Genomic DNA, 57,671 nt, shown 5'->3' with positions numbered 1-57,671 from the left:
ACTAATTGATTGCCCAAATCGTCTTGCCAAGTACCAGTAATGCTAGAGAAATCACCATTTGCTAGAGCATTGATATCCATACCAGAAGTTGTTGGAGCCACTGGAGTAGCCGGAGTTGGTGACGTGTTTGAATCTGCTGAAGTCTTGTTTTCCACGGGCTTCTCAGCTTGACTGGAAATACCCTGGTCGCTAGAAGTCTGAGGAGTTGAAGAGGATGTCACGGAGTTAGAAGCAGAACTTTGCTTAGCTGATGGTTTGGTAGAAGACTTGCTAGAACTGCTAATTTTAGAGCTCTGAGAGGTAGAACTACTAGGCTCCGTAGAAGGCTTAGAGCTACAAGCTGCGAGCAGGAAAGCAGAACACAAGGCAGTGGCTGTCAATAAAATAAGTTTATTACGTTTCATAATAGAATCTCCTTGTCAGTTTATCATTAATTTGCTACTCGATAGTAGGGATGTTGTGCGGAAGAGATTGCATCACTTCCAAGCATGATTTGTTCTTTAGGCGCTGGAGCACCATTAAGTGGTAATGCTACGCCCACTGGAACAGCGAATAAAGGATCACTACTGCCTGCTCCATTATAACCAAAATCAGCTCTAAACTTATCTCCTTCTACATGACCATTATAAATAACGTTATGGTTCAATGTCTCACCATTATTACGTTGCAATGTTACTAATCTATTTGCATCAAAAACTAATTGGTTGCCCAAATCGTCTTGCCAAGCACCTGCAATGCTAGAGAAATCACCATTTGCTAGAGCATTGACATCTATACCGGAAGTTGTTGGAGTGTTTGAATCTGCTGAAGTCTTGTTTTCCACGGGTTTCTCAGCTTGACTGGAAATACTCTGGTCGCTAGAAGTCTGAGGAGTTGAAGAGGATGCCTTTGCTTCGTTGGAAGCAGAACTTTGCTTAGCTGATGGTTTGGTGGAGGACTCGCCTGAGCTACTAGTCTTAGATATCTGAGAAGTCTGGGAAGTGGAACTGCTGTTCACCTTCGTAGATGGCTTAGAACTACAAGCTGCAAGCAGGAATACAGAGCACAAGGCAGTAGCTGCCAATAAAATAAGTTTATTACGTTTCATAATGGAACCTCCTTATCGTTTTATCCAATTTCAAAATAGGAATCGCTTTTTGTAATACAATTGTAACATTTATTGATTTGTTTTAACACCTTACAAATCAATCATAAATAGCAGCTATTAGCACCACCATATTATCAAGAGTAATTTCAAATAAACTTCCATTTCCCCACTTCCTTTTGGTTTTTATTATTTACAATTTCATTATAAACTCCCAAGAATAAATAAACAGGACTTAAAAGTCCCGTTTATTTATATGTATACTCCTCTAAATTTTTCTCCCACTCATACTGTAATTGGCGAGCTAAATTATCATTTTGAAACAATTTTGCAAGAGTGAGGGCATCTTCGTAGAGTTTTCTAGCTTTATCCACGTCCTTTTCCCTCACTAAACTATACTTCCATTCCAACATCTTAATAATCGGCTCTTTTTGATAATCTTGAGTTGAGGTCATCATTTCTTTTAAACATTGAAACGCCTTATGGATATGCACAAAGCGACATCGAAATATCTCGACTGTTGGCACCATAATCAATATATCTCTCAGAAGAAATGTATAGTTGCTTGGAATATGATCCTTAGAATTGAGTAAACCAACTGCTAGATCATCAAACAAATCCATATCAAACTTTCCAGAGGCCACTTCCTTTTCATCTATATACATTTGATACAGACGAAGGATTAGCAAATCATTAATATCATAAAATTTTTTCTGACGCAATCTTCTCTTATTTCTGTCAAAAATTTCTTTGCCAAACGGCTTACCATCATTCTCATAAGTGTAGAGATAAGATTGTAAAATATCTATAGTTAACTGCTCCTCACTAGGTAAATTATCATAATAATTATCAAAAACAGCATCCAATTGATTCTCTAATTCAGCTAGGACTTCCTGGCTGCCATAGATTGGCGTTCGTATGATCTGATACTTTAGCTTCTGATATTCAGATGGCAAATGGTTCATATGCTCTTGACCTATCAGCTCCGTCAGACTAATACCCAAACACTCTGTTAAATATTCCAAAGTTCGCAATGTAGGCTGAGACTGTCCGCTTTCCAGACGAGTTAGCTGCCGAACGGAGAGATTAGACTCATCTCCACATAGCGCCTCTTTGGTCAATCCTTTAGCTTTACGCAATTCCTTCAATCGCTGCCCAAATTCCTGATTCGGCATAGTCCTCCCCTTTCTGACACTTAAAAAGATATAGATTCCTATGCTATTATTATATCATTTTTCTGTGTAAAAAATCTAAAATAATAGAAAAAATGATTCTTATGGTATTACAAAAGGTTGAACTCAAAGCTCAACCTTCTTTTGTATGATGCAAATCATGAACGATCCGCTCAAAGGCTGCCTCCAAGGAATCTTCGTCTCTAAAGAATGATTCCTCTTCCTAGCCTAAGAAATCTCGATCTTTCCACCAGCGTCTCATATCAGCTGGGGCAAATTCCTCCTGCTTGACTCGGGTCTGATGGCGGCAGACGTTTTCTTCAAAAGTCAAATCATAGTAATAGGCTAGAGTCTGAGGACCAAACAAAGTCCGCAACCGCTCCAGCATGTGGCCATAAATATCTGTCTCGTAGAAACCTTCTACCAAGACCAGTAAATCATGCTCGTAGCCAAAACGAGCTAGGCTTTCAGTCAGGTCAATAGATAGGTCGCCCAGCTCGACTTTTTCCTTGAGCATGTCCCGTCTAACTGTGTCCTGCGCAATCAAAAGAGTCCCTCGACCATAGTGTGCCTGCAGTTTCTTAGCCAGACTCTACTTGCCAGAACCGGAATTGCCACGAATGATGACTAACTTGGCCATTTATTCGCCCAGAATCAAGCGGGTATGCTCGCGTTTGATGCAGCGATCCATAACGATATCTTCGCGACCAGCTGCCCGCAAAATCTGCTCAGCTTCTTCATTTTCCAAGCCCAACTGAGCCCAGAAAATCTTGGCATCTGCTTCCAGAAAATCACGCGCCACATCTGGCAAAAACTCGCTACGACGGTAAACATCGACAATATCCACTGGGAAAGGAATATCTTTGAGACTGGCATAAACAGTTTCACCAAAAATCTGACTGCCCGCTGCCCGCGGATTGACTGGGATAATGCGATAGCCTCGCTCCTGCATTTCCTTGGACACACGGTTACTGGTCGTTTCTTCACGGTCAGACAGACCGACAACAGCAATCACCTTGCTGGTTTCTAGATAGCGCTTGACAACGCCGTCACTGGGATTTTGAAAATGGTAAGTCATAATGCTCCTCCTGTTTTATAAATAATTTTTAACTTTTTTAACAATGATATCTTAGCTGAATACGGTACAAAAAAGGTGATTTCCCTCGCATTCCTTGAATGCTGTGTCAGCTTTCTATTTTCACTTTGTGTTTTACGCCCTTGATATCTTAAATTGAACACGAGCTAAAACCTTGGAAAATAGATAATCCGTTCTAGGAGCATGGCTCCTTCGTCCGGATCCTAATTTTCAGTCGGTTTTGACGCTCTTTGTATCTTGTTTTATTTCGCCTCGTACCAAGTTTGGCCGGCATTTTCATCAGCCACTAGTGGAACGGCTAGCTCAATCGCAGTTTCCATGGTTTCTTTGACCAGCTTGTGAACGGCTGTTAGCTCGTCAGCTGGCACTTCCAGCACGATTTCATCGTGCACCTGCAAGAGCATGCGAGATTTAAAATTCTTCTCTGTCAGAGCTCGGTCCAGATTAATCATAGCGACTTTGAGAATATCTGCGGCGGAGCCTTGGATGGGGCTGTTAATGGCTGTGCGCTCCGCAAAGTTTCGGATGTTAAAGTTGCGGGAATTGATGTCCGGCAAGGAACGACGGCGATGGTAAATGGTCTCTACATAGCCCTTATCACGCGCTTCACGAACGATGGTTTCCATATAATTCTTGATGCCAGGGAAACGCTCAAAATAAGTCTCAATGTAGTCCTTGGCAGCCTTGCGGGAAATGCCCAGATTATTGGCCAGTCCGAAGTCGGAAATGCCATAGACCACTCCAAAGTTGACAGCCTTGGCATTGCGACGGTCATTAGGCGTCACATCCTCTGCCTTTTCAATACCAAAGACCCGCATGGCTGTGGCCGTGTGAATGTCTTCTCCATGCTGAAAGGCAGCAATCAAATGCTCGTCCTGAGAAATATGAGCCAGCACCCGCAGCTCAATCTGGGAATAATCCGAGCTGAGAAGCACACTGTCTGCCCACTCTGGCACAAAGGCCTTGCGAATAAGACGCCCCTGCTCCAAACGAACGGGGATATTCTGCAGGTTCGGATCAACCGAGGACAAGCGGCCCGTCTGAGTCAAATCCTGAACATAGCGAGTGTGAATCTTGCCGTCAGCCGCAATCGCCTCCTGCAGTCCGATGATATAAGTAGACTGGAGCTTGCTGATTTGACGGTATTCCAGAATCTTAGACACAATCGGTGCAATCGGTGCTAAACGCTCCAGCACGTCAACCGCTGTCGAGTAGCCTGTCTTGGTCTTTTTGGTGTACTCCAGCGGCAACCCCATATCCTCAAAGAGAATGGTTCCCAGCTGTTTCGGCGAGTTAATATTGAACTCCTGACCAGCCAGATCATAAATCTCCTGAGTCAGACTTTCCAGCGTCTTTTCATTTTCTGCCTGCATGCCCTGCAGGGTTTCCCGCTCAACCTTGATCCCCGCAATCTCCATCTTGGCTAAGACAAAGGCCAGCGGCTGCTCCATTTCAAGCAACAAACCCAGCTGGTCGTGGGAACGGAGCTGCTCTTGCATTGGCTCTTCTGTTTCCAGCAGTACTTGAACCTTACGAGCTAGATGCTCAAAGAGCCGCTCTTGCTCTGGCAAAGCGCGCTTAGCTCCCTTTCCATAAACCTCATCATCAGTCAGCAGAATTGTTTGGCCGTAAAGGCGAGCAATGGTCGCCAGCTCATTATCCTCGACCGTCGAAAGCAGATACTTGGCTAGACGCGCATCAAAGGATGCTGCTGGTAGCTCGATGCCGTAATGACTGAGAAGTACCTTGGTCCGCTTGAGGTCGTAGGTTTTCAGAGCTGTTTTTGCCAAAAAATCCTGAAAGAGAGGCTGCTGCAGTAAATCGCTGGAGCCGACATAAATCTGACGGCTATCGCCCCAGGCAAGACCGACAATCTCTTCCTTGTGGTAGTTGTCACCCAAGATTTCAAAATAGAAGAATTGCTCTGGTGCCAGCATATCCGCTGTCACTTCAGTCACTTTGGTAAATTCAATTGGTTTGACTTCTACCGGCTCTTGACCAGTTCCTAGCTGAGCCTTGAGCTGCTTGAAGCCCATCTCGTCGTAGAACTTGCTCAGTGCCTCTATCTGAGGACCCTTATAAACCAAATCATCTAGCCCGATTTCAATCGGAGCCTGAGTATTGATAGTGGCTAGGGTTCTTGATAAGAAGGCCTTGTCCTTGTCATTGATCAGATTTTCCTTCATCTTGGAGGCCTTGAGCTGGTCAATGTTTTCATAGAGATTTTCCAAAGAACCGTACTCCAAGAGGAGCTTGAGACCAGTCTTCTCGCCGATCTTGGTCACGCCGGGGATATTGTCCGACTGATCGCCCATCAGCGCCTTAAGGTCAATGAACTGCTCTGGTGTGATACCCATCTTTTCCATGAGGTAGGCTGGGGTAAATTCCTCAAACTCAGCCACGCCTTTCTTGGAGATCTCCACCACGGTATTTTCATCCGTCAGCTGAATCAAGTCTTTATCGCCGCTGACAATGGTCACATCGTAAGGCACAGCTGTCTTTTCAGCCATCTTATCCAAGGTCCCGATGATGTCATCCGCCTCGTACTGAGCCAAGTCATAGAAGTGAATGCCTAGGTGCTGCAGCATTTCTCGGATAAAGGGCAGCTGCTCCCGAAATTCATCCGGTGTCTTGGCCCGACCTGCCTTATAGTCAGCATACATCTTGGTCCGGAAGGTCGTCTTGCCAGCATCAAAAGCTACCAAGACATGAGTCGGCTGAACGCGCTCCAAGAGATGATTGAGCATGAGGTGGAAGCCATAAATGGCATTGGTATGCAGGCCCGATGGACTCTTGAAACGGTCAATTTGATTATAAAGCGCAAAAAAAGCGCGAAAAGCAACGGACGAACCGTCAATTAATAATAATTTGTTCTTATTTTCCATAGGTTTATTATAACACGAAAGGCCGACAAAGACAGGAAAGGCGGCGTGGAAAATTTAAAAGTGATTTTAATAATTCCTGTATGGTATAATAATAAAAACTAGGAGGTGAAGCATGTTCCCAATAACCATTCCAACCCTTGTGACTGAGGAAGTGTATCAACGATTTGCTTGGTCTGTTTTCTTACGCGGGAAAAGATTCTTGCTGAATATGTTCATTTTGATAGGAATTCTATCTCTCTATCTTATCTTCCTACCTGACAACCTGAAGCGATTTTCTTTCTTCATCGTGCTATTTACATCTTTGATTATATTCCCAATAATGTACTTTGGCACGGACTTTCAGATAAGGAAGGCCTATCGAAAAACTCCTTTCTGGAAGGATATGGAGCAAACTCTTATATTTGAGAAAGATAAATTTTCTGTGAAAAGCAAACGAGGAGAGTTTCTTTATAGCTATGATGACATCGTCAAAGTTTTTCATACTAAAGAAGATTTTTATATCATGTTGGGACCAATTGTCGGTTTCCCTATTGAAAAAAAGAACTGTACTCCCGAGGCGCTTGAGTTCTTACTAGAACTTCACATTGAGCATATGTAAAAAAAAGCAGGCTAGGCTGACAGTAGATCAGTTCTGGTCTGCTTTTTATCTTGTAAATAATTGCTTGATATCCACCAACTTCTCTATTTTCTGGTTGATTTCTGATCGGTAGTCACAGAAGTTAATGCTCTGGATGCCACTATTGACTGCGACATCTACATCTAGGGTCCGGTCCCCGATATAGTAGGTTTCCTGCTTATCCAGGCCATATTTCGCGAGCAGATAGTCGACACCCTCTGGGTGGGGCTTGCGCTTAAAGCCATTGGCCGTTGTGATGATTTCTGTAAAATAGTCATGAATGCCCAAGTCTTGCAAGATTTGATGGGCATTGAGTCCCTTGTGGGTATAGACGAACTGGGCAATGCCCTGCTCTTTAGCCCAAGCCAGTATCTCCGCCGTTCCTTCCATCAGGTGGACCTGAGCATTCTTCTCCTTTAGGCTTGCTCCACGGAAGGCATTCATCTCGGCAGCGTCCAGCCCCTTCTCAGACGCTACTTTTTCCAAGAGCTTCTGGACAGAGTGCTTTAGGATATAGCTGTGAATACTTGCCCTGTCAAAGTCCAGGCCATAGTGGGCGTAGGTTTCCTCAATTCCTGCCAAAATAGCATCGTAGGAGTCCAGCAAGGTTCCGTCCAAATCCCAAATAAACGCTGTTGTCATGTGATTTCCCTCATTTTTCTGTCGTATAAAACCTTTAAAAATAGCCAGCGGAAGCCATTGTCCAAGAGCGTCCCCGCCCAGACTCCTGGCAGACCCAAGCCAAAGGTCACACCTAATAAATATCCTGAGACAATGCGAATTAGCCACATGCCAATAGTCGTGGCATAAAAGGGCAGTCTGGCATTGCCCAGCCCCTGCCAAACCGCTGTGTAAATCACGGTTCCAGCTGCCATGGGAGTGCCCAGCAGGGAGAAGAGGATGACCGAAAGACTGGCTGTAATCGCTCCGCTATTGTCCGTATAGAGCAAGGTCAGCGGCCGACCAAGTGCGAAAATACCTAAAGCCAAGGGCAGCATGCAAGCAAAAGACAGCCAGAAGGCCCGCTGACGAATCAGACCAACCGCTTGCATATCGCCCTCCCCAACCGCATGGGCTACCAACATGACTGTTGCTGTCGCGACCCCAAAAGCCGGCATATAGTTAAACTGGGTCAGGACTTCGCCGATGGCATTCCCCGCTACTGCATCCGTCCCAAAGACGACCACAATGGCGATGATCACTACATCACCCGCCCGCATCATGAGCCGCTCTCCAGCAGCCGGCAGAGACAGACGCAAGAGCTCGCCATCTAAACCCCAGCTCCAGCGGATTGTGGACAAATCCAGCTCCCGCCAGAGAATCAGCACACCGACCAAACGAGCCAGCACCGTCCCCAGCGCTACACCGACAATACCAAGCCGAAAGACATAAATCCCCAGACCAGAAAAGAGAGCATTGAGGACATTAGTCAGAAGACTGACATACATGGGGAATCTAGGATTGCGCGTGACCCGCACCAGAGCTCCAAAGGAAGTCATCAAGCCCAGCAGGACAATGGTTCCACCAACCAGAGCCAGATACAGACCGCCTGCTTCAGCCACCGCTTTTTCCGTCCCCAGAAAGTCCAGCATCTGCCTACCAAAAAGCAGAGAAAGGAGACCTAGCAGAAGACCCAGAAGTAGCGTCAGCTTGATAGCCTCAGCTGTGTGATAGGCCAAATGCTCCTTGTCTCCCTGAGCCAGAGTCTTGGAGATGAGACTGGAAACAGCAGCCCCCAGCGCGATAAAAATTGCCTGATAAATGGTAATAATGTTTCCGGCCACCGAGACACCAGAAATCGCAATCAGCCCAAGACTGGCCACCAGATAGCTGTCGACCATGCCCATGAGCATCTGCAGAAAGTTCTCCGCCATAGCTGGCAGAGCAATGTTCATGATTTTTTTATAAGTTGTCATAGAGAAAATTCTCCCTCTTAAGCATCAGCTACTTCCCTTTCTTTCATTGGGCATCCTAAGAAAAAATCAGCTAGATATCCAGCTGATTTTAGGCTTTCTAAGCCATTTTTACAATTCCAAGTAATCTTCGACTGCTGCCTGCATTTGGTCTGCAGCGACTGTGGTTTTGTGGCGAACCGGTGCTGTTTCTAAGCCGTCCACAGCTGGTGGCAGGGCTACGCCAGAAAGTTCGTGCAGTTGCTCCAAAGCCTCGAAATCACTAAGTCCTGTTCGGCCAGTCACAGCCTCAACGGCTACAACTGGGAATTTATAAGGACTAGCGGTAGACGCGATAACAGTCTTGCGCTGATCCCCTGTCTCTGCCAGATATTTTTGATAGACAGCAGACGCAACGGCAGTATGAGGGTCTTCGATGTAGTTAGAGACTTGATAGACCCGCTTGATTTCAGCAGCTGTTTCTTGCTCTGTTGCATAGTCAGCCGCAAAGAGCTCTAAAATCTCAGCATCAAAGTCCGTCAGTTCATACTGTCCATGCTCATTCAGAGCCACCATCAAAGCAGCTGTTTTCTCAGCGCTGTTACCAGACAGATGGAAAATCAAACGCTCCAAGTTAGAGGAAACCAGAATATCCATGGACGGACTAGATGTCACCTTGAAGCTCCGCTTCTTGTCATAAACCTGAGTCTTGAAGAAGTCCGTCAGGACATTGTTTTCATTCGATGCACAGATCAGCTTGCCAACCGGCAGACCGATTTGCTTGGCATAATAGGCCGCCAAGATATTACCAAAGTTCCCTGTCGGAACGGTAAAGTTGACCTTGTCGCCTGCTGTGATTTCTCCCGTCTTCACCAGCTGAGCATAGGCATAGACATAGTAAACAATCTGCGGCACCAAACGGCCAATATTCATGGAGTTGGCGGATGAAAATTGCAGTTTGTGCTCCAAGAGACGAGCCCGCAAGTCTGTGTCGTTAAACATCTGCTTGACATTGGTCTGGGCATCGTCAAAGTTGCCATCAATGGCCACCACATGCGTATTGGCACCTGTCTGCGTCGTCATTTGCAGCTCTTGGACCTTGCTGACACCATCCTTCGGATAAAAGACGATGATTTCAGTCCCAGGAACATCCGCAAAACCTGCCATAGCCGCCTTGCCTGTGTCGCCAGAAGTCGCCGTCAAAATGACAATTTTGTTTTCCAAGCCGTGCTTTTTAGCTGCGGTTGTCATCAAGTGAGGCAGGATGGACAAAGCCATGTCCTTGAAGGCAATGGTCGCTCCGTGGAAAAGCTCTAGATTGTACTGACCATCCAGCTTGACCAAGGGAGAAATCGCAGCATCATCAAACTTGCTGTCGTAGGCATGGTTGATACAGTAGTCCAGCTCTTCTTCAGAAAAATCGTCCAAAAATGCAGACAAAACCAGCTTGGCTACTTCCTGATAGGAAGCGTCTTTGAGCTTGGCAAAGTCCAAATCGACCTGCGGATAGGCAATGGGCGTAAAGAGACCGCCATCTGTCGCCAAACCTTGCAGAATCGCCTGGCTGGCTGTTACTCTATTCTTTTCGTCACGCGTTGATTGATAAACTAAAGTCATTCTCTCTCATCCTTTATCTGTAGTTCGTTTTATTATATCAAAATTTATCAGAAAATTCTCCATTTTCATCAAAATTAAAAAGTAAAAAGAGTCTGGGACAAAAGTCCTAGCTCTCAATTGTCTTTGGATGTCAAGCAAGACGCAGTGGTTGAGTGGGCTCTACTACGCTGATTTCATCAGCTTTTACAGCCCTACTCAACTGTGCGGAGGTGGGACGACGAAATCGAATTCTAACGAATTACCGATTTCTGGCCCACTCTCAATCAAATGTCAAAACTCAGACAAGGCTTTTATTTGCTGTCCCTTTTCATCGAAATTGTCTGGACTCAGCCATTTCTCCAAACGACGCTTAATGGCAGGCCAATCGCTGTCAATCATGGAGAGCCAATCAGTGTCTCGGTTGCGCCCCTTATAGACGACCGCCTGACGGAAAGTGCCTTCATAGGTAAAACCAAGCCGCTCTGCCGCTCGCCTTGAGGGCTGATTGAGTGCATCGCATTTCCATTCGTAGCGGCGATACTCCAGCTCTTCAAAGACATAGCGTGCCAGTAAGTACTGAGCTTCAGTAGCCAGTCTAGTTTGCTTCAAATTGAGCGAATAGGTCACAGCTCCTACTTCAATCACACGATTGCCTCGGTCAATCCTCATTAAAGCGAAGGTTCCCAGCGCCTTGCCACTCTCCTTGTCCACAATGGCATAGTGGAAACGATCCTGAGCTGCCAGCATCCGATCCAGCAAGCTATCCCACTCCTCCTGACTCTGAGCAGCATTTTGGAAGAGATAAGTCCACATGTCAGCAGGTGAATCCGGACCATATACTTCGTACAAATCCGCTTCATGCTTGTCCTTGGACAACCGCTCAATGATAACATACTGACCTTCTATTCGCTCCAGCTTGGGCAGATCTCCCGGCTTAAAGTCCGGCAGAGATCCCCAATAGGCTGGCCTAGTTCATTGATTCGCATAAAAAACCTCACAATATAGCTTTACTGATTTTCAAAATAAGAATTGGAAGCTGTAAGTGACAGTAGCTCCTATCTTCCTTGCTTCAAATCCAAACTTGGAACATTACTTGTGTAAATTATATCACTTTTTCTTTCATTCGACGCAAACTTTAGGAAATACCTCTTCAGAAAAAGGCGGTCATAATATCTAAAAATATTGAGATTACAGTCTGCTCGTACTTTAATGGAAAGCCAGATCTGACAATTATTGGTTTTGTAAACGCTTTATTTTCTCTAAACTATGTTATAATGAAAATACGTTTTTATTATTTTGACCAAAGAAAGTGACCCATCATGAGACATCAGCAAAATATCTTGGCCATCATCGAAAGCTGTTACGACATTATGACCGATGTCGAAAAACAGATTGCCGACTATTTTTTGACTCCGACAGAGATAGAAGGTGATCTGTCCTCCCTTGAAGTAGCGCAAACCTTGCACATCTCACAGGCGGCCTTGACCCGTTTTGCTAAAAAATGTGGCTTTAAGGGCTATCGGGAGTTCAACTTCCAATATCTCCAACAGCTGAAAATCAGCAAAACGGAGCATACAAATCTGAAAAATGATTCGTCCCGCCAGGTGCTACGCAACTATATTCAAATTCGGCAACAAACCGAGGACTTGATTGACGAAAAAAGATTGGAGCGTGTAGCCCAGCTGATTGAAAAAGCGGATCGTGTCTATTTTTTTGGCACGGGAAGCTCGGGGCTCGTCGCTCGCGATATGAAACTGCGCTTCATGCGCTTAGGAGTTATTTGTGAAGCTCTGACAGATGCGGATGGCTTTGCTTGGACAACGAGCATTTTAGACAAAAACTGCCTAGTTATCGGCTTTTCTCTTTCAGGTCAAACCCCATCCATTATTGACAGCCTGATTGATGCTAAGGGCATGGGAGCCAAGACCGTGCTAATCACTGGCCAGCCTGATTTGATTAAAGAAGACTTTTCAGAAATCATCCCAGTTGCAATGCAAAGTAAACCTCAGTTCATCCAACGAATCTCAGCTCAGTTCCCAATGCTGCTGATGATCGATATACTTTATGCCTTTTTCCTAGAGATTGACCGAGAGAGAAAGGAAAAAATCTTCAATAGTTACTGGGAAAACCACAAACTTAACGGTTACTACCGTAGACATCAATAAAAGGCTAGGACACAAATCCTGGCCTTATTTTTAACTCCTTGATGGGTTACTGATTGCTCAACCTCAAAGGGCTGATACTTCTTAAAAGTCTTGGGCAACCTTTTAAATCTACTTCTAAAGACAAGTGAGCAAAGTTAAATTTTTGAAAATTTAGTTCTATCCACCGAATTTTTCCTGTCATTTCAACTTCTTCTAAAATACTATCTGTCCATCTACAGAAGCAGTTTTTCTAGAAGCAAGAAACCTGAGGTCACTCCCCAGGTTTGCTTAGATTACTGATGTTTATTTTTAAAGTGGTAGTAGGCCCCAAACATGCCCGCCGTATTTTGGTGATAGGCAAAGGCTAGTTTGGTCTTCTCAGCTATACTCGGCACCAGAGCATCCTTGAGAGCCGCTTGGATCCGCGGTCGGAGAATGGCCTCTTGTCCCATGATACCACCGCCCAAGATGACGATTTCCGGATTGACAACATAGCAGATATTGGCAATTCCTTGACCCAGATAGCCAACCATGCGGTCAATTCCTTTGATACAGAAGGTATTGCCCTCGGTCGCTTCTTTGAAAATCCTTCGACCATTCCAGAGAGAGGGATCTTCTCCGTGCAAGTCAGCAACATATTGAACCAAGGCTGTGGTCGAAGCTACATCCTGAAAGGCTCCGTCCGGCAGGTGCAGATAGCCTACTTCGCAGGCTGAGTTGCTAAAGCCGTGAAAAACTTGCCCATCCGCTACTAGACAGCCACCAATCCCTGTCCCAATCGTCAGACAGACCGCAATTTTTGCTCCCTTACCATGGCCAGACATGACCTCAGCCAGACCGGCACAATTGACATCATTCTCAATCTCGCAAGGAATGGAAAACTCCTCCTCCAAGACCTTCTTAAATTGCGTCCCAGCATAGTTAGGAATCTGAGGGCCAGCGTAAAAGATTTCTCCCTTGTCTGGATCGACCATACCAGCTGAGGAGATACAAATCCCCTCAATCGAGCCAGCCTGCGCATAGTCTGCAACTATCTTTTGAACCTTACGCATAATCTCTGGACCACCCTTATGGGCTTCCGTAGGTATTTCATGGGCTTCTACTAGCGTTTCTTGGTCGTCTATCAGGCCGTATTTGATATTGGTACCGCCAATATCAATCGTAACATAATTTCCCATAAGCATCCTTCTTTCTTTTAGAGGAAGCGCTCCTTAGTTTCTTGGATCAAGGCCGCTGCTGCTTCTACGACTGGACGGTCTGCTTCTACGACTGGTGTCAAAGGAGCACGGACAGAGCCGATAGCCAGTCCTTCGTTGAGCTTGAGAACTTCTTTGATAACAGCATACATATTGCCGTGAGCACTGGTTAGCTTGCCGATAATGTCGTTAATGGCAAACTGCAGTTCTTTGGCTCTTTCCAGTTCCTTGTCTGCAATCAGTTGATTCAGTTTAAGGAAGAGTTCTGGCATAGCCCCATAGGTACCACCAATTCCAGCTGCTGCACCCATAAGACGACCGCCCAAGAACTGCTCATCTGGACCGTTAAAGACCAAATGGTCACTGCCGCCAAGTGCTGCAAAAGTCTGGATATCCTGAACGGGCATAGAGGAATTTTTTACCCCAATCACGCGCTCATTCTTGAGCATTTCCTTATAAAGACTCGGAGTCAGCGCTGCACCAGCCAATTGCGGAATATTATAAATCACAAAATCAGTATGTGGGGCAGCCGCACTGATATCATTCCAGTACTGAGCGACAGAGTATTCTGGCAGACGGAAATAAATCGGCGGAATAGCCGCAATGGCATCAACTCCTAGAGCTTCCGCATGTTTTGCCAACTCGATACTGTCCTTAGTATTGTTGCAGGCTACGTGAGCAATGATGGTCAGTTTGCCCTTAGCAACTTTCATTACTTCTTCCAAAATTACTTTTCTGTCGGCCACGCTCTGGTAGATACACTCGCCTGACGAGCCGTTGACATAGAGACCTTGCACGCCCTTGTCGATGAAATACTCCACCAAAGCGCGAGTCCGCTCCGGGCTGATTTCACCCTCCTCGTCATAACAAGCATAAAAAGCTGGGATGACACCTTCATATTTTTTTAAATCTGACATAGTTTTCTCCTAATTTTTTAGAAATGAGAGGGACGAAAATCATTGTTTCATCCCCACATCTTTTATTTTACAATTTCCGATAATTTAACTTTACGATCTTCAAACATAGACTGAGTACATGCATCTGCTGTTGCAATAGCCTCCAGAGCTGCTTCTCCTGTTAATAATTTTTTGAATTCTTCTGTTACCGGTGCTCCCTGCATGATTTCATGAAGGTAACGCATTTCCTTGTCAATAACAGATGATAACCACAATGGGGTACGTTTACCAGGTTTTCCGTAAGCAATGGCTCCATCCATTTCGGTACTATGGTAAATACGAGTACGATCATCATCTTCTTCCTGTGACTCATGGATTAGGAAGTAACTTTCTTGGCCATCTAATTTGAGAGTTCCTTTACAGTTGAACAAGTCCAGACGAATCGCTCCTTTTGTCCCTTGAATCAAGACATAGTGTTCACCCCATCGATAAGCAGAGCCCCATTCTAGCAAAGCAAAACGCTTGTTTGAAAATTCCATATTGACAAAAATCATGTCATCTTCGTCACCAAAATTTTCTCCCTCATGAGCTACATTGCCACCAGTCATTGTAACAGTTTCAGGCATCCCACCCATAAGAAATTGAACACAGTCCAATTCATGGATATGGTGATATAAGTGACCACCAGATTTTTCGCGGATTTTCTTCCAAGATACTGATGGTTGTTGCTCCTCCCATCCATTACGAGCCGTATGACAATATAGAACGTCCCCAATCACACCTTGATTGATTAATTCTTTAGCATGATGAACACCATTAAAGAAGTTCATGATATGCCCCGCCATAAAGGTCACATTATTTTCTTTACAAGCATCTACCATTTCGCGACAATCCTCATAGGAAAGAGCAATTGGTTTTTCACAAAAAACATTTTTTCCATGCTGAGCTGCTTTGATAACCGGCTCTTTATGAAGATTATTTGGAGAAGCTACAATAACACAGTCAACTTCATCGCTAGCCACTAATTCATCTATCGAAGCTGCCACTTTCGCTCCTAACTCTTCAGCTACTGCTTCCGCATTTTCTGGATCATAAACAATCGTAATCTCTGCACCATCATTTTTTTGCATATAACGAGCCAATTCAGCTCCAAAATATCCTGTTCCTACGACGCCATATTTAACCATTTTTATTCTCCTGTTGTTTAATACAATATCCTATTTTTAACTTATATATTGACTAATGTTGTTTCGAAATGTCTATTTTACAGACCCTTCTGAAAGACCACTTGCAATCTTATTTTGAATGATTGAGAAGAAGATAATAGAAGGCAATACAACAATCACAGATGCCGCCATCATATCTCCCCAGTCTAGCACCTCTGACCCATTCAATGAACGAAGTGCTACTGCAACGGTCATTTTACTTGTATCGTTAATCAGTATCAATGCATATAAGAATTCATTCCACGCATTAATAAAGGTATAAATCGCTGTTGCAACAATTCCCGGAGCAACGATTGGTAATACCACTTTATAAAAAGTAACAAACTTATTTGCTCCATCGATACGGGCTGCCTCTTCAATCCCAATCGGAACCGTTTGGAAGAAGCCAACCAGCAGCCATACCGCATAAGGTACACTAAATGACAAATAAATGATGATAAGGCCAATGATGCTATTTCCCAAACCTGCTTTTGCAATTGCAATAGAATAAGGTATTGCTAGCAAAATAGGTGGGAAAATATAAGTTGTTACCAAAAGCCGTGACATTATTGATCCTAGCTTAGGGAAGAAACGAACAATACCATAAGCAGCCATGGAAGAAATAATCGTTGCAATAACTGTTGTGGACAAAGAAATTACTAAACTATTTCGGATATTATCAACGAAATGCAAATCATTAATAACATGTGTAAAGTAGTCTAGCGTAAAAGTCTGAGGCCAGAAGCGAGTTGGGAATTGTGTCAACTCCCCTTTTCCTTTAATCGAAGATATAATAATCCATACAAGCGGGAAGATTGCAACAATTGTTGCAATTATCAAAACCAAATGAGCTCCGATATCTAAGTAGAAGTTTGATTTTTTCTTCATTATTTTCTACCCTCCTTTTCCCATTTACTAATTACAGAGAAGTAAATGAAGCAAACTGTCAATAGGAAGATAAAGAGCAATACTGTGACTGCTGAAGCTCGTCCTAATAACTTCGTTCCCCAACCTAAGTTGTAAGCGAAAATCGGCAAGGTCATAGTCGCATTAGATGGACCACCACCAGTAATGAGGTAGATAATATCAAAATTATTAAAGATCCAAACCGTTCTCAGTACAACTAGCAGTCCTACAACGACCTTAATATGCGGAAAAGTAATATGTCTGAATACTTGCCAACTTGTCGCACCATCAATTTTAGCCGCCTCAAACTGCTCCTGGGGAACTGTTTGAAGTGCAGATAAAACATTAACCATAATCATTGGAGCTCCAAACCAGATATTGATAAACACCAAGCAAATAAAGGCCCACGTGCTGTCAGTCAGAAAAGCTGGGGCATGCTCCATTAAACCAAGCTTAACAATGATATTTGGCAGATACCCATAGACACCATTTAGAATCCATTGCCATGAAAAAGCAATAACAATTGTAGGAAAGGCCCACGGTACAATTAACAATGTCCGATAAAGTTTTTTAAATCGTCGCACTCTATGCAAAGCAAGAGCCAGAACAAATCCAATGATAACTTGTCCAGCTAAGGAAAGGACAGTCCATTTAATTGAATTAAAAAATGCACTAAAAAAGTTAGGGTCTGACAATACTGCTTTATAATTATCCAAACCAACAAAACGATAGTTGGGCATAATTAAATTCTTATTGGTAAAGCTATAAAAAATGCTTGAAAAAAATGGATAAACAAAGAGTAATCCTACGATAATCACTGCTGGTAGTACAAATATCCAACGCGTCAAATTACGATCTCTGACCATCTCTTACCCCTTTCTTTAAAATAAGAGGCTATAGCGCTACTGCACCATAGCCCTAATAATCTAGGTATTATTTCACATCAACTGCAACCGTTTCAAATAAATCGTTTAATTGCTTTTCAGCATCTTTTGCTGCAGCCATGGGGTCTTTCCCATTTGTGATAATATCTTGGAACATTTGTTCAATAATGTGTTGGTTTGTCAACATACCAGCCTCAACACTTGGGCCGTTTTCATAACCAATAGCAGTACCTTTTTGAACAGCCTCATTGATTACTTGTTCTGCATGTTGGAATTTTTGGCGTTTTTCATTATTCTTATAAGATGGTAAATCAGAAATACCGCTAATCGTTGGTAACATGCCAACTGGTGTAGAATCTAAGAAACCAACATAGTTATCTTGTTCATATAGATATTCTAAAAATGCTTTTGCAACTTTTGGATGCTTAGAATTTTTCCATACAACCATTGGAACATTTGAAGTTTCAATTCCTTGATCTTTATCGGATGCTTTGACCTTCGGAATAGGATAGGCATCAATTGATTCTAATAATTGTGGACTGTTCGCTTCAACCCCTCCAATGTGGAAACCTGAGTTAAAGTCAAATGCTGTCTTACCTTGGTAGAATAGGGTAGCTTGTTGTAACACATTATAATTGAGTGAATCTTTAGGAGAAACTTCCTTGTACATTTTCACCCAGTATTTGATTCCTTCTTGAGCCAAATCGCTAGTTAAATCAACCTTCTTATCCTTTGTTAATAGGCTTCCTCCTGCACTACGAACATAGAAATTCAGGAAACGAGTAGCCATAAAGTCATTCGTACCAAGCGGCACTGACATACCATAAACTCCATCAGCTGTTAATTTCTTAGATGCCTCATAAAGTTCATCCCAAGTTTTAGGTACTTCAATATTGTGTTGTTTTAATAAATCTGTTCGTACCCACATCACTTGCGCATGGGAATAAAGAGGAACAGAATAGTAATCACTGCCAATTTTTGCTTCATTCAGAGCTGTTTTATTGAAACGATCTTTTCCAATTTTGTCAATTGTATCATTCAATGGAACAATAGCATCTGAGTTAATCATTTCCATTACTTGGTTCGGCAAAGCTGTACTGACATCAGGTACGTTTCCGTTAGCAAGGCCTGTTGTCCATTTGGTGTAAAAGTCATTCCAAGAAAAAGTTTCAATTTTAATCTTAACTTTTGGATGCTTCTTCATAAATTCATCTGCAGATTTCTGGATACTTTCTAAACGAGGTCCCTGTGTAAATGAGTGCCACATAACGATTTCCCCAGATAATTCACCTGAATCGTTTCCTTTACTATTTTCCCCACTTGGAGAACAACCACTGATTATCAGTGCGATAAGTCCTGTTAGAAGAACGAATAAAAATTTCTTTAGATTTTTCATAGTTTACCTCTTCCTATTTAAGAAATAGCTACTTTAAATACTACTTTTTTTAATGGTAGATCATTTACACGAACCTTTGGCTGATGCAAATCCTCAGGGAATGTTATTAAACATTCTCCAGATTTCAAATGAATAAGCTGCTCCACTTTTCCTTCATATAACTCAATATCATTTTCCTTATTATAAGGTTGACTAACTGTTGTGCTTTTAACAGAAGAAACTGCCATATCTTCTGTATTTTCTAACACCAGATGGATATCAAGATATTTCCTATGAGTTTCAAAGAAATCTCCTGGTTGACCATCTGCTACATAACTAAAACAATTGCCAAATAATTTATCACCTTCAATATCTATCTTCCCTTCTGGAAGACTTCCCAAATCAACTGTTTTTAAAAAATTTATTAATCTTTCAAAATATGGATTTACTCCTACATAAGTTGACAGATTATTAATTTCCGTTACAATCATAATTAAAATTTCCTTATAAAATTTTATTTAATACGTGAACCGTTCTCTAATTCAAAGAAGTGTGCTTTTGCAATATTGAATACCAAGTCTATTTTCTGCCCTGCTTCATGGTAATTATGAGCAGCAACACGTGCAGAAAATTCCTGAACTCCTATTTTACAATAAAGGATAGAATCGCTTCCTAAAAGTTCAGAAACTATAATCTCTGCTTCAACAACAGAATCTGGGAAAGCATCAGCAGCTATCAACTCAGCCGAGATATCCTCTGGTCGAATGCCCAGTATCACTTTCTTTCCTTGATAGCCTTTTTCTTCTAAGATTTTACGCTGACCGTCTGGAAGTCCAACAGCAAAGCCTTGTCCATCTGTAAGCTGATTGCCCTCTAAGTTCACTTCAAAGAAATTCATGGCTGGACTGCCGATAAAACCTGCCACAAATTTATTAGCTGGTTCGTTATAAAGTTCCTGAGGCGTACCGATTTGCTCGATTCGACCGATAGTACCTGTTCCTGCTTCGTTCTTAGTAGCTGACATGATAACGATGCGGTCAGCCAAGGTCATGGCCTCTGTCTGGTCGTGGGTCACATAGATAGTCGTCGCTCCGATACGGCGGTGAATTTTTGCGATTTCTGCCCGCATGGACACGCGCAGTTTGGCATCCAAGTTAGACAAGGGTTCATCCATAAGGAAGACTTTGGCATCACGGACAATTGCCCGCCCCATAGCTACCCGCTGGCGCTGACCACCAGATAAGTCGGCCGGTTTACGATCCAGCAGCTCTTTCAGCCCAAGGATTTCTGCCGCTTCCTGAACTCTTTTGTCAATATCAGCCTTGTCATACTTGCGAAGCTTGAGTCCGAATGCCATATTGTCATAAACAGTCATGTGAGGATAAAGAGCGTAATTTTGGAAAACCATGGCGATATCCCGATCTTTAGGAGCAATGTCATTGACAAGATTTTGATCAATATAGAGCTCCCCTTCTGTGATATCCTCAAGTCCTGCAATCATCCGCAAGGTTGTTGATTTCCCGCAACCGGAAGGTCCTACAAAAACGATAAACTCCTTATCCTTAATATCCAAATCAAAATTTTCAACAGAGTAAAAATCACTATTAGGATATTTTTTATATAGTTTATTTAGTGTTAAGGTTGTCATTCATCTACCTCACTTATTTTAATCCTGCAACAAAGCGCTCTGTAATTTCTTTAGGACGAGTAATGGCTCCTCCGACAACGATGCCCCTCACACCAAAATCATGTATCTGCTTGGCTTGACTCGGATAGTGAATCTTTCCTTCGGCGATGACATCAAAGCCTGCTTGGCACAAGCGTCGAATGAGCTCAATGTCTGGTCCGTCAACCTTGGGACTGTAAGAAGTGTAGCCCGATAAGGTAGTGCCGACAAAGTCTACACCAGCTTCTACAGCAGCAGCAGCTTCCTCATAGGTGCTGATATCTGCCATCAATAGCTGATGAGGATACTTGGCCTTGACCTGCTTGATGAAATCCGCAATTGTCAAGCCGTCATGGCGTTCCCGCTTGGTACAGTCCAGAGCAATGACTTCAATATCCAGAGCAGCCAACTCATCTACTTCCCGCATGGTAGCCGTGATAAAAGGCTCTTGTGGCGGATAGTCGCGTTTGATAATTCCGATGATGGGCAGAGAAGTTACTTCCTTGATCTCCCGAATATCGCGAACGCTATTAGCTCGGATACCGACAGCACCGCCCTGCTCAGCAGCCTTGACCAAGAGAGGAATCACTCCTCCAGCTTCCGTATAAAGCGGTTCCTGGGGCAAGGCTTGACAAGAAACAATGATGCCGTCTTTAATCTTGGCTATCAAGTCATCTTTTAAAATCTGTGACATGAATATACAATCTCCTTTCGTAAGACGTCGGTCTGATCAGATAGTCTAACAACTACCTAGGACCTCAGGTGGAGCAGAGAAGAAGGCCGCAAACAAATATTTTTACTTCCTTATCCTAGACTCCATTTTTTAACTCGAGTATTTCATAATGTTATTATAAATAATTTTTAAAGCGCTTTCAATATTGTTTGAGATTTAGATTTTAGTTTCTGAATTTTCCAGAAAAACAAAAATTCCTGAAAGTACTTTTAGGAATCCATTTTGTAGAAAAGTAAATGAAAGAGCAAGCAAACTTCTAAAAAAGATTCTCATTTCTATACTCCCTCAGGCAAGTAAAAAAGGCTAGGCCTTTGCCTAGCCCTAAAGGGGGGACGAATATTATTTCTCGGATTTAAAGTCCGAAATGAGTGAAAGTCTTTTTATTTTGGTTCCGCAGAGCCAGTTAAAGATAGGATTGCTATCATAGCTTCATGCCTATACTTAGGCAAAAGATAATACACTTCTCTCCAGCCAAGCGGTTGTAAATAACAAACTGTGTGATAGCATAGCAAATATCATTCTCCATCTTAACTGTACAGCTAATACGGTGAACTAAATTTCTTTCGCTAATATAAAGTAAGTGCTACATCAACTACTCTTCTATTTTACGAAAAGTATTATGGAATTTGAAATATTGAAAGATCTCTTCGTACAACCTGAATCCCTCACTAAGTGAGGGATTCATTTTATATTATTTACGACGTCCTGGACGTTCTGCATAACCATAGTATGCATCTGCCATGATTTCTTCCATGTCAGCTACCATTGGCAAGCGTGGGTTAGCTGGTGAACATTGGTCTTCATAAGCTAGAAGAGCGATTTCATGCAAGCTGTCTTTCCAAGCTTTTTCATCGATTCCTTGGTCTTTGAAGTTCATCTTGATACCTACTGCAAGACCAAGTTCGTAAACTGCTTTGGCATAAGCTTCAACAGCTTCTTCTGGAGTTGAGTGAGGCAAGCCAAGCATCTTAGCGATATCTTGGAATTTCTCATCAGCTTTCCAGTAGTTGTACTTAGGCCATGTAGTTGTCTTAGATGGACGAGTTCCGTTGTAACGGATAACATATGGAAGCAAGATTGCGTTTGTACGTCCGTGAACAGTGTGGTGAACACCACCGATCTTGTGGGCCATTGAGTGGCTCATACCAAGGAAGGCATTGGCGAAGGCCATACCAGCCATTGTAGACGCATTATGCATTTTTTCACGTGCTTCTGGATCAGCTGTCTTAACAGATTTTTCCAACCATTCAAAGACAAGCTTGATTGTTTGAAGCGCAATACCGTCTGTGTAGTCGTTAGCAAAGTTTGAAGTGTAGGCTTCAGTGGCGTGAGTCAAGACGTCCATACCTGTATCAGCAGCGATAAAGTCTGGAACTGATTCAACCAAAGCAGGGTCAACAATCGCAATAGTTGGTGTCAATGAGTAGTCAGCCAATGGATATTTGCGGTTGTTTTTCTTATCAGAGATAACGGCAAATGGTGTTACTTCTGAACCTGTACCAGATGTTGTTGGAATCCCAATGTATTTCGCTTTCTTACCAAGTGATGGGAAGCGGAAGGCACGTTTACGGATATCCATGAATTTTTGAACCAAGTCACGGAAGTCGATTTCTGGTTGCTCGTAGAAGAGCCACATTACTTTGGCCGCGTCCATTGGGGAACCACCACCAAGAGCGATGATTGTATCTGGTTCAAATGCTTTCATCACTTCAGCACCACGTTCTACAGTTGTGATGTCTGGATCTGGTTCAACATCTGAGAAGACTTGGATCGTTACACGGTTGCTACGGGCGTTCAATTGATCGATCACACGTTGAACAAAGCCAAGTTTTTCGATAGATTTGTCAGTAACGATCATAACGCGTTCAATATCTTCACATGTTTGAAGGTATTGGATAGAATTGCGCTCGAAGTAAATTTTTGAAGGAACTTTAAACCATTGCATATTATTTCTACGTTTCCCTACTTTCTTGATGTTTAGGAGGTTAATAGCGCTCACGTTATCGCCAACTGAGTTGCGTCCGTATGAACCACATCCAAGTGTCAAGGATGGAATAAAGGCATTATATACGTCCCCGATACCACCGAAAGTAGATGGAGAGTTCCAGATAATCCGCATCGCTTTGATTTCAGTACCAAAGCGTTTAGCCAATTCTTCGTCTTTTGTATGGATAGCTGCTGAGTGACCAAGTCCGTTAAATTCAACCATTTGACGAGCTTTTTTAAGACCGTCTTCTCTATCTTCAGCTTTCAAGACAGCGATAACTGGTGAAAGTTTTTCGCGAGTCAATGGCTCATTTGGACCTACTTCAGCACATTCTGCAGCCAAAATGTTTGTACCTTCTGGTACTTTAAAGCCTGCTTGTTCAGCAATCCATGTAGCTGGTTTACCTACAATATCTGCATTGAGCTTAGCACCCGCACAGTTTTTGCTGTTTGCTTTAGCGCCAAAGCAGAATTCTTCAAGAAGGGCTTTTTCTTTCTTGTTTACAAAGTAAGTGTGGTATGACTTGAATTCTTCTACAAATTCGTCATAAACTTCCTTGTCAATGATCACTGCTTGCTCAGATGCGCAGACCATACCATTGTCAAATGATTTAGACATCACGATATCATGAGCGGCTTGGCGAAGGTCAGCAGATTTTTCAATGTAAGCTGGTACGTTTCCGGCACCTACCCCAAGAGCTGGTTTTCCACAAGAGTAGGCAGCCTTAACCATGGCATTACCACCTGTTGCAAGGATGGTTGCAATACCATCGTGGTTCATCAAAGCTGCTGTTGCTTCCATAGATGGCTTTGTAATCCATTGCACACAGTTTTCTGGTGCGCCAGCTGCAATAGCTGCATCACGAACGATTTGCGCTGCGTGAGCAGATGATTCTTGAGCAGATGGGTGGAAGGCAAAAACGATTGGATTACGTGTCTTCAAGGCAATCAATGCTTTAAAAATTGCTGTTGATGTTGGGTTCGTCGTTGGAGTGATACCACAAATAACTCCGACAGGCTCCGCAATTTTTGTCAATCCAGTAACAGGATCATCTTCGATAACACCAACAGTCTTCACACCACGCATGTTGTTGACAACGTGTTCACAGGCAAAGAGGTTTTTCGTTGCCTTGTCTTCAAATACACCACGACCAGTTTCTTCAACCGCATGTTGAGCAAGGATCCCGTGTGCATCAAGAGCTGCAACTGAAGCTTTTGCTACGATATAATCTACTTGCTCTTGGTTCAGTTTTCTCATTTCTTCAAGAGCTAGGAGACCTTTTTGCACAAGCTCGTCAACATGTTTTTCAGCCGCTAGCACTTTATCTTCTTGTTCAACAGTTTTCTTCTTATCAGCCATTATAGTCCTCCAATGGTTTCTGCCAAAAGGTTAGATGAAGATTTTAACCTTTGTTAATTATTTCACAATATAATTATACTCTATTCCTACAAATTTGTAAACACTTTCAACAAAAGTTCACAAACTTTTTATGGATTATTTTTTAAACACTGATATTTCAGGCTTTTTTACTAAATTCTATATCTATTCTCAAAAATTTCACATACTTTTCTCTAAAAATATGTTAGCGCTTTCTTTTTTTATTATAAAATGAGCTCGGCTAAATAACCGAGCTAGTTTTATGGCTTAACACTGCCACTTGAAGCGGCAGCCAAGGCTTCTTTCAACATGTTAGAGTAGAGTTTACCTCCCTCTGCCATTGACTCTGAATCTGCCCCATAATGAACATAGTCTGTTCCAATCCAAATCTGCGGATTATTAATCGCGACCTGATACCAGTCTGCTACATATACAAAATCGTATTTCTTAGCAAGTTCAAGTTCGTATTGGCGCATCTTAACAGGAATACTACTTGGATCATTGGCTGTCCGGCCATCATATGGCGTGACTAAAATTAAGCGATGGCCTTTTGGCAAGAGCTCGATATACTGATCCAGCAATTCTTCATAATTGTCAACCGGATTGGTTCCCAATGCCAAGACGACGTTTTGAAGCAGTGTTTGGTTAGCAATATCGTTCTTGAAAAATTCCAGACCAGACACTAAATTACGACTAACAACTGCATCGACTTGAGCGTCAGGTATAGCCTCTTGGATCCATTCAGCAGAGCGCAAGGTGACCGAATCACCGATAACAGTCGTTCCCTCTGCCACGTTATAATTTGTGGCAGTTTTTTGGTCTGCGTGCTTACGGGTTGTCTGCATTTTCGTATCGGATTGGTTCAAAGAATTGACAATCAGGCTTTCCTCAAAGGCACCCACAGACGGAGCTGTAACTGTGATAATAAGCAAGATAAATGTCAGCGGAATGAAACTGTAGAAAATCGGCTTGGTGATGGAACTTACATTCATCTCCTTGCCAAAAATCCGAGGCTTCCGTCCAGCTAAAGTCGGCTCTAAAATATAGAAGGATAGAGCCGCGAAACCAAAACTCAAGATTGTAGTCAAAAGCACAGCCCAACCATTGCCCATCAACTGACTAAAGATTATGTAAAAAGGCCAATGGAAGAGGTAAACACCATAGCTAGTATCTGCAATAAAGTTGAGAGGACTAGGCTCCTTAATATTTGGCAATTTATCGTGCAAGATGCGGGTTGCTGCTATCATGACACAAGCCAGAAGCGTTGAAATCAAGAAACCAAATAAATAAGTCCACAAGCTGTCAAATTTCAAAATAAAGCTGAGCAAAAGAAGAAGAACAAAACTGCCAGCTAAAGCGATCAAGACTTGCTTGATTTCGACCTTTTCTTCCAGTTTCTTCATCTGAACGCCCACATTTCCGACTCCAGAGAAAGTCGCTAGCACTGTCCCAGCAAAGAAAGGAAAGACATGGGTCAAACTTGAGAAATAAATATTGGAGTAATTCTTGCTGAAAAAGGCTCCGATAAACATAGCCAAGAAACTGAACAGAAACAGAGCAGCTGAAGTCAGAGAAATCAGCCCCCGATATTGAGCAACTGACTTGCTAATCTTGCTAATGCCCCAAGCAGCCAAGCCCCAGAGGATATAGTAATGCACTTCCAGTGCTAAACTCCAAGTGTGAATCAGCAAATGCGGCACAAACTGGCTTTCATAACTGCCGCCCGACATCATTTCATAAAAATTGGTCACAAAACCAAGAGCAGCTGAAATCTGCGTCCCGATACCTGCTACAAAATCCTGACGGATCAATAAAGTAAAGGGCATGATGATCAAAATCATAAAAACGAGCGGAGGAACGATACGATAAAAGCGCCGTTTTAGAAAGCCCATAATATCAATCGTCCGACTTCTTGTAAACTCATCAATCAATAATGAAGTAATCAAAAATCCTGAAAAAGTGAAAAAGATATCTACTCCAATAAAACCTCCAGGAAAAACTCCCTGAAAGTAATGATAGAGTAACACCAAGACCAGTCCAGTAATCCGAACCAGTGAAAACCATCTAATGCGCATTTTGATAAATTCCTTGCTTGAACGTTCCTTCATAGACAACATTACTTTCTGTCGTCAGTTTGCCTTTACCATTGGCTTGACCGTTGGCAAATTCACCTTCATATTTCCAACCAGCCTTCGATGTAAAAGTACCCTTACCATCAAAATTACCATTTTTGAAATGCCCTTTATAGCTATCCCCATTTTTAAAAGTCAGGGTACCTTCGCCGTTCATCTTTCCGTGAACTAGACTGCCTTCATATTTTATCTTACCTTGATCCAGCGTCAGCACACCCTTACCAGGGATATTAGAGGTAAACACTAAAATTGCTGACAAGGCAATCACAGTCACAGCTAAGATTTCTAGATTCTGACGGGTCAGATAGATTTTATATTTATCGTAAAATTCTTTTATTTTATCCATTTTTCATCCATTTAAGCGTTCTAGCCACTTGTGGCAACCAGCCAAAACCAGTTCATAAGTTTCATCGAAATCACCTGTGTACCAAGGATCCGGCACACCGAGATCAGCAAACTGGTAGATTTTATCCTGAAAATCCACTGGCGCCATTTTCTTCAAATCTAGAATATTAGCTTCATCCATGCCGATGATATAGTCAAATTCTGCAAAATCTTGCGGGGAAATCTGCTGAGAACTTTTTCTCTTATCATAAGAAATCGCATGTTTCTTAAAAATAGCCTGAGTCCCCTGATGTATAGGGTTGCCATGTTCCCAACTAGATGTCGCTCGACTCTCAATATGTAGGTCATCGGTCAGACTTTTCATAACAAACTCTGCCATCGGACTACGGCAGATATTTCCTAAACAAACAAATACAATTTTCTTCATAAATCTATTATACCAGAATAAAAAGAAAACTGTGGAGCTTTCTTGATTATTCTGTGACAGCGGAAGCAGGCTCTGAAAAACCGCTAATTATACCGACTTACATAAAAGTGCAGATCATTGAGGCGGTGGCCCACTCAATCTAGCTTGCACCAGATTCAACTTTACTTTTCTTCAGAAAGATATTCAAAACTTAATTGTGGCCATTTAGCCTGCCAGTTTTTCTTGCGGATTCTTTGCCTATAAAGCTTCTTTCGATCCGCATCCGCTAAAAAATGCGGTGTTGGTCGCACCTGAAATGCTCGAATATCTGCCAAGCCATAGGGTGCAAAAAGCTCTAGCTTATCATTTTCCAGCAATCGAAGACCGATAGCTGTGCAGCACTCAGGATACTTGCTCATGGCATCTTTCGAGCTAGTATAGGGCTGGGTGTTGGGACTATGAATGTGCATATAGACTTGATTTTTCAGTTCCCAAGAATAAGCGGGAAAAGCTTTTCTCAGCTCCATCTCCAGCTGCAAAGTTTTCTCATAAGATACAGTTGGATCAAAGAATATAACATCCACATCCGTTTCGGCATCAAAACCCGGCTTGCCAGACAAGATATTCCAGATAAAATTTCTGACACTGCCTGCAGCCAGCCAAGAATCTTTCAATTCTAGGCTGCGGATAATCTCCAAAATCGCTCGGATATCCTGATCCTGACTCAGCCTCTCTAAAATCTCTTGATCGGTCATCATTCCTTCATATACTCATATCCTAGATGCTCATAGGCTTTGCGAGTCGCCACGCGCCCAGTCCGAGTCCGCATGACAAAGCCTTTCTGAATCAGGTAAGGCTCATACATGTCCTCTACTGTTTCGCGCTCCTCAGCAATATTGACTGAAAGTGTCCCCAGTCCGACTGGACCACCACCATAAACTTCAATCATGGTTCGTAGGATCTTCTGATCCACATAGTCCAGCCCTTCTCGGTCCACGTCCAGCATGGAGAGAGCTTGGTCGGTTATCTTATCATCAATCAGGCCATTGCCCATAATCTGCGCATAGTCCCTCACCCGCTTGAGCAAACGGTTGGCAATCCGAGGCGTGCCTCGGCTACGCAGAGCCAGCTCCTTCGCAGCCTCATGGGTAATATCCATCTCAAAAATCTCTGCCGTTCGCTCGACAATTTCTGTCAGGTCGCCAGCTTCATAATACTCCATGTGACCAGTAATCCCAAAGCGAGCCCGCAGAGGATTGGACAGCATACCCGCCCGAGTGGTCGCCCCAATTAACGTGAAAGGTGGTAATTCCAGATGGACGCTGCGACTGGTTTCGCCAGTCCCAATCATAATGTCAATGTAAAAGTCCTCCATGGCGCTGTACAGCACTTCCTCTACCGCCATAGGCAAACGGTGAATCTCATCGATAAAGAGGACATCACCTGGCTCCAAATCATTGAGAATGGCTACCAAATCACCAGCCTTTTCAATGACTGGACCAGAAGTCTGCTTGATATTCACACCGAGTTCGTTGGCGATGACGAAGGCCATGGTCGTCTTTCCCAGACCCGGAGGGCCAAAAAGCAAGGCATGATCCAGTGCCTCATCCCGCAATTTAGCCGCTTCGATAAAAATCTTCAGCTGATCCTTGACCTTATCCTGACCGATATATTCTCGTAAATACTGAGGACGGAGGGTACGTTCTACCAGCTCCTCATCCCCCATTAATTCATTATCTAAAATTCTACTCATAGGACTATTATAGCAAAAAATAGGGCAGAGGAAGTAATCCAACCCGCTTCTAAATATAAAAAAAGCCACCGAATTTGGTGGCTCTTATGGGAGATTATTATGAAAAAGTTTTAGGATTTCTATCAAATAAAGTTAGGAGGTCTTCATTTGATGGTATTAGTATAACTTTCTTATCTTAAAGTTTACTTAAATAAACCATATTTTTAAAAAATAAAATACTTTTAAACATCTTACTAAGATGATACAAACTAATATGAATTGTTCAGTCTGATTAAAATAGCCTCTATTTCATTGACTGTCTCAAAAACTCATGATACAATGAAAAAAATCGAAAAGGAGATTTTAGATATGAACAACCTTAAAAAGAAAACTTATCGGAATACACCAGCCTTTATGTTTATGGCTTGGGGCTCATTCGCCTTCTTTGTGACTCTTGTTCTCGTCGGCCTCTATACTTTGAAGGAGCCTTTGATGGTTAAAGGATACTATCTCATGGGTTCTGTCGGATTGATTTCTTCTTCATTCACTCTTGCCAAGGTCATCCGTGACAACCAAGAAGACGAAGAACGTTACAATCAATTTTTCCAACCACAAGACTTAGACAACCAATAAAATAAATAGTAAAAACGGCAGAGGGGGAATCTGCCGTTTTCTTGTATCTGAGGCTAGTATCGCCATGTTAGATACATTTCAAATGAAGCAAGTTTAGTATTTATTTCACTACTGCGAAATAAACGGTGGTGCTGGTGAAAATATGGCCTGCCTTGAGAATGACCTGATCCTTCAAGTCACTATGAATCGCATCAGGCAAGGCTTGTGCCTCCAACGCCAGACCATTATGCTGAATCATTGGCTGTCCATTGATGACAACTGACTCATCGACAAAATTTGCCGAATAAGTCACGACACAAGGAGCATCCGTACGGAAAGTCAGATAGCGTCCTGAGGCCGCATCATAAAGACATCCTGCCTCTTCCTGCTCTTTATCCAGAGCAAAGGGATGATCCAGCCCTGACACGACCTGAATTTGCTCGTCTTGGTCAGCAAAAATTTCTTTCAGCGTCAGACCTGTTTGTAGACCTTTGACAAAGCCACGATTTTCATCCACTTCTTTTGCTGGCACGCCGTCAGGAGCAATCGGATACACCCCTTTGGTATGCAGCTTGAGGACATGCTGATCAATCGGCTGACTAAAATCACCTGACAGATTAAAATAGCTGTGGTTGGTCGGATTGACCAGACTATCTTGGTCTGTCTGAACTTGATAGGAAATCTCAATCTCCCCTTTTTCCGATAAGGAATAGGAAATCCAGATTTTCAAATTTCCTGGGAATCCACCTGTTCCATCTGGGCGCTCTGTGTAAAATGTAACGCCCTCGTTTGTGACGTGCTCTGTCTGGAAAATCACGCCATCCCAGCCAGTAGATCCACTGTGGTTGCAATTCTGGCCATTATTGACTTCCAGCTGGTAGGACTGCCCATTCAGCTCAAAGCGAGCCTTGGCAATCCGCCCTGCAACTGGTCCCACGCTGGCACCATGCTTGGGACTGTTACCAACATAATCATCAAAGCACTCAAAACCTAGAATGATATTGGCAAAATCACCATTTTTATCCGGCGTCCGATATTCTAAAATCGTTGCGCCATAGTTCATGACCCTGAGGCGATAGCCTAGATTATTTTCAAAGGTGTAGGCTAGGACATCCTGTCCTTCAAAAGTACCAAAAATAGATTCTTGATAAGATTTCATATAATCTCCCTCTGTCTCGCTTTAAAAGGCATCCTTTTTATCTGAAAGTCCTTTTAATAACTAGCTTTCCCATGATTAATGTTTGACTTTTTCATATTTAGCTTTCTACTGCTGGAAAGGGTGGATGATAACTCCCTGAACGACCCGATTGACCGTTCCTGTCGGAGACGGTGTATCTGGTCGATTTTTCACTTTCAAAGAAGTCAAGAGAGAGAAGAGCTGAGCATAGACGATGTATGGGAAGGCTCGATAGCTATCTTCCAAGATGTCACTTTCAAGAACCACTTGCTCAACATTTTCCAAGTCTTCTCTACGCTCTGTAAAGAAGACCACCTTGCGAGCAATCTGATCTCCTGCCACTTCACGCACCAAATCCAAGTCGTAACGTTTAGTATATGCATCCCTTGAGCCAAATACCAGCACAAGCGTCTCTTCGTTGATCAGAGATTTTGGTCCATGACGGAAGCCGACTGGGCTTTCATACATGGTTGCAACCTTCCCAGCGGTCAACTCCAAAATTTTCAGCTGTGCTTCGTGCGCTAGACCAAAGAATGGCCCTGCTCCGAGATAAATGACACGGTTAAAGTCTAATTCTGTCAAAGCTTGGACATCAGCCACATCTGCCAAAACCTTTTGACTCAAGGCAATCAACTCAGCTACTTTTGCTTCTTTTTGAGCCAAATCTGCTGGATCAAAAACCATAAGAGCTGTCAACATCATAGAGGTGAAGCTAGAAGTCATGGCAAAGCCAGCATCATTTGATGGAGCTGGTTGCAATAAGAGGAGATTCCGCTCATCGCCATGCGCCTGCTGAGCTAGTTTCCCTTCTGCAGCACAGGTAATGGTCACTTGATAAAGCTCATCAACCAACTGCTTAGCTAAGTCCACTGTCGCAACACTTTCTGGCGAATTGCCACTGCGGGCAAAAGATACGAGAACCGTTGGAATATCCTTGTGCAGATGCACCTCAGGACCAGCCACAATATCGGTCGTCGCAACCGAATTAAAATTCCATTTGCGCTCATCATAAAGCTTTCTGAAATATGGCAATAGCGTATCGCCTACATAAGCCGAAGTTCCCGCACCTGTAAAGATAACTTTTATATAATCATGCTTTTCTTCGATACCTTTTAGAAAAGCAGCGACTTGGTCAGCTTGATCCTTATAATGATTAAAAGCTGTCTGCCAAACATCTGGCTGTTGGTAGATTTCACGCGTGGTGATTTCCGCGCCTAATTCAACTAGTTTCTCTTTTGAATAATCTAGCATGGTAGTCCTTTCAAAATAAACATTGATATATTAGTTATTTACTTTTATAAAGAGGGAATGGGAAAATTCCCCACTCCCCTTCATTTCTTTTTTCCTTGCAAAACAGTCCTACTCATCCTCATCATCTGATAAGCCTGCTAAGATATCATTAACCTTAACGATATTTTCGACTGCATTTTTCGGATAGTCAACATCAGCTCCTGTCAGAGAAGCATTGAGAAACTCAATCACCATCGGCAAATTCATGCCGGCGTACAAGGCAATATCCTTACCTTCTAAAATAAGGCGGCTGACTACATTACATGGTGTGCCTCCCAAGAGATCTGCAAAGACAATATAGTCATCAAAATCCTTGACTGTGTCTAAGAACTTAGCTGTGAAATCATCTGGTCCCTCCTCTGGTAACAAGGCAACGGCATGAATATCCGCTTGAGGTCCCATAATCATCTCAGTGGTTGTTTTCAGCTCTTCACAAAAGCGACCATGACTAATCAAAATTAATTGTTTGCTCATAATTTACACCATTATGCCATTCCAAAGAAGAAGTGACCAAACGCTGAGAAAGCAATCGCTGCAAGAATGATGAGCAAGATAGCTTTTGTAGAGTTCATACCCTTACGTCCAAGCAACCAGAAGATTGCACCTGTAATCATTGCTGGTACCAAACGTGGGAAGATGAGGTTAAGCATGTCTTGAATTTCAATTGCTTTGTCCCCGATGTGTGGAGCCCATGAAACTTCAACACCAATCATGCTGGCAATCAAGGCACCAACCATGAAGACACCAAGTACAGATGCAGCATCAATCAAAGCTGTCAAAGTACTTTGCATGTTGTTGATGAGGTTAACCCCTTCTTTGTAGGCAAATTCCAATTGTTTCCAACGGAAAATGTCGTAAGCAACTGCTACAGCGATCCATAGGAAGATACCGGCTGGGTTTCCTGCAACAGCCAAAGTTGCTGCGATTGAACCCATAATAGCTGGTACCAATGATCCAAAGATTGAGTCTCCAAGAGGAGCGAATGGTCCCATGAGACCTGTCTTGATACCATTGACCGCATCTTTTGATTTCACACCATCTTTTTCTTCCAAAGCAAGGTCAAAACCAGTGATAATGGTGTGGAAGAATGGTGAAGTATTGAAGAATTGCGTATGCAATTTCATCATTTCTTTCAGTTCAGGTGTTCCGTCTCCATACATTTTGCGCAATTGTGGCAAAATCATGTAAAGGTAACCAGAAGCCTGCATACGCTCATAGTTCCAACCCAATTGGAAGGTAAACAAGCTACGTTTGTTAATTTGTTTAAAATCTTCTTTTGTTAGTTTGTAATTAGAATTCGTCATCTTCAATTTCCCCGCTTTCTGATTCAGTTACTGGAGCAGCTACGACTGTACGTTGGCTGTTTTTGAAGTGTTGTACCGCAAGGAAGACACCGATGATGGCGATACCAATCATAGATACACTCTTGAAGTTGTTAACAAAAGTAATAGCTTGTTCTTTTGGAAGTTTAGAGAACACTTCAGAACCAACAATGCTAGAGACTGCAGCACCAAGGCTTTGAACATTACTGTAAAGCACTGTCAACATAGCTGTCAAGCCAAATCCAAGTGCCAAATAGTGAAGGTTGCGTTTCACTGGAAGATAACGAAGCAAGATTGCAAATCCAAGACCTGGAAGCATTTGACCTGCAAGTTTCAAACCGTTTGCCAACCATTGTACATTACCGAGACCTGTAACAACAGTTTCTACAAAAGCTCCACCAAAGGCAAGGGCAAAGAAGACTGGGAGGGCACGAGAAAGAGCCCAAGGAATCGCACCAAGGAGATAGTTGCGTTCGATGCCTTTGTAATCAAAGCGTTCAATCGCAGCATCCACACGGTGAGCGAAGTAAGTTGTAGTCATACGACCAAGAATATCAAAGTATGTCAACAAAGTTGCTACCGGCACAGCGATTGTAGCAATAGCAAGCTCTGGATCAAGCCCTTGTGCTACTGAGAAGGCAGTTGCAAGAACCGCACCAGAGGTAGCATCAATACGAGAAGCACCACCGAAGGTACCAACACCGAGTACTACCAATTGAAGGTTGGCACCAATCAATAAACCTGTAGGTAAATCTCCCATGATGAGACCTGTGATAAATCCAGCAAATACAGGTGAACCTGCTGAAGAAACGATCGTCAACTCATCACAGATTTGATAAGCTGAGTACAGAGTGAGTAGTAAAATTTGCCACCATTGTATCATGACAATGACCTCCTAAAAATTTTTCCTTATTTTAACAAATTCATAAAATCCGCAACCGGATCATTTGGAACCATCTGAGCTGTCAGCTTCACTCCTTTTTCATGCAGCTTGTGGAAAGCTTCCACATCCGCATCAACCACATTGATAGAGCGAGTGATGGGGCGAGTTTCGTCTGACTGAGACATATTGCCGACATTCAATGTTTCCAGTGGAACTCCAGCTTCTACCAAACGAAGGAAACGGTCTGGTTTACGAGCAACGATAAAGAGTCGTTGTGAGTCATACTTACCAGCCAAGATGTTTTCTGCTGCTTTAGCGATTGGCAAAATACTGAGCTTCACTCCTGGCGGCGTTGCCAACTTGAGTCCGCTCTTTTCGATAGCATTTTCAGCTACCTCATCGTCAATCACCATAATGCGTGAAATGTTGAGCTTGGTAGTCCAGAGATTGGCTACCTGTCCATGGATCAAGCGTCCATCGATACGTGCACCTACTATTGTCATAAATTTTCCCCCTTTATTGTTTTAAATGTAGGTTGGTTAACTAAGTTAATGGATTCTTCATATTTCCCTTCCGTTTCAAAAATAATGATTCGGTTATGTCCTTCTTTCAGAAGGCTATGCGGAATATAAAGCGATAAGGTTGGTCCAACATTCCAGAAACGGCCGATGTTGACGCCATTTACAAAGGCAAGGCCCTTTCCAAAACCGGACAAGTCTAAATAAGTATCCTTAAGCGCTTTCATTTCGAAGTCAAAAGCGTAGAAAGCTGGTTGCTCTGGCTGCCATCCTTTTGAAAAATCGATGTTTTCTGTATTTCCAAAGGAAAGTGGATACTGTTGCCAATTTAGCAAGAAGTGCAAATCCTTGCAAACGCCCGTCCGAATCCCTTTTCGTTGGGTATCTGCCAAGAACTTATGTCCGTAATTGACCCGCCCCATGTTTTCCATCAGAATGTCAATACAGTGGGTGGCTTTCTTTTCCCCAGCAACAAAGATATCTTGACCAATTTCTGCTTGATACTGTGTCTCAATAAGCTTGCCGTCCACAAAAAGCTGCATCCGGTCTCGCCCATCAATCACCCGAATCTTTTCCTCATCCGCATCCCAGCTGGCTTTGGTACGGTAAAGCAAGTAACCATAGCTCTGCCCCAAATCCTCCATTTTGACAGGATAGAGACTCTCCACTGGCTGAGCCAAATCAGCTAATGTCTCAAACAAACTCACCTTCTCACTCAGAGCAATGTCTCTCAGTTCAAAAGATTCTTTTGTGAGCGGTTTCATTTGTGGGTACTCAGGATAGCAGGTCTCCATCATTTTTTGCACTGCAAAATATTTCGGAGTTGGATTTCCCTGTTCATCGAGCAGGGCATCGTAATCATACGAAGTCACCTGTGGTAAATCCGTCACACCTCTGGCCGAGCAGCCATTCATGAAGCCAAAATTGGTACCACCATGAAACATATAGAGGTTGATAGAGCCTTGTTTTAGAACCTCATGGACAGCTTGAGCCAACTCCTCAGGATCCCTTTTGATAATTGGCTCTTTCCAACGATTGAACCAACCATCCCAAAACTCCATACACATGAGCGGCCATTTTTTGCCATGCTCATCAAAGAATTCCTGCATCTGGGCAAAATTATAATCTGCCTTGGAGCCGAAATTTCCTGTAACAAATAAATCTTCCTCAATCAGCGTACCGGCTTTTAGCGTTGCCCGCCAAGGACCATCCGATGTAAAGAGCGGACAATCAAGGCCTCGGTCCAACATCATCTGCCGAATCGCTCTCAGGTAGTCTTTATCCTCCCCATAAGAGCCATATTCATTTTCCACTTGCATCATGAGGATATTCCCACCCTTGTCCAAGAGCCTTGGAACCAAGCGAGGAAGCAACTCATCATAGTAGTCTGCAACAGCCTGAAGATAGGAAGCATCAGAAGAACGAATTCTCATATCCTCAGTCAAAAGCCAGGCTGGCATGCCGCCAAATTCCCACTCCGCACAGATAAAGGGCGAAGGGCGAACGATGGCATACAAGCCTAAATCTTGAGCAATCTGAAGAAACTTCTCAATATCTAAAATCCCTTGAAAGTCAAACTGGCCTTTCTTTGGCTCGTGCATGTTCCAAGGAACATAGGTCTCAACTGTATTGAAGCCTAGGGCTTTGAGATTATAGAGCGAGTGATACCAGTCTTCCGGCTGAATCCGGAAATAGTGAATCGCCCCCGACAAAATCTTAAACTCCTGACCATCCAAGTAGAAAGAAGAGCCTATTTCAAATCTCTTCATCTCCCCATTCCTCCTAGATTTAAAACGCTTTCATTTCTTATTAATATTAATATAATAAACTTTTGCATAAATGTCAACATTTTTTTTGAAAATATGTTAAAATCAATATAGAGAGGGATAAAAAAAGAGAGGTGAGCACAATGGCTATTCCTAAATATCAACAAATCAAAGATGACTTGAAACAACAAATCATTTCTGGTAACTTTGAAAACGGTGATAGATTCTACACAGAAGCTGAGTTAATCAAGATGTTCAACGTCAGTTCCATCACCGTTGTCCGCGCTTTGAACGAACTTGCGAATGATGGCTACATCATCCGTCAGCAAGGGAAGGGAACATTTGTTTCACGCGCAAGAAAACACAAGCGTGTGGAATTCTCTGATATCGAAACTTTCCCTATCCAAAAGGATAAGGTGACTGTTCTGTCCATCGAACGTGGAAATGAATTGAGAATCTTGGAAAAACTAGAACTAACACCGTCCCAGTTCTACTACAAGATTGACCGTATCAGAAGGACAGGCGATAAAGTCTATATCTATCACCAAACCTACATTCCTGAACAGTACATCAATCCAAACTATCCAGATCTGGACTACTACAGCTCGATCTACAATCGCTTCAAAACGGATTATCACATCCACATGAATGATGAGTATTTCGAAGAAACCAACGAAATCGTCTTTCCAACGCCAAAAGATATTGCCAAGACCTTAGAAATTGATCCAAACTTCCCAACTGTGCATCAAGTCAAGATCACAAAACTGGAAAATACCGGACAAATCCTAGAGTACAGCGAAACCTACAAGCGTGGCGATTTCTTCAAAATCAAATTTATTTCTTCTAGTCGCGATCATTAATCTGAAAAACGATGGTTCTCATGAGCTGTCGTTTTTCATTTCCTGACTAACTAGCCTATCTTTATTATAAACCTATCTATACCAATTTGCAAGACATTTGAACGATTTTTGTTTAATAAAGATCAAAAAATGACAGAAAATAAACAGAATTTTTTAATTTCGTATATTTTTTAGTATTTTAGGACTGAAAACCAACAAAAACAAAACTTTTATAATACATTCGAGAATAATAAAAATGAGAGTGGGACAGAAATCGGTAATTCGTTAGAATTCGATTTCGTCGTCCCACCTCCGCACAGTTGAGTAGGGCTGTAAAAACTTATGAAATCAGCGTAGTAGAGCCCACTCAACCACTGCGTCTTGCTCGACAATCCAAAGACAATTGAGAGGCTAGGACTTTTGTCCCAGCCTCATCTTTTTTTGTTTAATCCAGCCCCACGCGCTTGAAGATTTCATCTACGCGCTTGGTGTAATAAGTAGGATTGAAGATTTCGTCGATTTCCTCTTGAGTGAGGCGTGATGTAACCTCTGGATCCGCTTCGAGCAAAGGCTTAAAGTCTACTTGATTATCCCAAGACTGGGCGGTCTTTGGCTGCACCAAGTCATAAGCCTGCTCCCGTGTCATGCCTTTTTCGATCAAGGTCAACATAGCCCGCTGGCTGAAGATAAGACCAAAGGTTGAGTTCATGTTGCGCTTCATGTTTTCTGGGAAGACGGTCAGGTTCTTGACAATATTACCGAAGCGGTTGAGCATATAGTCAATGAGAATGGTCGTGTCCGGTGCGATAATCCGCTCAGCTGATGAGTGGGAAATGTCGCGCTCATGCCAGAGAGAGACATTCTCAAAGGCCGTCACCATGTGGCCTCGAATGACACGCGCCAGACCAGTCATATTTTCAGAGCCGATTGGATTGCGCTTGTGCGGCATGGCAGAGCTGCCCTTTTGACCCTTGGCAAAGAACTCTTCCACCTCGCGCTGCTCAGACTTTTGCAGACCGCGAATTTCAGTCGCCATGCGCTCGATAGATGTCGCAATCAAAGCTAGAGCTGAGAAGTATTCAGCATGGAGATCACGTGGCAGGACTTGAGTCGAAATCTCCTGCGGACGGATGCCTAATTTCTCACAGACATAGCTTTCCACAAATGGTGGAATGTTGGCAAAGTTCCCAACCGCCCCAGAGATTTTCCCAGCTTCCACACCCGCAGCCGCAATCTCGAAACGCTCGATATTGCGCTTCATTTCGCTGTACCAGGTCGCAAGCTTGAGACCGAAAGTCGTCGGCTCCGCATGCACCCCGTGGGTCCGCCCCATCATGATGGTGAACTTGTGCTCCCGCGCCCGCTCCGCAATGATGTCAGTGAAGCGACGCAGATCCTCACGGATGATGTCATTGGCCTGCTTGTAGAGGTAGCCGTAGGCCGTATCCACCACATCTGTCGAGGTCAGACCATAGTGCACCCACTTGCGCTCCTCGCCCAGTGTCTCAGAAACCGCCCGCGTGAAAGCCACCACATCGTGGCGCGTCTCCTGCTCAATCTCCAAGATGCGGTCGATGTCAAAGCTTGCCTTCTCACGAATCAAGGCCACATCTTCCTTGGGAATCTCACCCAGCTCAGCCCAGGCCTCATCAGCCAGAATCTCTACCTCCAGCCAAGCCTTATACTTATTTTCTTCAGTCCAAATGTTCGCCATTTCGGGGCGAGAATAACGGTTGATCATGATTATTTGTCTCCTTTACTCAACTTCCTTATTACCAAAATAAATTTTATCTCCTTTAATTTTTATGGGAAAATTGATATATATCTTATTTTCTTCTGCTACTTTGGATAATTTTCTACATATATTTTCTCTAACTGAAAAACCATCTTGTTCTCCTCTCCAAACTGATTCAGGATCACTTATTTTCTCAACCCAATCTCTTAACTCTTGTGGTATAGTTTCTATATTTTTTAATAAATTATTATTAAATTTATCGGACTTTAAGAAATATTGGTAAAATATCCACATCCACTCTTCTTCAGAAAAATTCGCTTTAATATCTTCTCTATATTGAATTCGCCGATATGTAAAAATATGTTCGCTATATTTTTTTACTAAATGACTAGAATTAAAGTACTCTTTGTAACTATCAATGGAGTTAAACAAAAAATTATCATGAACTATTTCAAATAGTTCTTCCGATTGTCTATAATAATGTTCTAAAAACAAAAGAACATAGTCGTAAAATTGACGTATTTTATTATAATCCAAAGTAAATTCCGGTTGTACTTCATGAGCAGCTTGATTCCGATTTTTATTAATGATTTTTTCAAATTCCTCTATATTCTCCTGTTCATCAAAAAACAGAACCTGCTTTTTCTTAATAATGAAATCTAATTTAAAACTACTATTTTTTTTACCGAAATTTTTAAAAATAGAATTACCACTATCCACTTTTACGTATAGCGGCTCTTTCTCATCTTTATTTTGGAAATATTTTTTGATATATTCTGGAGTGCCTTCAACACTAATAATATCTTTTCTTAATTTTTTTAAAGACTGTTCCGTAAAAGTAGCAATCAATAAAATTAAATGTCTCTTTTCAACACTTAACTCACCCTCTGCTTCTCTCATACTCTCCAACCTTGTTATTTCAGAAGAAATATAGTAAATATCTTCCTTCAAATAAGCAGGCAAAGAAATACTAATTTTCCTCATTGCCTTCCTCTTTCAATATACTACTAAATTTTTCTATACGTGATTTCAAATTATCTGTATTTGTCGTTCGCTTAGTGAATGGAAGTTTATCTTCTGGGGACATCATTTTTATTTTTTCATAATTTACACTAGTTAAATTAATTTTATTACCTCTGTCTATTTCTCTCATTAGTATAATGAAAACTGTCTCTGCATAGACCGAATTAATATTATTCTTATTCTTTCCTATAAAATTTCTATCATCATAATTTTCATAATAAAAATCTATAGCTTTTTTTAATAGATTGAGTTTTTGATACCCTCTAGCATTCTGTTCCATAAAAAAATCCATTTGATTTTTTAGAACTATAGACGTTGATATTGGTGTATCAACTATATTGTCTTTCTCATCCTTTCGTAGTTCTATATACCCTTTACTAACTATGTTTTCCATAGTCAAAATCCGTAAAATCAACTCATCTATTTTAAATTTTCTAAAATCCAATTCAGAAAAACGAGCTTCTCTATCGCTCCATTGTTTAGCTAATTCTTTAATCTCATCATTTAGTTTTCCAGGATATAATGCATTTCGAATTTCTTGCGGAGTTAACTTAATTCCTCCAGTATTAATTCTCTCAAACACATGTCTTTTAATAGCAATTTCTTTGCTATTTGGAAACCTCTGTTCAAAGAAAACTATTGAAGCTTCTCCATCAACTAATCTTTCCTGCTCATCAGAAGTTAATTCATCAAATGTTTTCCCTCTCCAACTACTACTGATGTAATTACTGTTACTTAACCTAAATGGTTTTTCATTTTTAGCCCCTGGAAGACTACGTTTATTAATAAAACTAGATATAGTCTTTATTCTTTGTAAGCCATCAATGATATCATTTGATTCATCCTCGTTTCTATAAATGAAAAAATTAGGCAACGGTATTCCCAATAAAATTGAATCGATCAATCTTGAAGCCATTTCTTGCTTCCAAACATAAGATCTTTGCAAATCTGGTTTTATAAGTTTTCCTTTTTTATCTAATTCAGCTATTCTTCCAAATGTATATGTCGTATTCCAGTATCTAATTTTGAAAACTACTTCATCAAAAGATTTTTCATCCTCAAAATTAAAATCCTCTTCAATATTTGTTGAACTTTCTAATGCCATGATAACCTCACTAATTATTTTCTAAAACTCTTCAACCTCATCCGGCGCATCACTAAACAAAGTCACATGTCCCATCTTGCGATTGTGTTTCGCTTCTATTTTACCATACATGTGGAGGTGGGCGCTTGGATTTTCTGTGACATATTTTTCAGCAGCCTCGACGTGTTGGCCGAGGACGTTGAGCATGACTGCAGGCGCATGCAGGTGGATAGCTGGCAATGGTGTTCCCAGAATGCCCAGAATATGGGTGTCAAACTGCGAGAAGTCGCAGGCTTCGATAGAGTAGTGGCCAGAGTTGTGTGGCCGTGGGGCAATCTCATTGACAATGATGTCATCAGCGGTCGCAAACATTTCCACACAAAGCGTTCCAGACAGGCTGAGCTGTTCAGCGATTCGCACCGCCATTGCTTTGGCCTTGTCAGCCAAACTTTCTGAAATGCGAGCTGGCACAATGGTCTTAGACAGGATATTGTTGCGGTGGATATTTTCCTGAACTGGGAAAACTGTCACATCCTTGCCATTTCCGGACACGATGACAGAAATTTCAAGGTCAAAATTGACAAATTCCTCCAAAACACAGGCTGCTGATTCAGCTAGCGCATAGGCTTCTTCCAAGTCTTCTTCTGCACGAATGACCTTTTGCCCATGTCCGTCGTAGCCACCTGTCGCTGTCTTGAGGACATAGTTTTTAGAAAGGTCAATATCTGCCAAATCTTGACTTGACTTCACAACCTTGTAAGGAGCTACCGTTACTTGAGCCTTATTTGAGAGAAAATTCTTTTCAAAAATGCGATTTTGAGAAATGCGAAGAAGGTCCGTCCCTTGAGGGAGTTGACCATCCTTAATGACAGCATCCAAACCGTCAGCATCGACATTTTCAAACTCATAGGTCAGGACATCGCAACGCTCAGCCAACTGACGGAGGGCATCCACATCGTTATAAGGCGCCACGATGATTTCCGCCACACGAGAGGCCGGGCAATCCGCCGCAGGATCCAGCGCGATAACCTTGTGCCCCATGTAGATAGCAGAAATGGCCATCATCTGCCCCAGCTGGCCACCACCGATAATTCCGATTGTTTTAGATGAGCTCATTTGTAGACTCCTCTGCGATTTTTCCTTGTTCTTCTGCGAAATCTGCCAAAGCTGTCGCAATGGCCTGGTCCTCTACTGAAAGGAGACGGAGGGCAAAGAGGGCAGCGTTTGTCGCTCCCGCTTCACCGATAGCCATAGTTGCCACAGGTACACCGCCTGGCATCTGCACAATCGAATAAAGTGAGTCCAGACCGCTGAGAGCACGTGATTTGACGGGCACACCGATGACAGGAAGGGTTGTTTTAGCAGCAACCATCCCCGGCAAATGGGCTGCGCCTCCAGCACCTGCAATGATAACCTTGATACCACGGCTGCGAGCTTCTTCCGCATGTTGAAACATGAGGTCTGGTGTGCGGTGGGCAGAGACGACTTTCTTTTCGTAGGCTACACCAAAGCGGTCTAGGACTTCTGCTGTTTTTTGCATGGTTGCCCAGTCAGATTTGGAGCCCATGATGATGGAAATAATTGGTTTCATATCAAGATACAAAGGGACGTTTCGCTTGCGAAAAATCCCGTAGAAAAATAGGAAAACTAACGACGACGTTACGTCTAGGCAGTTTTATCTTTTTTCCTAGGAATTTAGTCCCGTGTTCAGTTAGGAAAACTAACTGAATACTCCTTTCTTACAGTTTTTCTTTTACTGCGACAATTATCCTATAGTGGCTCGCTTTCGCTCACCACGATAAATTTAGTAGCTGTTAATCTTTTATGGCCTTGCTTCCGATATCGGTTCGGTAGAAGAGGCCTTCTGTCTTTTGTTGGGCGAGTTCTTTGTAGATGGTGTCTTGGGCTTCTTTGACGGTATCTGCTGTGGTGACCAGCATGTACACTCGACCGCCATTTGACAGCAGTGCTCTGCTATTTTCCGAAAACTTAGCCCCGGCATAGTAGGTGATGATGTCGCCGTCGGTTTTGGCTGGCAACTCGACACCCTTTTCATAATCTAGCGGGTAGCCATTAGATGCGACAACCACGCCCAGAGTTACGCCCCTGTCCGTCCACGTTATGTTTGGCTCCTTGCCATCAAGGATATCCGTGATATTTTGTGTAAAATCAGACGTCAAACGTGGCAGGATAATCTGGGTCTCTGGGTCGCCAAAACGAGCGTTGAACTCGATGACCTTAGGCCCGTCTGCTGTCAGAATCAAGCCCGCATAGAGCACGCCCAAATAAGGGCGACCTTCTTTAATCATCCCCTCAAGGACTGGCTTGACAATCGTGTCAACCGCTGTGTCAACCACGCTCTGTGGCAAGTGTGGAACTGGCGCATAAGCACCCATCCCACCTGTATTGGGACCCTTGTCACCATCATAGGCACGCTTGTGATCCTGAGCCGTCGGCATGATGTAAAACTTGTCGCCATTGACAAAGGCAAAGAGGGAGAACTCCTCGCCGTCCAGAAACTCCTCGATAACCACGCGCGCACCTGAGTCACCGAATTTATTGTCCAAGAGCATGTCGTGAGCGGCTTCGACTGCTTGCTCCACCGTCTCAGCAACGACGACACCCTTCCCGAGCGCCAAGCCGTCTGCCTTGACGACGATAGGAGCACCCTGCCTTTCGATATAGGCCTTAGCCTCCTCAAAGTCGGAAAATGTTCCGTAGGCCGCTGTCGGAACGCCGTATTTGACCATGATTTCCTTGGCAAAATCCTTGGACCATTCCAGCTCAGCCGCAGCCTTGGTCGGACCAAAAGCCTTGAGCCCAGCTTGGTTAAAATCATCTACAATCCCAGCTGCCAGCGCATCATCCGGACCGATAAAAGACCAAGCAATGTCATGCTCCTTGGCAAATTCAATTAGTTTGGAATGTTCGGAAATTCCAATATTTACTAAATCCAACCCATCCAAGGTCATACCATCATTGCCAGGTGCGACAAAGACCTGCTCCACATCCTGAGACTCCAACAACTTCTTAGCAATCGCATGCTCACGACCACCCGAACCAACAACTAAAAGCTTCATAGCTAAGATACCTCAACATCCTTCATCACAGGTGCTTACGCACCAAGCCAACACATCACGTAAAAATCATCGTATTTTTACGAATTATTTATCTAAATTATATCACAATCGTTCGTTTTATTCCATGATAAGCAGAAAAAGAAGATAAATAATCCACTTTCGTTAGGAATATCCATCTCTGACAAATAAAATCTACCTATATTATTTTTGGTATTTTGACTATTTCATCCCTTTTATTTCAAACATCAAAGATTTCATAAAACTAAAATAAATTAGAAACTCAAGTTCCAACATCTTTTAAAATTTTTCTTTTTTTATATTTTTTCCCGAATAATCTAAATGGAATCATCCAAATTACTTATTCAAAGGAGATTTATGAAGAAATATCAGAAGCTGTTTTTATTATCCGGAGCAGTCCTTGGGCTGTTTGCCAGTCATTCCACGGTTCAAGCTGTTGCATCGACTGAAGCTGGAAACAAAGTCCTAGGCCCCACTGATCGTGCTAGCAATGTGACCGTCAATGTCACTGGGAATACGGCACAGATTCATTACGCCCGCTCCAAGGCTCAGGTTCCCTATACCATTTCCCACGCGGTCTGGTCCGACGAAAACGGGCAGGATGATTTGAAATGGTACACCACACCTCAGACATCTAGCACAGCCATTGACCTCCGACAGCACGCTGGCTACGGCACTTTCCATGTGCATACTTACATTAATATTAACGGGAAAATGATAGGACTGAATGGTACGACTTTTACTGTTAATAAACCCACTAGCAAAACAAGCGTCACAACAGCTGGACAGATTGGCCGAATCAATTTTACGCGAAATAAAGACCAAGGAAACTCAAAAATTGTCCATGCGGTCTGGTCTGATGAAAACGGACAAGATGACTTAAAATGGTATAATGCCGGACAAGATATCACCGAATTTACACTTTCTAATCACAAAGGTTATGGAAAATATTTCGTAGATACTTATGAAAATAAAAATGGCAAAATGATTTACCAATCAGGCACCACTTTCCATCTAGAAAAGCCTAATCCGACCATTCAGACAAGCTTCCCTGAACCTGGCATTATGGAAATCCTTATCAAAAATCTTCCTGAATCCATGTATAAGGTCACTGTCCCAACCTGGTCTGAAAATAAGGGACAAGATGATTTACAGTGGTATCAAGCAAGGAAAAATCCTGATGGCAGTTATAGCGTTAGAGTCGAGCTGAAGAAGCACAATTATGATACCGGAACCTACCATATCCATCTCTATGGAGAAAGCTATGTCAATCCAGCCTTTACATGTTTAGCAGGAGCGACTACTACAATAGATGCTGGAAAAATGCCTTCTCAAAAAGACCAAAAACCGCTTTTCTCTGTTGAAAATATCAATCAGGAAGAGGGAACCTACACTGTAAAAGTCACTGAAACTGCCGCATCTAAGGCAGTTGAATCTGTTCGCGTCCCTATTTGGAGTACCCAGAATCAAAGTAATATCAAGTGGTATGATGCAAGTAATAATGGAGATGGAACTTTTACTGCACAATTCAATATCCGTAACCACCAAGCCTTATCTGGAAGCTACACCAATCATATCTACGTTAAGTACAAAGATGGTAGCGAGCATAGCTATGCGACAGACAGCGTCACCCTCTCCGCTGAAAATATCAAAGCTAAGGTTTCTGTCAATAAAATCTCTACCTACAATTACGAAGTGACCGTTTCCGATGCTTTTGGACCAGGAACCATTTCTCTACCAACTTGGTCAGAGGTCAACGGCCAAGATGACATCAAATGGTACACTGCTAACAAAGTGGGCAATGGCTTGTATAAATTTACCATCAATACGCAACAGCATGCTGGAAACGGACTCTTCCATACCCATGTTTATCGCAATCTCAATGGTCAGATGATTGGACTTACAGGCACCAGCTATCAGGTTGATAAACCAACCACGCCTGAGCCAACCCTCTACACACCTGATTATACAGGAGCATCCTCTTATCCTCATGGACAGTGTACTTGGGGAGCAAAAGTACTGGCTCCTTGGGCTGGTCCTTACTGGGGCAACGGCGGCCAATGGGCAGCTAGCGCACGCGCAGCTGGTTTCCGAACAGGAAGCACACCACAAGTCGGAGCCATCATCTGCTGGACCGATGGTGGTTATGGGCATGTCGGTGTTGTCACCCATGTCGAATCCAACACCCGCATCCAAATCAAAGAATCCAACTATGCAGGCAAACAGTACATTGGCAACTTCCGTGGCTGGTTCAACCCTTACGCCGCCGGTCAAGGAGCTGTCAGCTATATTTATCCAAAATAAATTTACTAAAAAAACCTTGGTTTTATCAACCAAGGTTTTTCATCTGTTCAAATCGAAGCCATTTCTTACTTCGCTAGTTTCTTTTCCAAATAGGCAACAATATCTGCGACATTTTCAAAGCGATCAACATCCTCATCTGAAATTTCAATCGCAAACTCATCCTCTAAAGTCAGGATGAATTCCATTAAGTCAACAGAATCAGCGCCTAAATCATCTTTTAAGCCCAAAGTTGGCTGGACAACAAAGTCCTTTCCTTGACGTTCTTGGATAATTTCTGTTACTTTTTGAAAAATTTGTTCTTGATTCATTCTGTATCCACCTCTTTTGAAAATTCCACCACAGATTTTCCGACAACATCTGTCTCCAGCATGGTTCGGATCTGACGAATGGTGCTATAAACAGCCTTGGCATCGCTTGAACCGTGTGTCTTGACCACTGGCGCCTTTAGTCCAAAGAGAACGGCCCCACCGGCACTGGAATAGTCCAGACTCTTGCGCATTTCCTGTAGGCTATCTTTGAGCAATAAAGCTCCTAGCTTAGCCTTGAGACCACCGCCTAGCACAGCCTTTTTGAGCTGGCCTAGGATGCTAATGGCCGTTCCTTCGATGGATTTGAGCACAGCATTGCCCGTAAAGCCATCTGCTACGACAACATCTGCCACTCCATCCATAAGGTCACGCGCCTCCACATTTCCGATAAAGTTCAGCTTGTCATCCGCTGCTAGCAATGCATAGGTTTCCTTACGCAGAGGGTCTCCCTTGCTGGCCTCAGTGCCATTATTGAGCAAACCAACCCGTGGCCGCTTAATACCACGAACATTTTCCGCATAAAAAGAACCTAGGATGGCATATTGGTGCAGATGATGAGGGGTATTTTCAGCATTTGCCCCCAGATCTAGCATATCAAAACCTCGGCCATCCACAGTCGGTAAAGTGGATAAAAGACCCGGTCGGTCAATATTTTTGATCCGTCCGACGATAAAGAAGCCCGCCGCCAAAAGCGCTCCCGTATTACCGGCAGACAGGACTGCATCTGCTTCTCCATCCTTGACTGCCTTGGCTGCCAAAACCATGCTAGCCTGCTTCTTCTTGCGAATGGCCTTGGTCGGCTCATCATCCGAATCAATCTTTTCATCCGTATGAACGATGCTGACGCGCTCTGTTGCTGTCAACAGAGGTTTAATCTTGGCCTCATCCCCATAGAGAACAAGCTCAATATCCGAGAAGTCTCTCAGAGCCTGATTGGCACCTTCGACTAAAGCCTGAGGGGCATTGTCTCCGCCCATGGCATCAATAGCTATTTTTTTCATGCTGTTCTTCCTCATGTTTGTCTTGTAAAATACTGCCCCAGTCGCCCAGAGAGTCGATAAATTTCTTTGATTTGAGATGAATGCCTACATATTCATCATAAAGTTGATCTATAAAGTCCCTGATCTGTCGCTTGATCTCAGGGTTGAGCGAAATCGTCTCCAGCTCACTAAACTGAACCGCCTGAAACTGATTGAGCAAAAAAGGAATATTGGGATTAAGATGACTGCGATGAGCATCCTTGTGATAATGCTCTGGGCAGAGCACCCCGCCATATTGAAAGGAAAAATCAAAAGGCAGACCTGTCCGATGGCAAAAAACACAGTCATGGAAATTCAGCGAAACGCCAAAGCGAGATAAAATCTGAATTTCAAAGATATTTGTCAAAACCTCATAATCCAGCCCTTGATTCATCAAATCCAGTGTCTTTTGCAGGAAGGCAAAGAGAGACGGATCTGGCTGATTGTCCTGAATACTAGCATCTGCTAGGGCTGCCACATAGCTGGCATAGGCCATGACAAAGAGATCGCCCTTGATTTGCCCGTAACTTTCCACAGCTTGGTAATCTTCGATATAGCTGAGTCCATCGTCATTGATTTTCATCAAGAGTTCTGCCGCCGTCAGAGGCTGGATGACTGGTGCCAGCTTAGATTTTCCAGCATGTTTCACGAAAAACATTCGCTTGCCAGCCTGTTCCGTAAAGATCTTGACCAGCTTATCATCTTCCCGGAAATTCCGATTATAGAGAATCAAACTCTTGCTCGTTAACGGTCTAAGCATGGTCTTCCATGTACTCCTTGAGCCGTTTTAGAGCTTCCTTGATGGTTTCCATACTAGCTGCATAAGACAGGCGGATATAGCCTTCTCCATACTGGCCGAAAGCCGCCCCTGGGATAAAGGCCACAGCCTTCTTCTCAGCAAAATCCTGCAAAAAGGCAAAAGAATCTTGATTGTAGCCTGCTGGAATCTTGGCAAAAATATAGAAAGCACCGTCTGGCTTGATAATCTGATAACCCAGCTCTGTCATCTTTTCGATAATGTAATCCCGCCGCTGGACGTATTCCGCCTTCATGGGTTGGGCATCATCCTTACCAGCCGTCAAAGCCTCTATAGCCGCATATTGAGCTATGGTATTGGCTGCTGTCACCAGATACTGATGGCTCTTGATCAATTGAGCCGTAAAAGCAGCAGGAGCAAAGATAAAACCTAGTCGCCAGCCCGTCATAGCATGAGACTTGGACAAGCCATTTATGACGATGGTCTGCTCAGGCAAATATTCCGCCAGAGAAACGTGCCCCTGCTCCGTATAAGTCAACTCAGAATAAACCTCATCACAGACGACAAATACTTCATACTTGCTCAATACTGCTGCTAAAGCCTCGATCTGCGCCCGCGAATAGGTCACACCAGTCGGATTGGCCGGATAGTTGAGAATAACCGCCTTGAGCTTATCCCCTTGCTCCAAGATAGCCTGCTCCAGCATTTCAGGAGTCAAAACAAAGTCGTTTTCTGTCGTATCAATCTCGACAATCTCCGCCCCAACCAAATTCACAATCGGCTCATAGCCTGGATAAGCCGGCGCTGGTAGCAAGACCTTGTCGCCCTCCTCCAGAATAGCCGTCAGAGTCGCAGACAGAGCCTCAGTTGCCCCAATAGTGACTAAGACTTCATCTTCGGGACGATAGTTCAGATGGTACTTCTCCTTGACAAAATCAGCCGCAGCCTGCCGCAGCTCCAAAAGCCCGCTCATCCCTGTATAGTGGCTCTGATTGGCATCAATGGCTGCCTTGGCCGCCTCCTTGATATGATCCGGTGTCGTAAAGTCTGGCTCCCCCAAGGTCAGCCGCAAAACACCTGGAATCGTAGAAATGGACTGGTCAAACTGACGAATCAGAGACACTTCAATTTTATCTAAATTCTTATTAAACTTCTTAGTCAAATCCATAGCCGCCTCCGATAATCTAATAGAACTATTATACTATAAATGCAGCACCTGCGCAAAAATCCATCTGATTTATAGAAAGAAAAACAAAAAATCAGGAAAAATCCTGATTTTTATTCACGAGTTGCTTTATAAGTAAGCTCATTTCCATGCTTGGCTAGGAAATCCTGTAGTTCAGAGTCTGGGATTTGACGTAGATAGAGGTTAGAACGAATCGTCTCGTCCTCTTCACGACAAGTTGACAGCACAACGTACTTATCACTAGCCTTAATCTTAATTTTTGAATCTTTGGTACGAGCAGCTTCATAGATATTCTTGAGCTGAGTTTCAAAATCCTTATCATCATCAAACTTAATCCGATAAAAAGCAGTCTCTTCTGGAACGATCACCAAGCCCATTACCTGATAGTAAAGCTTACGCTCTGGTGTTTCAATGACAACATACTTATGCTTATCTAAGTATTCCTGTTTATCATAATAGTTCACATCATTAAACATGCGGTGGTCACCAACCTGACTTCCACGAGCATGCCCAAAGAGCCAAGTCAAACGGTCACTAAAGTCTTTTTTGTTTTCAGTATCCATGAAAACAGTCCCCAGATAAGGCTCATTTCCACCTTCAAAGGTCTTATCCAAGTAAGTTGAGTTATCACCGGTCTGTACAACTGGCTCGTCCAATTCTGTACCAGGAGCATAGACATAGGCCACCGTTTCAGGATTGATCGCTTTCAAGCCATTAAAACGATTAGTCAGATATTCCTTTTCTTCCTTACTTGGTGTATAAGTTACCTTACCTACCTGACTAGTGGATGATTTAGCAGCAGAATTCGAAGAGTTTACCTGTTGGAGGAGAAAAATCCCTGCTAAAATAGCAACAAATAAAGCTCCTAAACCACCAAAAATCTTCCAATTTTTCTGCTGTCGTTTTTGTCTTCTTCTTCTCATAGATAAAAATCCTATAAAATCTTTCTAAAAAATATCACTGAACCAGAGGTCCAGTGATATAAATTGCGTTAGTACAATTGTTTAAAACAAATTATTTAACTGCAGATGTTTTTGGAAGAGCTTTACCAGCTGCTTTTTGACCAGCTTTAGCACCGTTAGCTGCTTTAGCTTCTGAAGCTTTAGCTTCTGCTGCAGATGCAGGTTTTTGACCGTTTTGACCAGCTTTTCCATTTTCACCAGCTTGACCGTTTTGGCCTGCTTGACTAGCTTGACCTTGAGCTGCTTTATCATCAGCGATACGTTGTTCATTTGTACGGTTAGCTTCTACGCCAGTTTCATTGTAGTAGTTACCTTGAGATTTAGCTGCTGCAGTGTATTTATCTTGAAGTTGAGCAACATATTTGTTACGAACAGTGTTACGAGCTTCTGTACGAGCTTCTTCAACTTTTTCTGCATATTTGCCATACTCATGACCTGAACCGTATTGTTCAAGAGCAGCTTTAGCAGCTACAACTGCTGCATCTTTTTCAGCCTCAGCATTGATTTCAGCTTCGTGAGCAGCTACTTGAGTATTTGCTTCATCAGCTGAATCGCGCCATGAGCTATATTTCTTTTGGATCAATTGGTTTGATGACTCAGAATTTTCACCTTGTGCAAATACTGGTGCTGCTACTGCGAACAATGAAAGAGCTACTACGCTAGAAAGTACAACTTTTTTCATTTGTTTTCTCCTTTTTTATATAAAAAACATTTTTTATTTGGTAACTATCGTTACTATGTATAGTATATGAAATATTCTTTAAATTGTCAAGTCTTTTGCTAAAAAAAATCTTTATCAAGGCACTTTTAAGCCTTTTTTGCTACTTCAAAAAGGGGGGAAAGTGGACGTTTTTCATGGATCCGAACAATGGCTTCTGCCAAGAGATGAGCGATAGAAATCTGCTCAATCTTATCGATTAATCTGTCCTCTGAAAGGTAGATAGTATCTAAAACCACTAGTTTTTTGATAGCGGATTTTTGGATATTTTCCATAGCTGGTCCCGACAAGACTGGGTGAGTACAGCTCGCATAGACTTCCACAGCACCTGACTCTGCCAAAGCGTCTGCCGCATGACAAATGGTCCCCGCTGTATCAATCATATCATCTATCAGAATACAGGTCTTACCTTCCACCTTACCAATGATATTCATGACTTCACTGGTATTCATCTTATCAACGCTGCGACGTTTATCGATAATCGCAATCGAAGTCTTGAGAAATTCAGCCAACTTACGAGCGCGGCTGACACCACCATGGTCTGGACTGACAACCACATAGTCGCTACCAACCATGCCCCGACGCTCAAAATAATCAGCAATCAAAGGCGCTCCCATCAAATGGTCGACAGGAATGTCAAAGAAACCTTGGATCTGAGCAGCATGCAAATCAATGGTCAATAGGCGATCTACCCCAGCAATCTCCATTAGATTAGCCACTAATTTAGATGTAATTGGCTCACGAGCACGAGCTTTTCGGTCCTGTCTAGCATAGCCATAGTAAGGCATCACTACGTTGATAGACTCTGCACTAGCCCGCTTCAAGGCATCCACCATGATCAAAATTTCCATTAGATTGTCATTGACAGGTGAGCTAGTTGACTGCAAGATAAAAACGTGCTTACCACGGATCGATTCTTCGATGTTTACTTGAATTTCCCCGTCAGAAAATTGACGAACCGTTGATTTCCCAAGCGGCATCCCAATCTCCTTTGCAACACGCTGCGCTAATTCTTGATTAGAAGAAAGAGCAAAGAGCTTTAAATCAGAAAAAGACATGATTCCCTCCAGATTCTAAATCGTCTTTTATTGTAACCAATTGCATTTGTCCTACCTACCATTGTAACGCTTTTCTAGCAATTTTTCAATAAAAAATAAAAGGGAGAGTGGGACAGAAATCGGTAATTCGATAGAATTCGATTTCGTCGTCCCACCTCCGCACAGTTGAGTAGGGCTGTAAAAGCTGATGAAATCAGCGTAGTAGAGCCCACTCAACCACTGCGGCTTGCTCGACAATCCAAATACAAAAGAGAGGCTAGGACTTTTGTCCCAGCCTCCTTCATATTTCATTAGTTTGGATAAATGTATGTTACGTATCCTTGTGCATTTGTTGGGTCAAACCATCCACGGTGATTACCGATTGATTGGTTACCAGCATAGTTTGCTTCTGATACTTGAATGTTGTTAGCAGATTGAACTGCTGTTACAACTGCAACGTGTCCATAGCCACCGTCGTTCCAACATGCGATTGCTCCAACTTGTGGTTGTGATCCTGTACGGAAGCCTGCTGCTGCTGCACTAGCTGCCCATTGGCCACCGTTACCCCAGAAGTCGCCTGCCCATGGTGCCAAAGTCTTAGCACCCCAAGTACATTGACCTACAGGATAAGTTGATGCTGAAAGGCTATATGATGGAGTTGCAACAACTGCTGATGGTTGAGCAGCTCCTGATGTAGCAACTGCTGCTTCTGCTGCAGGAGTTCCATCTGTATTATTTACAGCTTGAACTTGTGCTGCGAAGCTTGTATTTCCTGAAGCAAGGATCGCTTGTTGTTGCGCTTGTTGCTGGTTCTTATATGCTGCTTCTGCCGCCGCTGCCTCAGCTGCCGCTTTTTCAGCTGCTGCTTTTTGCTCTAAGAGACTATTTTTCTCATTTTCAGCAGTTGCTTTTTCAGCTGCAAGGTTCAGTTGAGCAACCTTGAGTTCAGCCTGCTTAGTTGTCAACGTTTGAGCGTCGTCTGCAAGTTTTTGTTGGTTTGCAATGACTGTATTGATAGCTTCATTGTTAGCAACTTGTTTTTCAGCAATCTTTTCTTTATCTTCTTTTTGTTGTTCCAGCATTTTGTTGTTAGCTGAAACGATTTCGCTCATCGCTGCTACACGAGAGATAGCTTCAGTGATTGAAGCAGAGTTGATGATTGTGTTGATATAGCTTGTTGCTGTACCATTGGTTTGAGCACTACGCGCTTGGTTTGCAAGAGACTCATTACGAGCAACAATATTCTTTGATAACTCTTCAATTTCAGCAGTAAGTTTCGCAGATTCAGCATTCAATTTTTCATTTTCTGCTTGAAGCACTTCTTGTTGCTTTTGAATAGCTGAAACTTGTTTTTGAATTTCATCAACTTGTGCTTGTGCCGCTTTTTGTTGATTTGTTAAACTATCAATTTTACTATTTTGAGCTGCAATTTTATCATCTGTACTATCAGCCTTAACATTTACTAGCGCAGCACCTTGAGAAAGGATCACCGCACTCAATAAAACTGATGTAAGTAGCTTTTTCTTCATAAAAATATTAACACTCCTTCTTACTAAGACATTATATAGTATATCAAAAAAATTCTGGATATATATTACGCATTCGTTACATTTCTATTTCTAAATCATCATAAATAGACTTTTTCAAACAAAGGCTGTAACAATAGGAAAAGAAAGGCATTAAATACTAAAGTTGGCACCAAAGCATAGATAATAAAATCAGGGAATGTAAAGCTTGCTAGGTGCAAGAAAGATGCAGAAACAAAGCTGATCATTTCAAAAAAGAAAACAATCGTAATAATGGCTAAAACGCGTGTCCAACGATTTAGCAAAAATACAGAAAGAAAATGATAGATGGCAACTGTCAGTAGAGGCAAGATGAAGGTGAAAAGCCCAATCACATGTAGATAATAAACATCGTAAAAAAGGCCGAGAGTGAAGAAGAGGAAAAAAATATATTCCTTTGAAAAGTTTAAAAATAAGAAAACCGTAAAGAACAATAAAATATGACTTGCCGGATGCCACTTCTCAGCAAAAAGATCTACAAGACTTCTTGATAATTGACCATCAATGAAGAAGATCAGGAATAAAAACAAAGTTGTAAAAAAAGTTCCTCTTAGAATTTTCATACTAATTTCTCACCAACAGAACCGCTTGAATATCAGACAAATCCGCAGCAGGCTTCACCAAAACCTCCTTGTTTAATTGGTCCTTGCCAGCTGACATTGATAAAACTTGACCAACCAAGACATTCTCAGCATTATAAGAGCCGAGACCACTTGTCGTCACAGTTGCCCCTTCTTCAATTCCATCAACCGTATTTAGTTGGCTGACGATAAAAGCTGACTTTTCAGTGTCAAAACCAACAATGATGCCATAGGCAAAGCCAGTCTTTGTCTGAATTTTAATGGCAATAGAACTATCATTCTTTTCATTTGTAAGCAGACTAACAATACTTGAAGATTCAGAGACACTGCTAACAGCTCCAATCAAACCACCATTAGAAATAGCCAGCATAGAGGTTGTCACATCGCTAGACTGCCCCTTATCAAGAGTTAATTCGTTCTTCCAAGTAGATGGAGAGCGAGAAATAACTTCTGCAGCAATCTTGACAGCACTTTGATCATTATTTCGTAACTCTAAGAGAGAACGCAACTTCTCATTCTCTAATTTTAAGGCATCAGAAATATTCGCCTGCTCTTCAAGATTGTAAATCGTTCCCTTTAGCGTCTCATTTTCTTGGTAGGTCTCTATTAGATGAACAACTTTTTTCTTCTCTTTAGCAAGATAATTAAAAGGAATAGCAACTACCCGATCAACACTGGACAAAAAATCACCAGTCACAGAAACAATCCATGGTGAAAGAGGGGAAAGCATCAAGCTTATCATAACAATTCCCAATAGCAAAATAGAAATCAAAAATTTAGACATCTTTAATTTATTCATTCCAATCTCCGCAACCAATAAATCCTAAAAAACGCTTATATAAATCCAGATTAGAGCAGAACAACTCAACAAAACAAGTTCAAACAAACAACAAGAAACAATTCTTCAAAAGAAAAACATTATAAAACAAGAAAAGGAGATAGCAAATGCTAAACTCCCTTATCTACGGAGAATGGGGGATTCGAACCCCCGCGCCAGTTACCCGACCTAACGATTTAGCAAACCGTCCTCTTCAGCCTCTTGAGTAATTCTCCAATATACTTAATGGGCACGAGTGGACTCGAACCACCGACCTCACGCTTATCAGGCGTGCGCTCTAACCACCTGAGCTACGCGCCCAAGTTATAAAAAACTTGGTATGAACTTCTGTTCAAAGCGGGTGACGAGAATCGAACTCGCGACAACAGCTTGGAAGGCTGTAGTTTTACCACTAAACTACACCCGCATATTAGATAATGGTATGGCGCGAGACGGAATCGAACCGCCGACACATGGAGCTTCAATCCATTGCTCTACCAACTGAGCTACCGAGCCAAATTGCGGGAGCAGGATTTGAACCTACGACCTTCGGGTTATGAGCCCGACGAGCTACCTAGCTGCTCCATCCCGCGATATTCTAATCTAAGGAGGATGTGGGATTCGAACCCACGCACGCTTTTACACGCCTGACGGTTTTCAAGACCGTTCCCTTCAGCCGGACTTGGGTAATCCTCCAAGATATTTAATATGGACCTTGTAGGACTTGAACCTACGACCACTCGGTTATGAGCCGAGAGCTCTAACCAGCTGAGCTAAAGGTCCAACAAGATCGTTATAGCGGCGAAGGGGATCGAACCCCCGACCTCCCGGGTATGAACCGGACGCTCTAGCCAGCTGAGCTACACCGCCAGATATCGGGAAGACAGGATTCGAACCTGCGACACCTTGGTCCCAAACCAAGTACTCTACCAAGCTGAGCTACTTCCCGATCATAAGTAAAAACGGAGTCATAGGACCTCGTTTCCCTTCATGCACCCTAGAGGAGTCGAACCTCTAACCGCCTGATTCGTAGTCAGGTACTCTATCCAGTTGAGCTAAGGGTGCTCTATATCACGATAATCAATTATAACAAAAACACATAAAAAAGTCAAAACTTTCTTATGCACCCTAGAGGAGTCGAACCTCTAACCGCCTGATTCGTAGTCAGGTACTCTATCCAGTTGAGCTAAGGGTGCCCTGTCGCATATCCGCTATGCCGAGGACCGGAATCGAACCGGTACGATCGTTACCAATCGCAGGATTTTAAGTCCTGTGCGTCTGCCAGTTCCGCCACCCCGGCCTCAAAGCGAACGACGGGATTCGAACCCGCGACCCCCACCTTGGCAAGGTGGTGTTCTACCACTGAACTACGTTCGCATCTCTATCCAAAAAAATGCCGGCTACATGACTTGAACACGCGACCCTCTGATTACAAATCAGATGCTCTACCAACTGAGCTAAGCCGGCTCATTTATATTTCTATGCGGGTTAAGGGACTTGAACCCCCACGCCCTAAAGCGCCAGATCCTAAATCTGGTGCGTCTGCCAATTCCGCCAAACCCGCGCTTATGACCCGTACTGGGCTCGAACCAGTGACCCTTTGATTAAAAGTCAAATGCTCTACCAACTGAGCTAACGAGTCTTTCTTCTTGAAACTGTCTAACAATTTCAACGGTCCCGACGGGAATCGAACCCGCGATCTTCGCCGTGACAGGGCGACGTGATAACCGCTACACTACGGGACC

At 42.8% G+C, this 57,671-nt stretch carries 52 protein-coding genes, 17 tRNA genes and 2 pseudogenes (1 of these 71 running past the window's edge); 5 read left to right on the top strand and 66 right to left on the bottom strand.

Features of this window, described 5'->3' with window-relative positions; all coding sequences use genetic code 11:
• The 6 genes and pseudogenes from O3644_RS06930 to polA form a co-directional block, all read right to left on the bottom strand.
• Positions 1–404 carry the 5' portion of a DUF6287 domain-containing protein gene (locus O3644_RS06930; protein ID WP_048766364.1) on the bottom strand. 262 nt of this gene lie to the left of the window's left edge, so 404 of the gene's 666 nt are visible here — the first part of the coding sequence; it begins with the start codon at positions 402–404; its stop codon lies beyond the left edge, outside the window.
• 26 nt (positions 405–430) lie between these two features.
• Positions 431–1,087 (bottom strand): DUF6287 domain-containing protein, encoded by a 657-nt coding sequence (locus O3644_RS06925; protein WP_048766366.1) that lies wholly within the window; start codon positions 1,085–1,087, stop codon positions 431–433.
• Between the two features lie 245 nt (positions 1,088–1,332).
• Positions 1,333–2,259, bottom strand: a complete 927-nt coding sequence (locus O3644_RS06920) for an XRE family transcriptional regulator (RefSeq protein ID WP_048766367.1) — start codon at positions 2,257–2,259, stop codon at positions 1,333–1,335.
• 130 nt (positions 2,260–2,389) lie between these two features.
• Positions 2,390–2,845: pseudogene (locus O3644_RS06915) on the bottom strand (AAA family ATPase).
• A gap of 51 nt (positions 2,846–2,896) precedes the next feature.
• The gene (locus O3644_RS06910) at positions 2,897–3,334 is read right to left on the bottom strand and encodes a CoA-binding protein (protein ID WP_048766368.1); all 438 of its coding nucleotides are present in this window, start codon (positions 3,332–3,334) and stop codon (positions 2,897–2,899) included.
• Positions 3,335–3,594: 260 nt separating this feature from the next.
• On the bottom strand, positions 3,595–6,237 hold the full coding sequence (polA, locus tag O3644_RS06905; protein WP_048766369.1) for a DNA polymerase I: 2,643 nt from the start codon (positions 6,235–6,237) through the stop codon (positions 3,595–3,597).
• A 112-nt stretch (positions 6,238–6,349) separates the two neighbouring features.
• On the opposite strand from polA, the gene O3644_RS06900 reads away from it, so the two are divergent.
• Complete coding sequence (locus O3644_RS06900) at positions 6,350–6,835, top strand: YcxB family protein (protein WP_048766370.1); 486 nt, start codon at positions 6,350–6,352, stop codon at positions 6,833–6,835.
• A gap of 45 nt (positions 6,836–6,880) precedes the next feature.
• On the opposite strand, the gene O3644_RS06895 is transcribed toward O3644_RS06900, so the two are convergent.
• The 4 genes and pseudogenes from O3644_RS06895 to O3644_RS06880 form a co-directional block, all read right to left on the bottom strand.
• The gene (locus tag O3644_RS06895) at positions 6,881–7,495 is read right to left on the bottom strand and encodes an HAD-IA family hydrolase (RefSeq protein ID WP_048766371.1); all 615 of its coding nucleotides are present in this window, start codon (positions 7,493–7,495) and stop codon (positions 6,881–6,883) included.
• Complete coding sequence (locus O3644_RS06890; protein WP_048766372.1) at positions 7,492–8,769, bottom strand: MATE family efflux transporter; 1,278 nt, start codon at positions 8,767–8,769, stop codon at positions 7,492–7,494. The genes O3644_RS06895 and O3644_RS06890 overlap by 4 nt, the downstream gene beginning before the upstream one ends.
• 108 nt (positions 8,770–8,877) lie before the next feature.
• The gene (gene thrC / locus O3644_RS06885) at positions 8,878–10,362 is read right to left on the bottom strand and encodes a threonine synthase (protein WP_048766373.1); all 1,485 of its coding nucleotides are present in this window, start codon (positions 10,360–10,362) and stop codon (positions 8,878–8,880) included.
• Between the two features lie 270 nt (positions 10,363–10,632).
• Positions 10,633–11,327, bottom strand: a pseudogene (locus O3644_RS06880) (GNAT family N-acetyltransferase).
• A 333-nt stretch (positions 11,328–11,660) separates the two neighbouring features.
• Between O3644_RS06880 and O3644_RS06875 the strand changes: the two are divergent.
• Positions 11,661–12,506 (top strand): MurR/RpiR family transcriptional regulator, encoded by an 846-nt coding sequence (locus O3644_RS06875; RefSeq protein WP_005591322.1) that lies wholly within the window; start codon positions 11,661–11,663, stop codon positions 12,504–12,506.
• Between the two features lie 272 nt (positions 12,507–12,778).
• Here the strand turns inward: O3644_RS06875 and O3644_RS06870 are convergent, their stop codons facing one another.
• The 16 genes from O3644_RS06870 to ruvB form a co-directional block, all read right to left on the bottom strand.
• Complete coding sequence (locus tag O3644_RS06870; protein ID WP_239192830.1) at positions 12,779–13,663, bottom strand: ROK family protein; 885 nt, start codon at positions 13,661–13,663, stop codon at positions 12,779–12,781.
• A gap of 17 nt (positions 13,664–13,680) precedes the next feature.
• Positions 13,681–14,598 (bottom strand): dihydrodipicolinate synthase family protein, encoded by a 918-nt coding sequence (locus tag O3644_RS06865; protein WP_005591324.1) that lies wholly within the window; start codon positions 14,596–14,598, stop codon positions 13,681–13,683.
• 62 nt (positions 14,599–14,660) lie between these two features.
• Complete coding sequence (locus O3644_RS06860) at positions 14,661–15,764, bottom strand: Gfo/Idh/MocA family protein (RefSeq protein WP_002894435.1); 1,104 nt, start codon at positions 15,762–15,764, stop codon at positions 14,661–14,663.
• A gap of 72 nt (positions 15,765–15,836) precedes the next feature.
• Positions 15,837–16,670, bottom strand: coding sequence for a carbohydrate ABC transporter permease (locus O3644_RS06855; protein WP_005591325.1), 834 nt, complete (start codon positions 16,668–16,670; stop codon positions 15,837–15,839).
• On the bottom strand, positions 16,670–17,554 hold the full coding sequence (locus O3644_RS06850) for a carbohydrate ABC transporter permease (RefSeq protein WP_002898777.1): 885 nt from the start codon (positions 17,552–17,554) through the stop codon (positions 16,670–16,672). Before O3644_RS06850 ends, O3644_RS06855 begins: the two co-directional genes overlap by 1 nt.
• A gap of 67 nt (positions 17,555–17,621) precedes the next feature.
• Positions 17,622–18,968: an ABC transporter substrate-binding protein gene (locus tag O3644_RS06845; RefSeq protein WP_005591326.1), complete on the bottom strand. Its 1,347-nt coding sequence runs from the start codon at positions 18,966–18,968 to the stop codon at positions 17,622–17,624.
• Between the two features lie 17 nt (positions 18,969–18,985).
• A complete protein-coding gene (locus tag O3644_RS06840; protein ID WP_005591327.1) occupies positions 18,986–19,438 on the bottom strand; it encodes a YhcH/YjgK/YiaL family protein in 453 nt (150 codons plus the stop codon).
• A gap of 23 nt (positions 19,439–19,461) precedes the next feature.
• A complete protein-coding gene (locus O3644_RS06835; RefSeq protein ID WP_005591328.1) occupies positions 19,462–20,595 on the bottom strand; it encodes an ABC transporter ATP-binding protein in 1,134 nt (377 codons plus the stop codon).
• Positions 20,596–20,608: 13 nt separating this feature from the next.
• Positions 20,609–21,307: an N-acetylmannosamine-6-phosphate 2-epimerase gene (locus O3644_RS06830; protein WP_005591329.1), complete on the bottom strand. Its 699-nt coding sequence runs from the start codon at positions 21,305–21,307 to the stop codon at positions 20,609–20,611.
• Positions 21,308–21,767: 460 nt separating this feature from the next.
• Positions 21,768–21,872, bottom strand: coding sequence for an acetylxylan esterase (locus tag O3644_RS06825; RefSeq protein ID WP_231913452.1), 105 nt, complete (start codon positions 21,870–21,872; stop codon positions 21,768–21,770).
• 165 nt (positions 21,873–22,037) lie between these two features.
• Complete coding sequence (gene adhE / locus O3644_RS06820) at positions 22,038–24,692, bottom strand: bifunctional acetaldehyde-CoA/alcohol dehydrogenase (RefSeq protein ID WP_371595358.1); 2,655 nt, start codon at positions 24,690–24,692, stop codon at positions 22,038–22,040.
• A gap of 278 nt (positions 24,693–24,970) precedes the next feature.
• Entirely contained in the window at positions 24,971–26,785 is a 1,815-nt protein-coding gene (locus O3644_RS06815) for an acyltransferase family protein (RefSeq protein ID WP_048764906.1), read from the bottom strand.
• Positions 26,775–27,188, bottom strand: a complete 414-nt coding sequence (locus O3644_RS06810; protein ID WP_371595357.1) for a hypothetical protein — start codon at positions 27,186–27,188, stop codon at positions 26,775–26,777. Before O3644_RS06810 ends, O3644_RS06815 begins: the two co-directional genes overlap by 11 nt.
• Positions 27,189–27,191: 3 nt before the next feature.
• Positions 27,192–27,614, bottom strand: coding sequence for a low molecular weight protein-tyrosine-phosphatase (locus O3644_RS06805; RefSeq protein WP_048764911.1), 423 nt, complete (start codon positions 27,612–27,614; stop codon positions 27,192–27,194).
• A 161-nt stretch (positions 27,615–27,775) separates the two neighbouring features.
• Positions 27,776–28,351 carry a nucleotidyltransferase family protein gene (locus O3644_RS06800; RefSeq protein WP_048764913.1) on the bottom strand — a complete coding sequence of 192 codons (576 nt, stop codon included), beginning with the start codon at positions 28,349–28,351 and terminating at the stop codon, positions 27,776–27,778.
• The gene (gene ruvB / locus O3644_RS06795) at positions 28,348–29,346 is read right to left on the bottom strand and encodes a Holliday junction branch migration DNA helicase RuvB (RefSeq protein ID WP_371595356.1); all 999 of its coding nucleotides are present in this window, start codon (positions 29,344–29,346) and stop codon (positions 28,348–28,350) included. The genes O3644_RS06800 and ruvB overlap by 4 nt, the downstream gene beginning before the upstream one ends.
• 348 nt (positions 29,347–29,694) lie before the next feature.
• Between ruvB and O3644_RS06790 the strand changes: the two genes are divergently transcribed.
• Complete coding sequence (locus O3644_RS06790) at positions 29,695–29,958, top strand: YiaA/YiaB family inner membrane protein (protein ID WP_179856134.1); 264 nt, start codon at positions 29,695–29,697, stop codon at positions 29,956–29,958.
• Between the two features lie 100 nt (positions 29,959–30,058).
• On the opposite strand, the gene O3644_RS06785 is transcribed toward O3644_RS06790, so the two are convergent.
• The 7 genes from O3644_RS06785 to O3644_RS06755 form a co-directional block, all read right to left on the bottom strand.
• Entirely contained in the window at positions 30,059–31,096 is a 1,038-nt protein-coding gene (locus tag O3644_RS06785; RefSeq protein WP_371595355.1) for an aldose epimerase family protein, read from the bottom strand.
• Between the two features lie 105 nt (positions 31,097–31,201).
• Entirely contained in the window at positions 31,202–32,365 is a 1,164-nt protein-coding gene (locus O3644_RS06780; protein WP_371595354.1) for an SIS domain-containing protein, read from the bottom strand.
• 108 nt (positions 32,366–32,473) lie between these two features.
• The gene (locus O3644_RS06775; protein WP_223368363.1) at positions 32,474–32,878 is read right to left on the bottom strand and encodes a PTS sugar transporter subunit IIA; all 405 of its coding nucleotides are present in this window, start codon (positions 32,876–32,878) and stop codon (positions 32,474–32,476) included.
• Positions 32,879–32,889: 11 nt separating this feature from the next.
• Positions 32,890–33,708 (bottom strand): PTS system mannose/fructose/sorbose family transporter subunit IID, encoded by an 819-nt coding sequence (locus O3644_RS06770; RefSeq protein ID WP_048763130.1) that lies wholly within the window; start codon positions 33,706–33,708, stop codon positions 32,890–32,892.
• Entirely contained in the window at positions 33,695–34,609 is a 915-nt protein-coding gene (locus O3644_RS06765; RefSeq protein WP_045498332.1) for a PTS mannose/fructose/sorbose/N-acetylgalactosamine transporter subunit IIC, read from the bottom strand. Before O3644_RS06765 ends, O3644_RS06770 begins: the two co-directional genes overlap by 14 nt.
• Positions 34,610–34,635: 26 nt before the next feature.
• Positions 34,636–35,112: a PTS system mannose/fructose/N-acetylgalactosamine-transporter subunit IIB gene (locus O3644_RS06760; protein ID WP_045498334.1), complete on the bottom strand. Its 477-nt coding sequence runs from the start codon at positions 35,110–35,112 to the stop codon at positions 34,636–34,638.
• Complete coding sequence (locus O3644_RS06755; RefSeq protein WP_048763134.1) at positions 35,109–36,896, bottom strand: beta-galactosidase family protein; 1,788 nt, start codon at positions 36,894–36,896, stop codon at positions 35,109–35,111. Before O3644_RS06755 ends, O3644_RS06760 begins: the two co-directional genes overlap by 4 nt.
• A 140-nt stretch (positions 36,897–37,036) precedes the next feature.
• On the opposite strand from O3644_RS06755, the gene O3644_RS06750 reads away from it, so the two are divergent.
• Positions 37,037–37,753 (top strand): GntR family transcriptional regulator, encoded by a 717-nt coding sequence (locus tag O3644_RS06750; RefSeq protein ID WP_005591344.1) that lies wholly within the window; start codon positions 37,037–37,039, stop codon positions 37,751–37,753.
• 424 nt (positions 37,754–38,177) lie between these two features.
• On the opposite strand, the gene purB is transcribed toward O3644_RS06750, so the two are convergent.
• The 6 genes from purB to purD form a co-directional block, all read right to left on the bottom strand.
• Positions 38,178–39,473: an adenylosuccinate lyase gene (gene purB, locus O3644_RS06745; RefSeq protein ID WP_371595353.1), complete on the bottom strand. Its 1,296-nt coding sequence runs from the start codon at positions 39,471–39,473 to the stop codon at positions 38,178–38,180.
• Positions 39,474–39,488: 15 nt separating this feature from the next.
• Entirely contained in the window at positions 39,489–40,451 is a 963-nt protein-coding gene (locus O3644_RS06740) for a hypothetical protein (RefSeq protein WP_371595352.1), read from the bottom strand.
• A complete protein-coding gene (locus O3644_RS06735; RefSeq protein ID WP_371595351.1) occupies positions 40,438–41,595 on the bottom strand; it encodes a DUF262 domain-containing protein in 1,158 nt (385 codons plus the stop codon). The genes O3644_RS06740 and O3644_RS06735 overlap by 14 nt, the downstream gene beginning before the upstream one ends.
• A gap of 21 nt (positions 41,596–41,616) precedes the next feature.
• A complete protein-coding gene (gene purK / locus O3644_RS06730; protein WP_371595350.1) occupies positions 41,617–42,690 on the bottom strand; it encodes a 5-(carboxyamino)imidazole ribonucleotide synthase in 1,074 nt (357 codons plus the stop codon).
• Positions 42,677–43,165, bottom strand: coding sequence for a 5-(carboxyamino)imidazole ribonucleotide mutase (gene purE / locus O3644_RS06725; RefSeq protein ID WP_045504741.1), 489 nt, complete (start codon positions 43,163–43,165; stop codon positions 42,677–42,679). The genes purK and purE overlap by 14 nt, the downstream gene beginning before the upstream one ends.
• A gap of 223 nt (positions 43,166–43,388) precedes the next feature.
• Positions 43,389–44,654, bottom strand: a complete 1,266-nt coding sequence (gene purD / locus O3644_RS06720; RefSeq protein WP_371595349.1) for a phosphoribosylamine--glycine ligase — start codon at positions 44,652–44,654, stop codon at positions 43,389–43,391.
• Between the two features lie 375 nt (positions 44,655–45,029).
• Between purD and O3644_RS06715 the strand changes: the two genes are divergently transcribed.
• Complete coding sequence (locus tag O3644_RS06715) at positions 45,030–46,976, top strand: GBS Bsp-like repeat-containing protein (RefSeq protein ID WP_371595348.1); 1,947 nt, start codon at positions 45,030–45,032, stop codon at positions 46,974–46,976.
• A gap of 65 nt (positions 46,977–47,041) precedes the next feature.
• Here O3644_RS06715 and O3644_RS06710 read toward each other — a convergent pair whose 3' ends face one another.
• From O3644_RS06710 to O3644_RS06580, 27 genes are all read right to left on the bottom strand, one after another.
• Entirely contained in the window at positions 47,042–47,284 is a 243-nt protein-coding gene (locus O3644_RS06710; RefSeq protein ID WP_005591354.1) for an acyl carrier protein, read from the bottom strand.
• On the bottom strand, positions 47,281–48,285 hold the full coding sequence (plsX, locus tag O3644_RS06705) for a phosphate acyltransferase PlsX (protein ID WP_311164659.1): 1,005 nt from the start codon (positions 48,283–48,285) through the stop codon (positions 47,281–47,283). Before plsX ends, O3644_RS06710 begins: the two co-directional genes overlap by 4 nt.
• Positions 48,266–49,063, bottom strand: coding sequence for a DNA repair protein RecO (gene recO, locus O3644_RS06700; RefSeq protein WP_371595347.1), 798 nt, complete (start codon positions 49,061–49,063; stop codon positions 48,266–48,268). The genes plsX and recO overlap by 20 nt, the downstream gene beginning before the upstream one ends.
• Positions 49,056–50,228 carry a pyridoxal phosphate-dependent aminotransferase gene (locus O3644_RS06695; protein ID WP_371595346.1) on the bottom strand — a complete coding sequence of 391 codons (1,173 nt, stop codon included), beginning with the start codon at positions 50,226–50,228 and terminating at the stop codon, positions 49,056–49,058. Before O3644_RS06695 ends, recO begins: the two co-directional genes overlap by 8 nt.
• A 110-nt stretch (positions 50,229–50,338) precedes the next feature.
• Positions 50,339–51,169: a class B sortase, LPKTxAVK-specific gene (gene srtB, locus O3644_RS06690; RefSeq protein WP_125373633.1), complete on the bottom strand. Its 831-nt coding sequence runs from the start codon at positions 51,167–51,169 to the stop codon at positions 50,339–50,341.
• Positions 51,170–51,260: 91 nt separating this feature from the next.
• Positions 51,261–51,890, bottom strand: a complete 630-nt coding sequence (abpA, locus tag O3644_RS06685) for an amylase-binding adhesin AbpA (protein ID WP_371595345.1) — start codon at positions 51,888–51,890, stop codon at positions 51,261–51,263.
• A gap of 125 nt (positions 51,891–52,015) precedes the next feature.
• Positions 52,016–52,984, bottom strand: a complete 969-nt coding sequence (locus tag O3644_RS06680; protein WP_045498384.1) for a ribose-phosphate diphosphokinase — start codon at positions 52,982–52,984, stop codon at positions 52,016–52,018.
• A 290-nt stretch (positions 52,985–53,274) separates the two neighbouring features.
• Positions 53,275–54,492: a peptidoglycan hydrolase PcsB gene (pcsB, locus tag O3644_RS06675; protein ID WP_371595344.1), complete on the bottom strand. Its 1,218-nt coding sequence runs from the start codon at positions 54,490–54,492 to the stop codon at positions 53,275–53,277.
• 98 nt (positions 54,493–54,590) lie between these two features.
• Positions 54,591–55,091, bottom strand: a complete 501-nt coding sequence (mreD, locus tag O3644_RS06670) for a rod shape-determining protein MreD (RefSeq protein ID WP_062004467.1) — start codon at positions 55,089–55,091, stop codon at positions 54,591–54,593.
• A 1-nt stretch (position 55,092) separates the two neighbouring features.
• Positions 55,093–55,908 (bottom strand): rod shape-determining protein MreC, encoded by an 816-nt coding sequence (gene mreC, locus O3644_RS06665; RefSeq protein WP_371595343.1) that lies wholly within the window; start codon positions 55,906–55,908, stop codon positions 55,093–55,095.
• Positions 55,909–56,074: 166 nt separating this feature from the next.
• Positions 56,075–56,162, bottom strand: a tRNA-Ser gene (locus tag O3644_RS06660).
• Between the two features lie 11 nt (positions 56,163–56,173).
• Positions 56,174–56,247, bottom strand: a tRNA-Ile gene (locus O3644_RS06655).
• A 35-nt stretch (positions 56,248–56,282) separates the two neighbouring features.
• Positions 56,283–56,353: transfer RNA gene (locus tag O3644_RS06650), tRNA-Gly, on the bottom strand.
• Positions 56,354–56,369: 16 nt separating this feature from the next.
• Positions 56,370–56,442 (bottom strand) — tRNA-Phe (locus tag O3644_RS06645).
• 3 nt (positions 56,443–56,445) lie between these two features.
• A tRNA-Met gene (locus O3644_RS06640) sits at positions 56,446–56,519 on the bottom strand.
• 13 nt (positions 56,520–56,532) lie between these two features.
• Positions 56,533–56,622: transfer RNA gene (locus O3644_RS06635), tRNA-Ser, on the bottom strand.
• A 13-nt stretch (positions 56,623–56,635) separates the two neighbouring features.
• Positions 56,636–56,709, bottom strand: a tRNA-Ile gene (locus O3644_RS06630).
• 13 nt (positions 56,710–56,722) lie between these two features.
• Positions 56,723–56,796 (bottom strand) — tRNA-Met (locus O3644_RS06625).
• A 5-nt stretch (positions 56,797–56,801) separates the two neighbouring features.
• Positions 56,802–56,875: transfer RNA gene (locus O3644_RS06620), tRNA-Pro, on the bottom strand.
• A gap of 42 nt (positions 56,876–56,917) precedes the next feature.
• Positions 56,918–56,991: transfer RNA gene (locus O3644_RS06615), tRNA-Arg, on the bottom strand.
• A 57-nt stretch (positions 56,992–57,048) separates the two neighbouring features.
• Positions 57,049–57,122, bottom strand: a tRNA-Arg gene (locus tag O3644_RS06610).
• Positions 57,123–57,140: 18 nt separating this feature from the next.
• Positions 57,141–57,226 (bottom strand) — tRNA-Leu (locus tag O3644_RS06605).
• A 5-nt stretch (positions 57,227–57,231) separates the two neighbouring features.
• Positions 57,232–57,303: transfer RNA gene (locus O3644_RS06600), tRNA-Gly, on the bottom strand.
• Between the two features lie 17 nt (positions 57,304–57,320).
• Positions 57,321–57,393, bottom strand: a tRNA-Thr gene (locus tag O3644_RS06595).
• Between the two features lie 15 nt (positions 57,394–57,408).
• Positions 57,409–57,490: transfer RNA gene (locus tag O3644_RS06590), tRNA-Leu, on the bottom strand.
• A gap of 5 nt (positions 57,491–57,495) precedes the next feature.
• Positions 57,496–57,568: transfer RNA gene (locus O3644_RS06585), tRNA-Lys, on the bottom strand.
• A gap of 30 nt (positions 57,569–57,598) precedes the next feature.
• Positions 57,599–57,671, bottom strand: a tRNA-Asp gene (locus O3644_RS06580).

Source organism: Streptococcus sp. 27098_8_113 (genome assembly GCF_041432545.1).
Lineage (GTDB): Bacteria > Bacillota > Bacilli > Lactobacillales > Streptococcaceae > Streptococcus.
The sequence above is the reverse complement of the archived record's forward strand: the minus strand, read 5'-3'. Positions and strand labels throughout refer to the sequence as shown.

Coding starts and splice junctions, on each gene's coding strand:
- O3644_RS06910 (WP_048766368.1), bottom strand. CDS start 3,334: ATGACTTACCATTTTCAAAATCCCAGTGACGGCGTTGTCAAGCGCTAT.
- polA (WP_048766369.1), bottom strand. CDS start 6,237: ATGGAAAATAAGAACAAATTATTATTAATTGACGGTTCGTCCGTTGCT.
- O3644_RS06740 (WP_371595352.1), bottom strand. CDS start 40,451: ATGAGGAAAATTAGTATTTCTTTGCCTGCTTATTTGAAGGAAGATATT.
- O3644_RS06765 (WP_045498332.1), bottom strand. CDS start 34,609: ATGATACAATGGTGGCAAATTTTACTACTCACTCTGTACTCAGCTTAT.
- O3644_RS06920 (WP_048766367.1), bottom strand. CDS start 2,259: ATGCCGAATCAGGAATTTGGGCAGCGATTGAAGGAATTGCGTAAAGCT.
- O3644_RS06900 (WP_048766370.1), top strand. CDS start 6,350: ATGTTCCCAATAACCATTCCAACCCTTGTGACTGAGGAAGTGTATCAA.
- recO (WP_371595347.1), bottom strand. CDS start 49,063: ATGCTTAGACCGTTAACGAGCAAGAGTTTGATTCTCTATAATCGGAAT.
- O3644_RS06750 (WP_005591344.1), top strand. CDS start 37,037: ATGGCTATTCCTAAATATCAACAAATCAAAGATGACTTGAAACAACAA.
- O3644_RS06895 (WP_048766371.1), bottom strand. CDS start 7,495: ATGACAACAGCGTTTATTTGGGATTTGGACGGAACCTTGCTGGACTCC.
- O3644_RS06695 (WP_371595346.1), bottom strand. CDS start 50,228: ATGGATTTGACTAAGAAGTTTAATAAGAATTTAGATAAAATTGAAGTG.
- O3644_RS06830 (WP_005591329.1), bottom strand. CDS start 21,307: ATGTCACAGATTTTAAAAGATGACTTGATAGCCAAGATTAAAGACGGC.
- O3644_RS06925 (WP_048766366.1), bottom strand. CDS start 1,087: ATGAAACGTAATAAACTTATTTTATTGGCAGCTACTGCCTTGTGCTCT.
- O3644_RS06715 (WP_371595348.1), top strand. CDS start 45,030: ATGAAGAAATATCAGAAGCTGTTTTTATTATCCGGAGCAGTCCTTGGG.
- purK (WP_371595350.1), bottom strand. CDS start 42,690: ATGAGCTCATCTAAAACAATCGGAATTATCGGTGGTGGCCAGCTGGGG.
- O3644_RS06790 (WP_179856134.1), top strand. CDS start 29,695: ATGAACAACCTTAAAAAGAAAACTTATCGGAATACACCAGCCTTTATG.
- O3644_RS06825 (WP_231913452.1), bottom strand. CDS start 21,872: ATGGAGAATGATATTTGCTATGCTATCACACAGTTTGTTATTTACAAC.
- O3644_RS06775 (WP_223368363.1), bottom strand. CDS start 32,878: ATGAGCAAACAATTAATTTTGATTAGTCATGGTCGCTTTTGTGAAGAG.
- O3644_RS06870 (WP_239192830.1), bottom strand. CDS start 13,663: ATGGGAAATTATGTTACGATTGATATTGGCGGTACCAATATCAAATAC.
- O3644_RS06865 (WP_005591324.1), bottom strand. CDS start 14,598: ATGTCAGATTTAAAAAAATATGAAGGTGTCATCCCAGCTTTTTATGCT.
- O3644_RS06800 (WP_048764913.1), bottom strand. CDS start 28,351: ATGATGACCGATCAAGAGATTTTAGAGAGGCTGAGTCAGGATCAGGAT.
- purD (WP_371595349.1), bottom strand. CDS start 44,654: ATGAAGCTTTTAGTTGTTGGTTCGGGTGGTCGTGAGCATGCGATTGCT.
- mreD (WP_062004467.1), bottom strand. CDS start 55,091: ATGAAAATTCTAAGAGGAACTTTTTTTACAACTTTGTTTTTATTCCTG.
- O3644_RS06890 (WP_048766372.1), bottom strand. CDS start 8,769: ATGACAACTTATAAAAAAATCATGAACATTGCTCTGCCAGCTATGGCG.
- O3644_RS06755 (WP_048763134.1), bottom strand. CDS start 36,896: ATGAAGAGATTTGAAATAGGCTCTTCTTTCTACTTGGATGGTCAGGAG.
- mreC (WP_371595343.1), bottom strand. CDS start 55,908: ATGAATAAATTAAAGATGTCTAAATTTTTGATTTCTATTTTGCTATTG.
- O3644_RS06810 (WP_371595357.1), bottom strand. CDS start 27,188: ATGGATAAAATAAAAGAATTTTACGATAAATATAAAATCTATCTGACC.
- adhE (WP_371595358.1), bottom strand. CDS start 24,692: ATGGCTGATAAGAAGAAAACTGTTGAACAAGAAGATAAAGTGCTAGCG.
- O3644_RS06710 (WP_005591354.1), bottom strand. CDS start 47,284: ATGAATCAAGAACAAATTTTTCAAAAAGTAACAGAAATTATCCAAGAA.
- O3644_RS06770 (WP_048763130.1), bottom strand. CDS start 33,708: ATGACGAATTCTAATTACAAACTAACAAAAGAAGATTTTAAACAAATT.
- O3644_RS06855 (WP_005591325.1), bottom strand. CDS start 16,670: ATGAAGAAAAAATCAAACTTCTACTTAGATATCGGAGCTCATTTGGTT.
- O3644_RS06785 (WP_371595355.1), bottom strand. CDS start 31,096: ATGAAATCTTATCAAGAATCTATTTTTGGTACTTTTGAAGGACAGGAT.
- O3644_RS06875 (WP_005591322.1), top strand. CDS start 11,661: ATGAGACATCAGCAAAATATCTTGGCCATCATCGAAAGCTGTTACGAC.
- thrC (WP_048766373.1), bottom strand. CDS start 10,362: ATGACTTTAGTTTATCAATCAACGCGTGACGAAAAGAATAGAGTAACA.
- O3644_RS06780 (WP_371595354.1), bottom strand. CDS start 32,365: ATGCTAGATTATTCAAAAGAGAAACTAGTTGAATTAGGCGCGGAAATC.
- O3644_RS06850 (WP_002898777.1), bottom strand. CDS start 17,554: ATGGTCAGAGATCGTAATTTGACGCGTTGGATATTTGTACTACCAGCA.
- plsX (WP_311164659.1), bottom strand. CDS start 48,285: ATGAAAAAAATAGCTATTGATGCCATGGGCGGAGACAATGCCCCTCAG.
- O3644_RS06735 (WP_371595351.1), bottom strand. CDS start 41,595: ATGGCATTAGAAAGTTCAACAAATATTGAAGAGGATTTTAATTTTGAG.
- O3644_RS06805 (WP_048764911.1), bottom strand. CDS start 27,614: ATGAAGAAAATTGTATTTGTTTGTTTAGGAAATATCTGCCGTAGTCCG.
- abpA (WP_371595345.1), bottom strand. CDS start 51,890: ATGAAAAAAGTTGTACTTTCTAGCGTAGTAGCTCTTTCATTGTTCGCA.
- O3644_RS06840 (WP_005591327.1), bottom strand. CDS start 19,438: ATGATTGTAACGGAAATTAATAATCTGTCAACTTATGTAGGAGTAAAT.
- srtB (WP_125373633.1), bottom strand. CDS start 51,169: ATGAGAAGAAGAAGACAAAAACGACAGCAGAAAAATTGGAAGATTTTT.
- pcsB (WP_371595344.1), bottom strand. CDS start 54,492: ATGAAGAAAAAGCTACTTACATCAGTTTTATTGAGTGCGGTGATCCTT.
- O3644_RS06845 (WP_005591326.1), bottom strand. CDS start 18,968: ATGAAAAATCTAAAGAAATTTTTATTCGTTCTTCTAACAGGACTTATC.
- purE (WP_045504741.1), bottom strand. CDS start 43,165: ATGAAACCAATTATTTCCATCATCATGGGCTCCAAATCTGACTGGGCA.
- O3644_RS06680 (WP_045498384.1), bottom strand. CDS start 52,984: ATGTCTTTTTCTGATTTAAAGCTCTTTGCTCTTTCTTCTAATCAAGAA.
- O3644_RS06835 (WP_005591328.1), bottom strand. CDS start 20,595: ATGACAACCTTAACACTAAATAAACTATATAAAAAATATCCTAATAGT.
- ruvB (WP_371595356.1), bottom strand. CDS start 29,346: ATGAGTAGAATTTTAGATAATGAATTAATGGGGGATGAGGAGCTGGTA.
- O3644_RS06860 (WP_002894435.1), bottom strand. CDS start 15,764: ATGGTTAAATATGGCGTCGTAGGAACAGGATATTTTGGAGCTGAATTG.
- O3644_RS06815 (WP_048764906.1), bottom strand. CDS start 26,785: ATGCGCATTAGATGGTTTTCACTGGTTCGGATTACTGGACTGGTCTTG.
- O3644_RS06760 (WP_045498334.1), bottom strand. CDS start 35,112: ATGACAATAGTAGGTGCACGTATCGATGGACGCTTGATCCATGGACAG.
- purB (WP_371595353.1), bottom strand. CDS start 39,473: ATGATCAACCGTTATTCTCGCCCCGAAATGGCGAACATTTGGACTGAA.